Below are 56229 nucleotides of genomic sequence, written 5' to 3' on the forward strand. Positions count from 1 at the left end.
GGCGCCACGAGCCCGAGGTCGTGGGCGGCCGCCTGCTTGGTGTCGAGGGCGGTGGCGTCCGAACCGCCCACGAGCGACTCCGCCACGGTGCCGCCCGCGTCGGCGAACTCGGAACGGAGCCGTTCGACCGTCGCGAAGGCGGCGTCGCTCTGGGGTTCGGCCGTCAGGGTCAGGTCGATCCGGGTCAGGCCTGCATGCTTTTCGGTGATCGACGCGGTCTCGACGCCCGCGGTCGCCGTGGCTTCGGCCACGGCCCGGTCGGCAGCGGCATCGGGCGTGAGCACGGTGGTGCGGCTCGTGAGGCCCGCGGAGAACGACCGGTCGATGACGTTCTGGGCCACGACGCTGTCGGGGGTCCCGAGGAGCTGCGCCGTCTGCGAGAGCCCGACGGAATACCCGCCGAGCCCGAGTGCCAGGATGCCGAGGCCCACGACGGAGGCGACGGTCACCCGGCCGGGGCGGCGGGCCACGCGGCGGCCGAGGCGGGCCCAGAAGCCGTCGCGGTCGTGGTCGACGACGGTGTGGTCGCGCGCGGGATCGGCGGGCGCCTCGGTGTGCGTGGCGGCCGCCTCATCGGAGGCCGCCACTCGCGGCACGAACGGCCAGAAGAGGCGACGGCCGCACACGGCGAGAGCCGAGGGCAGGGCGATCACGGCGAACAGCACGGCGATCACGACGCCGATGGCGCAGGCGAAGCCGAGGGCCCGGTTGCTCGACAGCGAGGCCAGCAGGAGGGTGAGCAGGCTGAGAGCGACGGTGCCGCCGCTCGCCGCGATGGCCGGCCCGGCACTGGTGACGGCGGTGCGCATGGCGCGGAACCGGTCGTCGGTGCGCGTGAGCTCCTCGCGGTAGCGGGCGACGAGGAGCAGGGCGTAGTTCGTGCCCGCGCCGAAGACCAGGACCGACAGGATGCCCGAGATCGAGGCGTCGACCGTGATGCCGACGGCGTCGGCCAGCGCGGTGACGACGAAGCGCGAGAGGCCGTCCGCCACCCCGACGACGGCGAGGGGCACGATCCAGAGCACGGGGCTGCGGTAGGTGATGATCAGCAGCGCGGCCACGACGATGACAGTGACCAGCAGGAGGCGGAAGTCGGCACCCGCGAAGGCGTTCGACACATCGGCCTGGAATCCCACCGGGCCGGTCAGCAGGGCGTGCAGGTCGCTCGGCAGGCCCTCGGATGCAGCACCGCGGAGCCCCTTAGCCGCAGCCTCCGTGTCGGCCGACACGGTCGCGCTGGCCAGGGGTACCGCGACCAGCGCGGCGGTGCCGTCGTCGCTCACCTGCGGCTTCACGGCCTGCGGCGTCGTGGAGAGTTTCGCCAGTGCCGTTGCCCGCGTGGCGATCGCGGACGTGTCGGCCGCGTCGAGGCGAGCGCCGTCGTTCCGTTCGAAGACGAGGATGCCCACGGTCGTCTGCGAGGAGGGGAACTTCTCGAGAAGGGTCGTCACCTGCGCCGACTGCGCGCTCGACGGAAGGGTCGAGGTGGGGAACGCCGAGCTGCCGCCCTTGGGAAGGAGCGCGAAGAGGAGGACGACGACGGCTGCGGTGATGCCGAGCACGAACCAGGAAGTGCGGCGTGAGCTCACGAGGCGGGCGAGGGTGCGGATGATTGTTCCCTTAGTCACTGGATGTCTTAGCTACTAAGGTTTATAGCAATCGGGTAGATTGCGCAACATGACCGACGACCCCGACCGCGCTCGCCTCCGGGCGCTCGCCGTCGAGGACATCCAGCGGCTGATCACCGAGGGGCGACGCATCACCCAGTACTTCTCGGCCCGGCAGGGGCTGAGCCAGACCGACCTCGACGCGCTCCTCCACGTCCTGCACGAGGAGAACGCCGGGTCGCCGACGAGCGCCGGACGCATCGCCGAGCGCCTCGGCCTCACGTCCGGTGCCGCGACGGGTGTCATCGATCGGCTGGAGCGGCAAGGGCACGTGGTTCGCAAGCGCGACGAGCAGGACCGCCGAATGGTGCGCGTGCACTACGGCGATCAGGGCATGGCCGTCGCGCGGCAGTTCTTCACCCCCTTGGCGCGCATGAGCGATGCGGTCTTCGACGACCTCGACGAGGACGAGCTCGTCGTGGTCGAGCGGTTCCTGGCCCGGATGTCCGACGCCATGGGGGCCTACGCCACCGAGCTGGCCGAAACCGACGACGGCTCCGGTGTCGCCCCGGGGGAGTGACGGATCGGCATCCAGCAGCGCCTCCGGACGCCGGGCTACGCTCGCCTCATGAGCCCGAGTCCCCTCTCATGAAGAGCAGCCGCCTGTGAACGACAACGACGAGGTCGACCTGCTCATCGATGCCTGGGCCGGGCAACTGCCCGAGATCGACTTCACGCCCCTCGACGTCATGTCGCGATTGCGACGGGTGTCGCATCGATTGACGGGGATCCGACGTGCGGCGTTCGGCACGGCCGACCTCGCCATCTGGGAGTTCGACGTCCTGGCCGCCCTCCGCCGAGCCGGCGAGCCGTTCGAGATGAGCCCGGCACAGTTGTTGACTGTGACCATGGTCACGAGCGGCACCCTGACTCAGCGCGTCGACCATCTGGAGGAACGCGGCCTCGTCGGGCGGCGGAAGAACCCCGAAGACGGCCGCAGTGTGCTCGTCCAGATGACTCCGCTCGGCCGGGAGCGCGTCGATCGGGCCATGATCGCGCTGGTCGAATCCGAGGAGCGCGCCCTCGAGCCCCTCTCTCGCTCCGACCGCGCTCAGCTCGTCGAGCTGCTCCGTGCCCTCGGCGAGGCCGGCGGACCGCCCGCCTGACGGTCGCCCTCGACTTCGCTCTGATATTCGCTGTCACTTAAATTGAGCACAACCTAGTTGCGCGCAATGTGATACTGTCGACGGCATGGACCAGCAGCCGAGCCTCGACGAGCAGATCTGCTTCGCGCTCTACAGCGCGTCGCGGGCGCTCACGACCCGGTACCGCGACCTCCTCGTGCCGCTCGGCCTGACCTACCCGCAGTACCTCGTGTTCCTCGTCCTCTGGCAGTCGGGCCCGCTCACCGTCTCGCAGCTCGGCGAACGCCTGCATCTCGACTCCGGCACGCTGTCGCCGCTCCTTCGGCGTTTGGAGAAGGCCGGTCACATCGTCAAGACCCGGGTCGCCACCGACGAGCGTTCCGTGCTCGTGTCCCTGACCGAGACCGGCGCCGCGCTCCACGAGCAGGCTCAGGGCATCCCCGCCGAGATCTGTGCGGCCACGGGGCTCGACCTGCCGGCCCTCCAAGCGCTCACAGCCCAGCTCAACGGTGTCGGCGACCATGTGCGCCAAGGGCTCCGGTCCGCCTGAGCCGGGCCCGTGCATCCCCCGTTTCCCTCCCGATCCACCACCCCCTGAAGAAAGAAGCACTCATGCCCACCCGCACCGCACGCACCGCCTGGAACGGAAGCCTCGAGAAGGGCGAAGGCCAGGTCGAGCTCTCGAGCTCGAAGATCGGCACCTACGACGTCTCGTTCCCGAAGCGCGCCGCCGACGACGCCAACGGCTTCACCAGCCCCGAAGAGCTGCTCGCCGCGGCCCACTCGGCCTGCTACGCCATGCAGTTCTCTGCCGTCCTCGGTGCAGCGGGCGGCACGGTCGAGGCGCTCGACGTCAAGGCCGACGTCACCCTCGGCCCGGACAACGCCGGCGGCTTCGAGCTCAAGAACATCCACCTCACGGTGCGGGGCGAGGTCACCGGCATCGACGCCGACGCGTTCCTCCAGGCGGCGAACGACGCCAAGGTCGGCTGCCCCGTGTCGAAGGCCCTGACGGGAGTCGAGATCACGCTCGACGCCCAGCTCGAGGCCTGATCCGTCCGGTTCCCTTGCGAAGCGCCTCTTCCTCTCCCTTCGGAGAGGGGGAGGCGCTTTGGCATTGTGCGGCAGGTCGATGCAGCGAGTACCCAGGCGGGAGGCCGGGAATAGCGTTTCGTGGCTAGGACGGCATCAACCGATGCCTTTCTCGGACGAGACGGTCGAGCATCCCTCGTCTCGGCATAAGGTCGTACCCACGCCGTCTCACCCACCTCACCACTGATCGAACGAGCCCCATGCCCCTCGCCTCCGCTGTTCTCACCGGCGATCGACGACGGCGGTCGCTCGTGAAGTGCGCGGACGAGCTCTTCAACGCCCACGGCATCACGCCGACGTCGTTGGACTCGATCGCTTCCTCCGCCGGCTTCTCGCGGGGGGATCTCGACGCGGCCTTCGTCGACAAGGACGCCCTCGTCGAGGCGGTGCTCGACGCCCGTCACGCCGATTGGCGCGCCAACATCGCCAAGGGCATGGAGGCCTTTCCCGACCCTCGCGACAAGATCCTGTCGATCTTCGGCTACCTCGAGGGCTGGTTCGCCGAAGAGACGTTCCAGGGCTGTGTCTTCGTCAACGCCTACGCGGAACTCGGGCGCGACGTGCCCTGGGTGGCGGTGATGGTGTTGCGTCACAAGACGGTGTTCAGCGACCTCGTCGAGGCGCTGGCCGTCGAGGCCGGGTTGCCCGTCATCGCCGGCACGAGCATCGCCCTGCTCGCGGAGGGTGCCCAGGTCACGGCTGCGTTCACGCACACGGTGGCCCCCGCTCGCGAGGCCCGGACCGCGGCCGCCATGATCATCGCGCTATACCAGGTGCCGACGACGGGCTCGCTCTCGTTCTTCTGAGTGCCACTGCTCGCCTCGTGACTAGTGTCGGGGCTTCGCCACGAGAACGGGGATGCACATGACCGACCTTCCGGGAACACCCGCGCCGACCGATCCCGACGCTTCCGGGCCCGCCGCTTCCGGGCCCGCCGCTTCCGGGCCCGCCGCCGACATCACCGAGCCTCTGGGCGGTGCGCTGTCCGGTGAGCGGGACTACGTCGCCGCCAACGACGCCGGCGTCACGGCCGAGCGCCACGTGCCGAAGGGCGACGAAGAGATCGGCAAGGGCTCCTCCTACGACCCCGCCGACGAGCGCTACCCGGACGAGGAGCGCGGCGACTCCTGAGACGGCTGCTCGCCTGGTTGTCCTGAACCGAGTGGGCGCAATCGGCCGACTCGCGTCGCCCGCCCGGCCGTTTGCGCCCATTCGGTACACCGCGCGGCCGAATGGGCGAAAACGCGGCCTCGGGCTGCTCGCTTACCCCCGATTTCGCCCCTTCGACGGGCCGGTAGCCTGGCCGCATGAAACGGATCGCGGCCGCCTACGACACGGTGGCCTCGACCTACGCGCGCGTCCTGCCAGACGTCACGTTCGAAGCACCGCTCGACCTCGCCATGATCGCGGAGTTCGCGCGCGAAGCCCGATCTCGAAGCGCCCACGGCGCCCGGGTGCTGGACGCCGGGTGCGGTGCCGGCCGGATGATCGCGCATCTCGAGCACCTGGGGATCGCCGAAGTCGAAGGGGCGGACGTCTCGGCCGGCATGGTCGCCGAGGCGCGGCACGTGCATCCCACGATTCCGCGCCGTCGCTGACTTGATCGAGCTTCCGTACGACGATGCGCGGTTCGACGGTGTCCTCGCCTGGTATTCGATCATCCACACGCCGCCGGCCGAGCTCGGCCCGGTGTTGCGGGAACTGCGTCGCGTGACGAAGCCTGGTGGGATCGCGCTCCTCGGCTTTCAATCCGGGGAGGGCACTCGCACGATGGCGTGCGCGTACGGGCACGACGTGGAGATGATCGCGCACCTGCACAGAGTCGACGACCTGGCGGTTGCTCTCGAGGCCGTCGGGTTCGAGGTGAAGGCCCGTCTGGAGCGAGCACCTCGCGTCTCGGAGCGGCACCCGCAGGGGTTCGTCCTCGCCGCGGCTGCCTGACCCCCCGACGGTCGCTGGGTAGCGCCGGATCCCCTGAGGGGGCGCAATCGGCCGCCCCGCAGTGGATGCCCGGCCGTTTCCGCCCACTCGGCGGCCGAATGTACGAAATGCGGGCCGGAGACGCATGCTCCGCCCCGATTTCGTACAGTCGGCGACCGGAGCAGCGAGGGTGCGGCTACGGCGGCGACACCGCACGACCTACGGCGGCGACACCGCACGACCTACGGCGGCGGCACCGCACGACACAGTGCCGTCCCGCCCTACCGCGGCAGCGAACCCAGGTACTCCACCACCGTGGCGACGTCGGTCACGTCGGCGTACTTCATGTGCAGGTCGAACAGCGAGGTGGCGTGCTGGAACGGGCTCCAGTCGGCCGTCGCGTCGTGGGGAAGCACGACGTTGAAGTTGTTCATGTAGCCGTCGAGGGCGGTCGCGCGCACGCAGCCGCTCGTCACCATGCCGGTGACGATGAGCGTGTCGATGCGGTGGAACGTCAGGAACTCGAGCAGCGGCGTCGCGTGGAACCCGCTCGGCTTGGTCTTCATCAGCTGCAGCTCGTCGGGCCGTGCTTCGAACGCGTCGGCCACCTCGCTGCCGTCGGGCAGCGACGGGTCGGTGAGGGGAGCCGCGCCGTCGATCTCGTAGCGTCGCGGGCCGACGATGCCGGCGACGGTCGTCTCCTGCATGATCTGGCGGGTGTAGACGATGGGCACGCCGGCGGCACGAGCGGCGGCGAGCAGCGGGAGGGTCGCGGCGACGGCCGGCCCACCGGCCTCGGAGTCTCCGGTCGGATAGGCGCTGTCGACGAACTCGCGCGACATGTCGACGACGATGATCGCGGGGCTGGAGCCGACGGCGAGCGGTCGCACGACGGGTCCCTGGCGCCGTTCGTGCAGGGCGATCTCGTCGGCGGGGACGACGCCCTCCCAGGGGAACACGGTGGTCATGGCATGCCTTTCGAGGAGCAGGAGCAGGAGCAGGAGCAGGAGAACACAGACGGGGGATGCACGGGGCCCGGCCCGAGAATCGGACCGGGCCCCGTAGGCGGTGCGGTGGCTACTTCGCCGTGAGGTCGGCGGGCAAGATGTACCCGTCCGACCGGGCGTTCACGCCGACGCCCGAGGTGCTGGCGTAGGAGTACTTGTTGACGAACAGCGGCGCGTAGAGCGCGTCGGTGTTGGACGCCTCCCACACCTTGCCGATGGTGGCCGTGCGTGCGGTCGGGTCGGCCTCGGCCTGCGACTGGGTGATGAGCGCGTCGATGGCGGGGACGTCCTGGTAGCCCTTGCTGGTGGGGCCGTAGAGGAGGCCGAGCACGAGCTGCGAGTCGAGCGTCGACGGCTTGAAGCCGAAGAGGTAGATGCCGTTCATCGACTTGGCGAGCCAGTCGTTGGTCAGCGTCGCGTTGTCGGTGCCCTTCATCGTCACCGTGATGCCCGCGGCCTTGAGGTAGCCCTGGATGGCCTGGGCGACCTGCGACGACTGGGGGATCCAGCCGTCGGTCGGGTACTCGAACTCGATCGGCGTGCCGGTGTAGCCGGACGCCTTCACCAGGGCCTTGGCCTTCGAGAGGCTGTAGTCGGTCGGCTTCACGCTCTTGTCGTAGCCGGCGGTGACCGGGGCGACGAGCTGGCCGATCGGGTCGGCGTTGCCGTTGAGCAGCGTCTTGGCGATGGCGCCGCGGTCGATCGCGTAGCTGATCGCCTGGCGCAGCTCGGTGCTCTGGAGGCCCGATGCCGACGTGTTGTAACCGAGGTAGGCGACGCCGTTGCCGGAGGTCGAGTTCACGGTCAGACCGGCTCCGGTCGCCGTCGAGACCTGCGTCGGGGCGACGAGCGCGGCGTTGATCTCACCGGTCTGGAGGCCGTTGAGCGTGGCGGTCGCATCGGCGACGTACTCGATGGTGGCCTTCGAGTACGCGGGCTTCTTGCCCCAGTAGTACTTGTTCGTGGTCAGGGCCACCGAGCTCTGCGTCGACGAGGCGACCGCGTACGGGCCGGAGCCGAGGGGCGTCTTGGCGTAGCCCGCGGGGTCCTTCGTGTAGGCCGCCTGCGACACGATCGAGATCAGCGTGGTCGTGCGGGGCCACGACGCGACCGGCTTGGCGAGGGTGAAGGTCACCTGGTCGGTGCCGGTCTTCGCGACGCTCGTCATGCTGCCGAGGTAGCTCTTGTTGAGCGCGTCGGCCCGCGACTGCGTCGACTGGTAGGTGTAGACGACGTCGTCGGCCGTGACCGGGGTGCCGTCGCTGAACTTGGCGCCGGGGCGGATCGTGTAGACCCACGAGGTCGAGTCGGCGTTGGCCTTCCACGAGGTCGCGAGGTCGGCCACGAGCTTGCCGGAGGCGTCGGTCGTGGTCAGCGAGTCGAAGACCGACTTGTTGATCGTGAGCACCTGGTTGAGGATCGGGTCGAGCGTGGTGATCTGATCGGGGATCGCGACCGTGACGCTCTTCGACGACGTGCCGGAGGCCGAGGCGGACGACGACGACGAGGAGGACGAACCGGACGACGAGCACCCGGTCAGCGCGAGGGCGGCGACGGTCGTCAGTCCGGCGATCGTCAGCCCGAGGCGGAAACGCTGTCTCATGGGAGAACCTTTCTGTGGTCCGGCCAGGGGGAGGGCGCGGACGGGGGAGGTGAAGGCGGGAAGGGGAGGGGCTGTGCGGGTGGTGCGAAGAGGACTGTGGGGAGGAGCCGGCGGTCAGGACGCCCGGACGAAGAGGTCCTCGGGGGCGAACAGGCAGGCCGCCGCCCGCTCGGAGTTGCTCGGGCGAGGCGTCTCGACGGAGCAGACGTCGCGCGCCACGGGGCAGCGCGTGTGGAACGGGCATCCCGCGGGCGGATTCGCCGGGCTGGGGAGGTCGCCGGTGAGGAGTGTGCGCGACCGCTCGGCCCGACCACGGGGTTCCGGCAGCGGGATCGCCGAGAGCAGTGCCTTCGTGTACGGGTGCTCGGGCGAGTCGAAGACCTGCTCGCGGCTGCCGATCTCGACGAGCCGGCCGAGGTACATGACGGCGACGCGGTGCGAGACGTGACGGACGACGGAGAGGTCGTGGGCGATGAAGAGGTAGGCGAGGCCGAGCTCGCGCTGGAGCTCGGCGAGGAGGTTGATGACCTGGGCCTGGATCGAGACGTCCAGGGCGGAGACGGGCTCGTCGAGGATCAGCAGTTCCGGCTTCAGCGCCAGGGCTCGCGCGATGCCGATGCGCTGGCGCTGGCCGCCGGAGAACTCGGACGGCTTCTTCGTCAGGGCCTCGCGGGGCAGCCCGACCTGGTCGAGCAGCTCGTGGACGCGGGCCTGGTCGTAGCGCCGGTTGATCCGGAGGGGCTCGGCGATCACGTCGTGCACGGTCATGTCGGCGTTCAGCGACGTGGAGGGGTCCTGGAAGACGACCTGCATGCGCGACCGGTACTTGCGCCGGGCCCCGTCGGAGAGGTGGACGAGTTCGTCGCCGCCGAGCTTCACGCTGCCGGCGGTCGGCTTGTGCAGCCCGAGGATGCTGCGGACGAGCGTCGACTTGCCGCAGCCCGACTCGCCGACGAGGCCCAGGGTCTCGCCGGGGCGGATCGAGAACGACACGTCGTCCACGGCCCGGATCGGTTTGCCCCGGCGTCCGGGGAAGTGCATCGAGAGATTCGAGACGTCGAGGATGCTCGGGGTCGCGTCGCCGGGCAGGGTCGCGCCGGGTGCGGGGAGAGTGGTGCTCACGGGGTGCTCCTCGAGGGGCTGAGAACGGGGTCGCCGGAGCCGGCGGTGGCGGTGGTCCGGGCATCCGCCTCGGCCAGCAGCGCCTCGGCCTCGTCGGCGAAGAGGCAGGCGGCCAGGTGGTCGGCGTCGCTGAGGCCGAAGACGGTCGGAGCGCCGAAGTGCCCGTCGTCGTCGCCGGCGGTGGACGTCGGTGCCGCGGGAGCTCCCACGACGGGGTCCGCGAGCCGCACCAGTGGCGGCACGACGGCTCCGCACTCGGGCCGGTCGCGGCCGATCGCGCAGCGGGGCTGGAAGGCGCAGCCGGACGGGCGGGTGGCGAGCGTCGGCGGTTGGCCGGGGATGGCGTAGGCCACGTCGGTGGTCGAATCCGTCCGCAGCAGGCTGCGGAGCAGGCCGATCGTGTACGGGTGCGACGCCTCGTGGAAGATCTCGTCGACGGTGCCCGTCTCGACGAGACGACCCGAGTACATGACCGCGACCCGGTCGGCGGCTTCGGCGACGAGGCCGAGGTCGTGCGTGACCAGGATCATCGACGAGCCGACCTCGGCCCGCACCTCGGACAGGACGTCCATGACCTGGGCCTGGATCGTCACGTCGAGGGCGGTGGTGGGCTCGTCGGCGATGAGCAGGGCGGGGCGGTTGGCCATCGCCATGGCGATGGTGGCGCGCTGCCGCATCCCGCCGGAGAACTGGTGCGGGTAGGCGTCGTAGCGCGCCTCCGCGTCGGGCACGCCGACCTCGCGCAACAGGTCGATCGCGCGTTCCTTGCGGGAGGCCGCCGTGCTCGCCTTGTCGTGGAGACGGATCATCTCGCCGATCTGGCGGCCGACCCGACGCACCGGATTGAGGGCCGTCATCGGGTCCTGGAAGACCATGGCGATCCGGGATCCGCGCAGTTCGCGCATCCGCTTCGGCGTCGCCTCGGCGATGTCCTCGCCGCGGTACAGGACCTGACCGGATTCGATCTTCGCGTTCGGCGGGAGGAGGCCCATGATCGCGAGGTTGAGCACGGACTTGCCCGAACCGGACTCGCCGACGATGCAGAGCACCTCGCCGGGGAAGACGTCGAAGCTCACGCCGTCGATGGCGGTCAGGACGCCGGCGGGGGTGCGGAAGGTCACGACGAGGTCGCGGACCGAGAGGAGAGGCTCGGGCATCACATGCCTCCGGAGATCGAGTTGCCGGTGGACTCGCCGGTGAAGCGCTGGCTCAGGAACTGCACGCTGCCGACGAGGAAGAAGATCGCGATGGACGGGAGGATGATCAGCCACGGGTTCGTCTGGAGGTACTGCTGGCCCTCGGAGATCATGCCGCCCCAGGTCGGGGTCGGCGCCTGGACCCCGAGGCCCAGGTAGTCGAGCGACGACGAGATGGTGATCATCGTGCCGATGTCGAACGAGGCGAGGATCGCGAGCTGGGGAGCCACCTTCGGCAGCAGGTGCTTGCGGATCACCCAGGTGGGCCGGGCGCCCTGCGTGATCGGTGAGAGGACGAAGTCGCGCTGGCGCAGGCTGAGCGTCACCGCGCGGGCCGTCCGACCGTACGCCACCCAGTAGGTGACACCGAGCACGAGGATCAGCGTCGAGGTCGAAGGGCCGACGACGGAGACGACGAGGATGAGCAGCAGCATGATCGGGATCGCGAGCTGGAGGTCGGCCACGCCCGAGACGATCGTGTCGAGCGCCTTGCCGAAGTAGCCGGACGAGAGGCCGAGGATGGCTCCGATGACCACGTTGAGGGCGACCGCGCAGACCGAGATCAGCAGGGAGACGCGCCCTGCCAGCGAGAGGCGGCTGAGGATGTCGCGGCCGAGGGTGTCGGTGCCGAGGAGGTGCGCCATGTCGGTGAACGGAGCCTGCTGCGCGATCGACAGGTTCTGTGTGAACGGGTCGTAGAGCGGTAGGAAGGGCACGACGGCGACCAGGACGATCACGAGGCCGAGCATGATCGACGACAGGACGATGCTGGGGGACCAGCCGCGACGGCGGCGGGGGAGGACCTTGCCGCTCAGTCGGACGGGCCGGGTCAGGACGAGGGGGTCGTTTATGCTCACGACAGTCTCACTCTCGGGTCGAGGACCCCGTGCAGCAGGTCGATCAACAGGTTCACGACGACGAAGATGACGGAGATGACGAGCAGGCCGGCCTGCACGACGGGGAAGTCGCGGCCGCTGACGCTGGTCAGCATCAGTTGGCCGACGCCGGGCCAGTTGAAGACGACCTCGACGACGGCCGCGCCGCCGAGGAGGGCGCCGAAGTTGAGGCCGGCGACGGCGAGGACCGGCAGGACCGCGTTGGACAGGGTGTCCGACAGGACGATCGCGATCGGCCCCTTGCCCTTGGAGCGGGCCGTGCGGACGTAGTCGGCCGAGTTCTCGCGCTGCAGCGACGAGCTGAACAGCCGGAGGTAGAGGGCGAGTTCGAACGTGCCCATCGTCACCGCGGGCAGGATCAGGGCGGTCGGCTTGAGGTTCCCCTGCGAGGGCAGGAGGTGGAGGCCGATCGAGAAGACCAGCACCAGCAGGATGCCGAAGACGAACACGGGGATCGCCTGGCGGATGGAACCGAGCCAGAGCAGCGTGGTGCGCAGCCACCGCCAGCCGGTGATCTGCACCAGCACGGCCGCGACGAACGCGGGCACGATGCCGATGAGGAAGGCGGCGACGGCCAGTTCGAACGTGGCGGGCACCCGCTGGATGACGAGGTCGAAGGCCGAGGTGTGCCGCACGAGGGAGTCGCCGAGGTTCCCCTGCACGGCGTTCACGAGGAACGAGCCGAACTGGGCGATCAGGGGCCGGTCGTAGCCGAGCTGGTGCGAGAGGGCGTCCACCTGGGCCTGGGTCGCCGACTGGGAGAGCAGGAGCCTGGTGGGATTGCCGGTCAGGCGCAGCAGGAAGAAGGACACGACCATCACACCGAACACGGTGAGCACTCCTCGGAGTACACGTTTGATGACGTAGCGGGTCATGGGGTCTCTGGGTCTTTCGTTCGTTCGGCGAAGAGGGAGTCGGCCCGGCGCCCGTTGACGAGGCCTCTTCTCCTCGTCGCCCGGCGCCGGGCACGTGTCGAGTCTCCGTGGCGTGGGTTCCGGCCGAGTTACCGTCGAAACACGTCCCGATTACGCCAGAAAAAACGGTCGTGAGGAAGCGCTCGAAACGAAGCGTCAGGGCCGGGAATCCGGGGGTCGGAGGCCTGCCGACGCGGGGTGAACGAGCGTTTACGCCGCGCGGGAAATCGGTGGGAACGAGTCGTCTGCCCCGCTTGACCGGGACCAGCCGAGTAGCGCTACAGTCGTTGCCTACCGACGACCCGTCGGTGAAGGCTCCCTTCCGCTGCGCGACTTCGACCTCTTCCGAAGCGTCCGCGCGCGACGAGCCGCGGCTCGACCGTCTCGATCGGATTCCGGTCCCGAGACGGCGTGATCCGTCCTGACACCGAGAACACCCGACCCCTGGAGACCCCATGCGTACCGGCTATCAATCCTTCGCCTACTGGATGCGTCGCAGCACCGGCATGACCGCCGCAGAGCTCACGCCCTTCTACGAGGACGTCGTCGGCCTCCCGGTCATCCGCGACCTGGATCCCGCCGTCCTGTTCTGGGCCGGCGAGGATCTCGTCTTCGAGATCAAGTGCGACGACGAGCCCGACGTGGACGCGACCGACCCGGCCACGGCCACCACGACGCCGCTGTTCCGCTCCTACGACCTGGCCGCCACCGAGGAACGTCTCGCCGCCGCCGGCTACCCGGTCGTCGGACGCGAGTCCGGAGAGCACTCCGAGACGATCTGGATCCTCGGGCCCGACCGGCTGCTGACCGGGTTCCAGTCCCGATCGGAGACGTCGCCGTGGGCCGCCGACGCCGAGGCGCTCGCCCGATGGAATCGACCCGCGGTCGCGTTCGACGGCCTGCCGGCCCTCCCGCCGGACCTGCAGTACCTGCACCGAGTCCGACGCCGCGCCGCCGACGTCGAGGCGCTCGCCGCCCACTACCGCGACGTCGTCGGGCTCGACGAGGTCGGTCGCGAGGACGGCAGCGTCCTGCTCGACCTCGGCGACACCGTGATCCTCGAGATCGCGCCCGGCGGATCGGTCGACGAGGTCCCCGAAGACCGCACGTCGCTGCCCGACGGGTTCATCCTGCGTATGCGCTACTGGGACGACTTCGTCGCCGGGCTCACCGCGTCGGGCGCCGTCTTCGCGGGGGGCACCGCCGCGTACTCGACGGGCACGATGCTCGCCTACCTGGCCGATCCGGAGGGCAACCTCGTCGGCATCGAGGAGCGCACCCAGTGGGGCGACTACCCCGAGGATCTCGAGGCCGATCGCCGCTGGCTCGAGCTCGTCGAAGCCGGAGCGCCGCAGGTGGATCCGAAGGGCGTCCAACTGCGTCCGATCCCGAACGACGCCCCTCCCGCAGACAACGCCTGACGCGCAAGTGCCCCCGACCGAGGTCGGGGGCACTCGCAATAAACACCGACGATTTGCTGATCAGAGGCTTTATTTCCTGGCGCAATTGAAAAGACATGCGAATGATGCGGCGCGGTAACGTCCCGTCCGTAGTTTCGGTGGCGACCACTCGACGGCACGAGAACCGAGGAACGACACATGGACTCCATCGACACGTCAGCCCCACCCGAGCCGCTGCTCGAGGTTCACGGGCTCACCGTGGAATTCCGTACCCGGCGCGGCGTCGTCCGTGCGGTCGACGACGTGAGCTTCTCCGTCCAGCCCGGTGAGAGGCTCGCGATCGTCGGGGAGTCGGGCTCCGGCAAGTCGACCGCGTGCCTGGCCATCGGCGGCTTCCTCCCGCCGTACGCAGAGGTCACCGCCGAGTCGATGCGGCTCGACGAGGTCGACCTCCTGGCCCGGAAGACCTCGCGCATCCCCCTCGGCACACCGCACCTCGGACTCGTGTTCCAGGACGCCATGACCTCGCTCGACCCGGTCTGGACGGTCGGAAGTCAGCTCCTCGCCGCCCTCAAGGGCAAGAGTCTCCGGGCCGGCGTCAAGGAGTCGAAGGGCGAAGCGCTCGCCGAGGCCCGCGACTGGTTGCACCGGGTCGGCCTGACCGACACCGAACGGGTCATGAAGGCCCGGCCGGATGCCCTCTCCGGCGGCATGCGGCAACGCGTGATGATCGCCCTCGCCCTCTGCGGGGGCCCTGAGCTGCTCATCGCCGACGAGCCGACCAGCGCCCTGGACGCCTCGACCTCGCACGAGGTGATGGACCTCATGGTGGAGATGACCGAGACCCTCGGCGCCGCGCTCATCATCGTGAGCCACGACCTGAAGCTCTGCCAGGAGTACACGAGCCGCATGGTCGTCATGTACGGCGGCAAAGCCGTCGAGCAGGCGCCCTCGATCGACCTCGACACGACCGCCCGCCACCCGTACACGTCCGCGCTCCTCGGCTGTGTGCCCACCCTGGCCAAGCGCAACGTCGATCTCCTGCCGATCATCCCCGTGAACGTGCCTCGCGAGAGCGCGAGCGTCCACGGCCAGTGCGTCTTCCGCGACCGGTGCGAGTTCGCCGTCGCGGCCTGCGCCGTCGCTCCGCCCCTCGTGGACGTGGCGGATCGCCACGAGGCGGCGTGCTGGGTCACGGCCGGCCCGACCGACGCCGACTCGCGCATCCCCGAGACCGTGGGGAGCCACTGATGGCCGCGTTCGATCCGACGACGCCGCACGAGACCGTCCGCCTCGAGGCCGTCGGCGTCTCCAAGTCCTACGGCGCCCGCCGCAGCACGCGGATCCAGGCCGTCGACAACCTGTCGTTCGCCGTCGACTCGACGATGAGCATGGGCATCGTCGGCGAGTCCGGCTCCGGAAAATCGACCCTGGCGAGGATGCTCACCCGCCTCGAGACACCGACCTCGGGTTCGATCGTGTTCAACGGTCGCGTCCTCCCCGAGCACCTGCCCGCCGACGAGCTCCATGCCTTCCGGCGCACCGTGCAGTACATCGCGCAGGACACCTCGTCGTCGTTCGACCCCCGGCGCACCCTTCGCGACGCCGTGCGGGCTCCGGCGCGTCGCCTCCTGGGCCTCGGCAGGAAGGAGGCGGAAGAGCGCGTCGACGAGGTCCTCGGCCTCCTGCACCTGCCGGTGGCGCTCGCGGATCGCAAGCCCGCAGCCGTCTCCGGCGGTCAACGGCAGCGGTTCTCCATCGCGCGCGCCCTGGTCGTCCGCCCGCGCATCCTCGTCTGCGACGAAGTCGTGAGCGCCCTCGACGTCTCCGTCCAGGGGGCCATCCTGAACGAGCTGCGGAGCTTCTGCGCCACGCACGGCACCGGTCTGGTCTTCGTCTCGCACGGACTGCCCGCCACGGCGTTCATCTCGCGCGATCTCACCATCATGAAATCCGGCCACATCGTCGAGACCGGCTCGGTCGACGACATCGTGACCGATGCGCAGGATCCCTACACGCGGGCGCTGCTCGCCGCCCACGCGGATCCGGCCACGTCGCACTACTCGGAGGCAGCCCTGTGACCACCCTCGCCCGCGATCAGCGAACGGTCGGCCCGGTGGCCGGCCTCGCGCCCGAGAAGAGCCGTGCCACGGAGATCTGGCAGTCGAACCGCTGGTGGATCAAGCGCACCGCGCTGCTGCCCGTCCACGTCTTCGTCTTCGCGATCATCTCCTTCTTCATCGTCCTGCTGATCCCCGGCGACCCCGTCAAGCTGGTCGGCGGACCGCAGATCACCGCCGCGCAGTACGCGACCATCCAGAAGGCGCTCGGCCTGAACGGGAGCGTGTTCAGCCAGCTCCTCACCTACCTGAACAACATCGTCCACCTGAACTTCGGGGTCTCGGCGTACTCGGGCAAGTCGGTGCTGTCCGAGTTCTCGGTCCGGCTGCCGGCGACTCTCGAGCTGACCCTGATCGCCTTCGTCATCTCGATCGTCTTCGCGGTGGCCGCCTCCTGGTTCGTGCTGATGCGTCCGCGGAACGTGCTGTCGCGCATCCTCACCGCCTATTCGCGCACCGCAGGGGCGATCCCGCAGTACCTGCTCGCCGTTGCGGCCATCTTCATCTTCTTCGCCACGCTGCACTGGGCTCCCGCGCCCCTCGGCCGGATGTCGCCCGGACTCGCCGCGGTGCCTCCGATCACGAACCTGCCGTTGCTCGACTCGATCCTCCGGGGGCGCTTCGACGCGACGGGATCGATCGTGGCGCACCTGACGCTCCCCGTCCTGGTGCTCGTCGCCTCGCAGGCCGACCTCCTGATCAAGATCCTGGTGCGGGCGCTGGAAGAAGAGGTGGATCGGCCCAGCACCTGGTTCCGCATCGCCAGCGGCGTGCCTCGCCGCATCGTGTTCCTCAGCGTCTTCCGGCGGGCCCTACCCCAGCTCGTGGTGCTGCTCGCGGCCATGTTCGGCTTCTCGCTCGGCGGGGCCGTGCTGCTGGAGAACCTGTTCTCGCTCGGCGCCATGGGGCAGTACGCCGTCGACGCGATCAACACGAAGGACATCGTGGCACTGCGCGGCTTCCTGCTCTTCACGGCCACGGTCTCGCTCATCGTGTTCCTGATCGTCGACCTCGTGAACATGATCCTCGATCCCCGACGCCGCTCCGACACCGCCACGAAGGGCAACTGACATGACCGCCGGCCTGACCCCGATCGACCGCGGCCTGCCGGGCGCGACCACCGCCCCGCGCGAGCGGCGCCACCGCAGCGCCCCGCGCTGGCTCCGCCTCGTCCCGGCCGCAGTGCTCGTCGTGCTCGCCGTCGTGGGTCCGATGCTCGTCACGCACGACCCGACCCTGATCGCCTCCGCGCCGGGTCTCGCCCCGAACGCGCAGAACTGGTTCGGCACCGACGGCAACGGCTACGACGTGTTCTCGCGTGTGATGGCCGCGTTCCGTGTCGACGTCCCCATCGGCGCCCTCGCAGCGATCATCGCCTCCGCCGCGGGGATCCTCTGCGGCATCGTCACCGGCATGAACGAGTCCCGCCGGGGCGTCGTCGGTCTCGCGGCGCAGGGCCTCTCGCGCTTCCTCGACCTGTTCCAGGCCGTGCCGGCCATCGTCATCGGCCTCATCGCCTCGACTCTCTACGGCACCAGCGAGACCGCGCTCATCCTGATCATGGCCGCCGTCATGTTCCCGCTCCAGGCGAAGCTGGTCCGCACCGAGACGCTCAAGGTCAAGAACGAGGCCTACGTCGACGCCGCTCGCATGGCCGGCTTCCGTGAACTCCACCTCACGATCCGCAACGTCCTGCCCAACGCCTCCTGGCCCGCCTTCGAGTACGCCCCGATCCTCTTCGGATCGGCCCTCGTGCTCACCGCGGGGCTCGGGTTCCTCGGCGTCGGCATCAAGATGCCCACGCCCGAATGGGGAACCATGCTGGCCACCGGTGCGAGCGACGCGTCCGCCGGCCGCTGGTGGGGCTTCCTGTTCCCCGGCCTCGCGCTGAGTCTCAGCATCGTGGCCGCCTCCGTCCTCTTCTCAGGTCGTCAGAAGGACTGACCGATGACCACCCTCCGCTTCACCCACACGAAGGATCACGCATGAACAACCCGACCGCTCTGGAACGACTGCTGGCCGCGCCGGTGTCCCGCCGCAAGCTGTTCATCACCGGAGGTCTGACCCTCGCGACCACCGGACTCCTCGCCGCCTGTTCCACCGACGGCTCCGGCACCTCGGCCTCGGCATCCGGCGCCGCCGGCGCGGCCGGGGTCGCCGGCAAGAGCACGATCACGGTCGCCGCACCGACCCTCGTCACGACGTTCGTTCCCGACGGCGGGGGAGCGAGCGGGGCCCTGAACGACATCCTCTGGCCGAACCTCGGTGCCGGACTGATCCGCTTCCCCTACAAGAAGAACAAGTCGTCGGGCGAGTTCGAGCAGGACGCCTACCACTTCGAGGGCTGGCTCGCCGACACCTACGAGATCTCGGCCGACGGCAAGACCGTCACGTTCCACCTCAACAAGACCGTGACGTCGACGAACGGCAACCCATTCACCGCCGACGACGTGCTGTTCTCGCAGGAGCGGCGGATGCTGTCGCCCTACGCCGTCCGGAGGGCGGAGGAGATCGCGGCCATCCCGGACATGAACAGCTGGTCGAAGATCGACGACCACACGGTCAGCCTCACGATCACCGACAAGAAGTGGCAGTACCTGATCCTCAACACCCTCGCCGTGCCGTACTCCGGCTACATCTACGACAGCGTGCTGATGAAGGCCAAGCAGTCGACCGCCGATCCCTACGCCGTCGTCTGGTCGAAGTCGAACTACAACAACGGCTTCGGCGCCTACAAGGTCACCTCGGTCGTGCCGAACCAGTCGATGACCTGGGAGGCCCGCTCCGACGCGGTCTTCGGCGAAGCCAAGATCAAGAAGATCACGTTCACCCCCGTCGCCGACGCCGGCACCCGGGCGAGCACGCTCATCAGCGGAGACATCGACGCGTCGATCGCACTCCAGCCGGCCGACATGGCCTCGATGCTGACCAACAAGGCGCTCTCGGTGCCCGAATACTCCAACCCGAGTGCGACCGCCAACCTCGGCATGGTCACGTCCAAGGGGCCGTTCGCCGACGAGCTCGTCCGCCAGGCGCTCTGCTACGCCGTGCCGTACCAGCAGATCATCGACAACGTCTACCACGGTCGCGCGAAGAAGACCGTGGGGTACCTCAACCCCTCGGCGCCGGGCTTCACCGAGAAGGGGCTGCCGGTCTACGACTACGACATCGCCAAGTCGAAGTCGCTGCTGAAGAAGGCGGGCAAGACGAGCGTCTCGTTCGAGGTCGCGTACTCAAATGCGGCGCCGGACATGCAGGCGATCGCGGTGCAGATCCAGTCCTACGCCAAGGCCGCCGGTTTCACGGTCACCCTCAAGGCGGTCCCGGACTCCGACTTCTACGGCAACCTGTCGAAGCACGCCTACGACTCGTTCCTCTACCGCGTCGCGATCTGGAGCCAGGACCCGGCGCAGCAGCTGGTGAACTACGTCAACACCACGCCCGACTACAACTTCACCGATTACCGGGTGACGACGTCGGAGGATCTCGCCGCCAAGTCGTACGACGAGCCCGCCTTCAGCAAGGCCGCCGGAGCGCTCTGGAACGAAGCCGAGAAGGGGCTCCTCGAGGCCGCGCCGCTCGACTTCATCGTGCGGGTCCAGCCGCTCAACGCTTTCACGGCCGGGCTGAAGGGCGTGCCGTTCCGGTACGACTACGCGGTCGACTTCGCCGCCATCACCATCTGAGTCGCTGACCGCGACGACGAACCCCCTCCGCCACGATCGTGGCGGAGGGGGTTCGTCGTCGTGTGCGGAGGTCAGCCGAGCAGGCTGCCCATGGCGCCGTTGAAGACCGACCAGGTGACGCTCTGGTAGATGCCGCCCTTGAACAGCGGATCGTTCTCGAACAGGGCCTTCGCCTCTTCGAGCGTGGCGGCGTGGTAGATCAGGAAGCTCCCGGTCGCGGGCTGGCCCGCCTCGGTGACGATGCCGCCGCCGAGGGCCACGCGACCCGGGATCGTGCCGAGGTACTCGGCGTGCGCCGGGCGCAGTTCGGCGCGGCGCTTGTTGCCTTCGAGGCTGTCGACGGCCTGGACGGCGTAGAGGACTTCTGCGGTGCTCACGGTGGTGCCTGCTTTCTGGTGGGGTGGGCGGAACGGGGGATGCGCGGGTCAGGCGACGATCGCCTGCGCCTCGATCTGGACGAGGTACGCGTGGAAGCCGAGCGCCGGGACGCCCACGAAGGAGGCGGGCGCGACCGGCCACTCGGCACCGAAGACCTCGCGGCCGATGGCGGTGACGTTCTTGGCGTCGCCGGGCTTCGGGTCGACGACGTAGGTGCGGTACTGGACGACGTCGAGACCGGTCGCACCGGCGGCCGCGAGGGCGTCCTTGACGTTCGACCAGCACTGGCGCAGCTGAGCCTCGAGGTCGCCTTCGCCGATCATCGCGGCGTCGGCGTCCCGCGAGATCTGGCCGTTCACGAAGACCTGGCGGCCTCCGGTCGACACGATCACCTGGGCGCTCGCCTCGGGGTTCGGCTTGAACAGGGTGTCGGGGTTGATTCGTTCGAGGGCCACGGTTCTCCTAGGTCGGAAGGGTTCCAGCCCTCGCACGCTACGGGCATCATGTGTCGTGCATCGGTCGATCGGATTGCCCTCCGTTTACGCCACGCCAGCACCCGCCTCTCCGCTCCGATCAGGGGCGCCGCAGTCGTTTCCGCCACCGCTCGAAAAGGCCTTCGTGGGTCGTTCGACGGGCTTCCGCACCTCGGGTTGACAGGGGGGTGAACAGTGGTTCACCATGGGGCGTCGACTCTTCGACTCGGGCTCCTCTTCCGCGATCCTCTTCATCGCGGCGGGCCCGGCAGACACGGTCCGGGGTGCGCCTCGCGGTCGTCCTCGTTCGCTCTTCCCGGCCGTGTGCATCCCCCGCTCGGCCTCGACGAAAGGTCCTTCATGTTCCATCTCGGTTGGTTCGTCGGATACGGCTACGGAGTCCAGACCTGGCGCGGCCAGTGGTCCGGCACCGGCGCCACCGACTGGATGAAGCCCGACACCTACGTCGACCTCGTCCGGTCGATGGAGCGCGCCGGGTTCGACTACGTCATGTTCGAGGACTCCTCCTGCATCCCCGACACGCACGGCGGCTCGGTCCACTCGGTGCTCGCCAACGCCCACGGCGCCCCGAAGCTCGACCCGATGACGCTCGTGCCCCTGCTGGCCCAGGCCACGGACAAGCTCGGCATCGTCGTCACCGCGGCGACGGCCTTCTACCCGCCGTACATCCTCGCCCGGCTCGCGGCGAGCCTCGACCAGCTCTCGTCCGGCCGCGTCGGCATGAACTTCGTCACCGCGTCGTCGAACTCGGCGGCCCGCAACTTCGGCCTCGACCAGCACTTCGAGCACGACCACCGCTACACGATGGCCGACGAGTGGACCGACGTCGTCACGCGGCTCTGGGAGTCGTGGGAACCCGACGCCATGGTCCACGACCGCGACGCCAACCTCTTCGCCGACGGCGACAAGGTGCACCCGATCGACTTCGAGGGCGAGTTCTACAAGGTCAAGGGGCCGCTGCAGGTGCCGCGCTCGCCGCAGGGTCGCCCCGTGATCTGCCAGGCCGGCGGCTCGCCCTCGGGTCGCGACTACGCCGCCAAGTGGGCCGACACCATCATCACCGGCGTACGCGGAGTCGACGCCATGAAGGCCTACCGCGACGACATCCGCAGCCGCGTCGCCGGCCACGGACGCGATCCGGACGACGTCAAGGTGCTGTACCTGGTCTCGCCCGTCCTCGACGACACCGTCGAGGCCGCCCAGGCCAAGGCGAAGCGCATCGAGCAGGATCGCCTCGACAACGCCGAGTGGGCGCTGCAGACCATGTCGTACGCCTCCGGCATCGACTTCTCGCAGTTCGACCTCGACAAACCGCTGCCCGAGGTCGAGACCAACGGCCACACCACGACGCTGTCGGAGTTCGCCAAGTCGGCCAACGGCAAGACCCTGCGCGAGGCCGTGGCCTACCGCCAGAACGAGTCGGTGCCGCTGATCGGCACCCCCGAGACGGTGGCCGACGAGATGGGCGAGATCGCCGAGGCCGCCGGCGGCGACGGCTTCCTCATCGCCAACGAGCTCGACCGGGTCACCATCGCGCAGATCACCGAGGGGCTCGCGCCCGCCTTGCAGCGCCGCGGCCTCACCCGTACCTCATACGAATTCGACACCCTCCGGGAGAACCTCCGTGCCTTCTGACATCGCCGTGACCACCCCCGCCCGCCAGCCCCTGACGCAGCAGCGCAGGGTGGTGACGAGCATCCCCGGGCCCAAGTCGGTCGCGATGCAGGAGCGTCGTCTGGCGGCGGTCGGCAACTCGGTCGGCGCCGTGCTGCCGACGTACATCGAGCGGGCCGAGGGGTCGATCCTGCTCGACGTCGACGGCAACCAGCTGCTCGACTTCGGCTCGGGCATCGCAGTGAACGCGCTCGGCCACGGCCGCCCCGAGATCGCCGACGCCGTCCGGGCCCAGCTCGACGACTTCGCGCACACCTGCTTCACGGTCAGCCCGTACGAGGAGTACGTCGCGGTCTGCGAGCAGCTGAACGCGCACACGCCCGGCGACTTCGAGAAGCGCTCGGTGCTGTTCTCCTCGGGATCCGAAGCGGTCGAGAACGCCGTCAAGATCGCGCGCTCGACGACCGGGCGTCAGGGGATCGTGGCATTCGACTACGGCTACCACGGTCGTACCTACATGGCCATGGCCCTGACCGCCAAGGCGCTGCCCTACAAGTCCGGGTTCGCGCCGTTCCCGGCCGAGGTCTACCGGGCCCCCTTCCCGTACTCGTACCGCTGGCCGACCGGCGAGGCCAACACCCTCGAGGAGGCCTTCGCCGCCTTCGTCGACAGCGTGCACACCCAGGTCGGCGAGAAGAACGTCGCCGCCGTGATCTTCGAGCCCATCCTCGGCGAGGCCGGCTTCATCGTGCCGCCCGCCGGCTACTGGAAGCGGGTCGCCGACTGGTGCGCGCTGCACGGCATCCTGGTGATCGCCGACGAGGTGCAGACCGGATTCTGCCGCACCGGCGACTGGTTCGCCTCGTCGTACGAAGGCATCGAACCCGACCTCGTCGTGACCGGCAAGGCGATCGCCAACGGGTACCCGCTGGCCGGGGTCACCGGGCGCGCCTCCATCCTCGACGCCGTCCCCAAGGGCGGCCTCGGCGGAACGTACGCCGGCAACGGAATCGCCTGCGCCGCGGCCCTCGCCACCATGAAGATCATGGACGAGGTGGATGCGCCCGCCCTCGCCCGCACGATCGGAACGAAGATCGTGGCCCGCCTGACTGCCCTCCAGCAGAAGTACGACGTCATCGGCGAGATCCGCGGCCGCGGCGCCATGATCGGGATCGAGTTCGTGCTCGGTGCGGGCGACAAAACCCCGCACCCCGAGATGGCGGCGGCGTTCGTGGCGGCGTGCCACCGGGAGGGGCTCCTGGTGATGGTGACCGGCGACAAGAAGCAGTGCATCCGTCTCCTGCCGCCCCTGACGATCTCGGACGAGCTGCTCGACGACGCGCTCGACGTCATGGAGCGCGCGGTCGCGACCGCGGCCTGACGATGTCGCGGCAGATCTTCCGTTCGGCGCCCGGCTTCGAGGCTCCGTCGACCCAGGGCCCCTTCGACTTCCACGCGGAGAAGGAGGGGCGCTGGGCGCTGCTGCTGTCGGCGCCCTTCGCCTTCACGCCCGTCTGCACGACCGAGCTGGCCGCCGTCTCGAAGCGGTACGACGAGTTCGTGGCGCGAGACGTGCTGGTGGCGGCGGTGGCGGTCGACACCGTGCCGCCCCTCGAGCAGTGGGTGGTCGACATCGAGGCGGCGTTCGGGGTGTCGGTACCGTTCGCGCTCGTCGCGGACGCCGACCGGTCGATCGCCGTGGCCTACGGGATGATCGACGTCGAACAGGCCGCGCAGGTGCTGCCGGTCGCACCGGGCCGCTGGCTCAAGGCGTCACCCGACTTCGCGGTGCGGACGGCGTTCGTCGTGTCGCCGGCCGATGTGATCATGGCGGCGATCTCGTACCCGCCGTCGGTGGGGCTCTCGGTCGACGAGGTGCTGCGGGTGATCGACGCCCTGAAGCTGACGCGCTGGAAGCTGGCGGCCCCCGCCGACTGGCAGGACGGCGACGACGTCGTGGTGGGGCGCGTGACGCCCGACTCCGAAGCCGTGACGCGCTACGGCAACCTGCGCACGATCACGCCCTACCTCCGCACGACGACTCCGCCCCCGTACACCCGGACGCCCCGCTAGCGGTACTGAGCCATCGGGTTGGTGACACTCGGGCGGCGGCCGTGCGGCACAAACCCTCGCGTGCGGCACAGGATCCGCGCCGCGGACTAGAGTTTTCGCCGCTTGCGAGGGTGCAGCGGGGGATCGGAGGCGGGCAGCTCACAGACCCCAGGGAGTCACGAGATTCGTCGAGGTCATCGCGACGCGGCCCCCGTGGTAGCTGTTGAAGGAGAGCTCCCGGGCGCGGTCGGACGAGTCGAACATCACCAGCTCGTGCAGCAGCAGGGGCGCCCCCGGATCGATCCCGAGCAGGTTCGCCGTGCGGGCCTCGGCGCCCACCGCCTCGAGAGTGGCTTCGACCCGCGTGATCACCCGGTACAGCACCGAGATCTCCTCCTCGGCGCTCTCGGGCGGGTAGCGGAACTCCTCGATCTCCTCCTCGGCGAGCGGCCGATAGGCCACCCGCAGCGAGTACGGCTCGTCGTTCGTCACGAGGAGGTGCTCGGTCACCAGCACGAGCGAGCCCGGCACCAGGTCGAGCTTGGCCGCGACGATCGCCGGTGCCGGCAGGATCTGCCGCTCGAGTTCCCGCCAGGACACCGAACCGGGGCCGGAGGTCCGTGTCACCCCGTGCAGGTTCGGCTTGTCGATCGAGACCCGGCGGATGCGCCCCACGACCTTGGTGCCGTGGTGGGCCTGCCGGGTGACGAGTCGCTCCGACGCCAGCAGCTGCAGCGCCTCGCGCACCGAGTTCCGGCTCGTCGCCAGGGCCTTGACCAGGCTGTCCTCGACCAGCATCTCGCCGCGGCGCAGGAGCCCGTCGCGGATGCCGGCACGCAGCAGCTGATGGGCACGGCGGGGCGACCTCTGCGGCTGGATCCGGATGAGGAGGCGACGCGGGGGGATGTTCGACACGGGATGCTCCGATCGGCCGACGGTCGACGCCCGGCGAGAAAGCCGGGGTGAACGGCTGTTTACAGTAACGTGCAGGAGTGAGCGAAGCGACTGACGACTCCGGGCGGGCGAGTGACGTCCGGTTCCGCATCGTCGACGTGACCCGGCGTCTCCTCGCCTGGGCACCCTACAACGATGTCGGCATCCGCCTGGTCGCCCGCGAGGCCGGAGTCAGTCCGAGCCTCGTCATGAAGTACTTCGGCTCGAAGGAGAACCTGGTGATCCAGGCGACCGATTTCAGCGACGAGTTCACCGAGCTTCTCGCGGGACCGGTCGACGGGTTGGCCCGACGGATCGTCGAGAGCCTGGCCGTGATCCCCGAGGCGCCGGAGGGCACGGACCCGCTCGGGGCCCTGCTGTTCATCGCCGGTTCGCGCGGCCTGCCCGTCGAACTCCGGCACGCGCTCCTCGATCAGTTCGTGAGCCGTCTCGCCGGGCTCCTCGAGGGCCCCGACGCTCAGGCGCGTGCCGAAGTCGCCTGCGCGATCCTCGTCGGCGGCAGCGTGATGCGCCGGACCCTCCAGGCTCCGGTCCTCGGTGCCCTCGAGGCGGCCTCCCTGGCCGATCGGATCGCGCCGCTCGTCCAGGCGCAGCTCGACCCCCCTCACGACGACGGCTCCCGCACAGCTCAGCGCAACGGCGAGTAGGCCGTCGGGCGCAGGTACGAGATGGTCTTGCCGGCGAGCTGGCTCTTCGGCAGTCCGTCGTCGGGCACGCCGTCCGGGTCGACGGCCACCTGACGCCAGGTCTCGAGAGCGGCTTCGAGCGAGGGGTGCGCGAGGACGAAGGCCATGCGGGGCTCGGTGCTGTCGGCGACGGGATTCGCGACGGGAGTCGTCCCGGGCGCGGGAGCGACCGCATCCCCCCGCTCGAGGAAGAACGCCACGTTGCCGAGCCCGTAGCGGTCGAACAGGCCGAGCGTGAAGTACTCGAATCGCTTGACGAGCGCGCCGGTCATGTCGGGCAGCGGCGAGTAGAGACGCAGTTCGTAGACCCGCCCGTCCTCGGCGGAGGCGGGCACGACGCCGTCCAGTTCGGCGGCGAGGTCCCGCGCGAGCTGCGGCAGGGCGTCGAGGGCGATCGTCGTCGTGGTGACGTCGAGCGGTGCCCGCACCACTCCGTGCGACTCGTCGCGGATGCCCTGCCAGGAGGCGCTCGCGTCCTCGGTGTCGTGCGACACCCAGTGGTAGACCGCGAGCTCGGGGCCGGCGACTCCGGCGGGGCCGCCGAGGCCGGTGAAGACGCCGTGCGTGTGCACGCCGTGGCGCTCGAACAGCGGCACGGTGAACTCGCCCAGGCGCTCGACGAGGGCGTCGAGGGTCTCCTGGTCGGGCACGGTCATGATGCGGATCTCGTGGTAGCTCATGGGGCTCCTGAATCGGGACGGGGAGAGGGCGGGTGAAGGGGAGAAGGGCGAAGAGCGGGGGATGCGCGGGTCAGGCCAGAACGGCCGTCGCCTCGATCTCGACGAGGTACTCGGGTCGCCCCAGCGCCGCGACGCCGAGATACACCGCGCCGCAGACCGGCCAGTCGACTCCGAACACGGCCTTGCCGGTGTCGACGAGCATCCGCCCGTCGCCCTCCTCGGTGCCGACGACGTACATCCGGTAGTTGAGGACGTCGGCCCCTGTGGCCCCGGCGGCGTGGAGGGCCGTGTGCACGTTGCGCCAGCACTGCTCGGCCTGAGCGCGCTTGTCGCCGGGGCCGACGAGTTCACCGGAGGAGTCGCGGGCGATCTGGCCGTTGACGAAGACGATGCGGCCGACCGGGGCGACGGTGACCTGCGCGTTGAGGCCGGCGGGCGGGACGATGAGCCCCTCGGGGTTCAGGCGGGCGACGGTCATCAGAACGCCAGCAGGTTCTCGCGGAAGGTGGGGAACTCGTACGACGAGCGCACCAGTCCGCGCTTCTGCAGCTCGGGGACGAGGCCCTCGCAGATCTCCGTGATGTAGCGGCGGGTCAGCGGGCGGCGCTGGATCAGGAAGCCGTCGCCGCCGATCTCGTCGATCACCTCGCCCATCTTCTGGGCGACCTGGGCCGGCGTGCCGACGAGGTCGAGCGAGCCGGTGCGGTGGCGGCCGATGATCTCGCGCAGCGTGTCGCCGGGGTGTCCGAGGGCGAGGAACGCCCGGGCCATGCCCTGGTAGCCCTCGGTCATCGATTCGACGTCGAGCTCGGGCAGCGGCTGGTCGAGGTCGTACTGGCCCCAGTCGTGCTCGGTGTGGAACGACAGGCGCGAGAGCGTCTGGTCGATGATCGCCGGGGTCGGGTCGTTGAGGCGGCGGTCGGCTTCGAGGGCCTCCTCCTCCGTCTCGCCCACGGTCGGCGTGATCAGGAACAGCACCTTGCAGTCGTCGGGGTTCCGGCCGAACTTCACCATGCGCTCGCGCAGGTCGTCGCGGAACTCCTTGAGGGCCGAGACGCTGTTCAGGCCGAACGTCGTCGCGATGACGGTGTCGGCGTGCTTCGCGGCGAAGTCCCGGCCGCGCGGCGACGACCCGGCCTGGCAGAGCACCGGTCGTCCCTGCGGCCCGCGGGGCACGTTCAGCGGCGAGTACGACGAGTTGTACTTGCCCTCGATCGGGCCCGAGTGGACCTTGGTGGCGTCGACGTAGCGGCCGCCCTCGTCCTGGATCACCAGGGCGTCCTCGTCCCACCCGGCCCAGAGCTTCTCCACGATGTCGAGGAAGTCGTCGGCGCGGTCGTAGCGCTCGTCGTGGGCCGGCTGGCCGTCCTGACCGAAGGCGCGGGCGCCGCGGTCCTCGGTCGAGGTGACCATGTTCCAGCCGGAGCGCCCACGGCTCAGGTGGTCGATCGTGGTGGTCGACCGGGCGAGCTGGAACGGGTGGTAGAACGACGTCGACATCGTCGACACGATGCCGAGTCGGCTGGTGGCGGCGGCGATCACGGCCGCGACCGGGATCGGGTCGAGCCGCGGCTCGAAGTGCGACTCGTCGTCGCCGAGGACGACGTGGTCCTCGAGCATGATGTAGTCGAACCCGGCCCGTTCGAGCGACTTCGCCATGTCGACCAGGAACTCGCCGGTCGCCCAGGTGTCGGGCAGCACGTCGTTGCCCGCCCAGACGTCGCGGCCCGAGGGGGTCCAGCCGTGGGGGATCGGGTTGGTGAACCAGCCGAGGTGGAACATGGTGGTGCCTTTCGCCAGTGCTGCAAGAAGGGGGTGCGGTGAAGAAGGGGGATGCTCGGTCTCAGACCGCGAGGAGCGCCTGCAGGTCGCGGACCGTCGCCTCGTCGAGCACCCAGTCGGCGGCGCGGGCGTTGGCCACCACCTGCTCGACCTTCGAGGCGCCCGCGATGACGCTGCCGACGCTCGGGAGGGCCGCCAGTCCGGCGATGGCGAGTTCGAGCAGGGTGCGGCCGTGCGCCTCGGCGAACGCGGTGAGCCGGTCGATCTCGTCGAACGTGGTGTCGGGGATCGGCTTGCCCGCCATCCGGCCCGAGGTCGGGATCTCGCCGCGCCGGTAGCGGCCGGTGAGGATGCCGTTCTCGAGCGGGAAGTAGGGGAGGAGGCCGACGCCGAACTCGACGAGCGCGGGAATGAGCTCCTTCTCGGCGTCGCGGGTGAGCAGGCTGTAGTAGTTCTGGGCGCTGACGAAGCGCTCGGTGCCCTTGGTCCGGGCGATCCAGTCGGTGTGCGCCACCTCCCACCCGGAGAAGTGCGAGTGCCCGATGTAGCGGACCTTGCCCTCGGTCACCAGCTCGTCGAGGGCGGCGAGGGTCTCCTCGAACGGCACCTTCGGGTCCTGCCAGTGCATCTGGTAGAGGTCGATGTAATCGGTGTCGAGCCGCCGCAGGCTGGCCTCGGCGGCCTGCCGGATGTAGCGGCGCGAGCCCCACGCGACGTGGTCCTCGAGGCCCGATCCCCACTTGGTCGCGATCACGACCTCGCTCCGGCGGTCCTTCAAAATCCGACCGAGGTACTCCTCGGAGCCGCCGCGGGCGTAGACGTCCGAGGTGTCGAAGAGGGTGACCCCGTTGTCGAACGCGGCGTCGATGACGGCCTTCGAGACGTCGAAGTCGAGGAACCCGTACGTGGGTCCGTTCGGGTACGTGATGGCGTTGCCGCCGAAGTTGTTGCACCCGAGTCCGACCGCCGACACGGTGAGGCCGGAACGACCGAGCTGCCTGTATTTCATGGGGCTGACGCTACGGGCACGGTGTGTCCGACTCTTGTCTTTCGGATTGCCCCTGGTTTACGCCAGTGTCCGGGCCCCGCCCCGCCCGGCCGAGCCGTGCATCCTGCCGTCGCATTGCCGGTTCGCGCCACCGGTTCGCGCCACCGCGGCGAGTCGCCGTCGGGCGCGGGATCAGGGGCGGAGGCCCACCGCGGGCAGGAGGATCTCGTCGATCAGGGACTGATGCGACTCGAGTGTGACGGGCTGGCCGAGCACGGCGCAGCGGTAGAACATCATGGACGGGACGATCAGGGCGAGGGCGTCGAGGTCGCGGTCGGGGGCGATCTCGCCTCGCTCGACGGCGCGGAGCAGGAGGCCGCGCATGAGAGTGGTGCGCGGGGCGATCAACTGCTCTCGGATGATCGCGGCCAACTCGGGATCGGAGGCGAGGCTCGGGGTCAGACCGGCGAGGATCTGCATCTTGAGGCCGATGTTCGAGTGACCGGAGGCCTTCTTCATCGTGGCGAGGTCGGCGGTGAACGAGCCGGAGTCGGGTACGTCGGAGAGGGTGACGTTGGTCTCGGTGAGGCTCGCGATGGCGCCGACGACCAGGTGGGCCTTGGACGGCCACCGACGGTACAGGGTCGCCTTGCCGGCCTTGGCCCGAGAGGCGACCATGTCGACCGTCATGCCCTCGTAGCCGGTCTCGGCGAGGACGTCGAGGGTCGCCTGGACGATGGCGGCGTCGCGTTCGGGGTCGCGGCGGCGGCCCACGGGGCGGGCGGCGGTCTGTTCGACGGTCATGGAGTCCTCTCGATTCCCCGCCAGTGTAAACAGGGAATGAAATCCGGAACCAGTGGGTTCCGATACTGACGAGTATCGCTTATGCTCGTCTTCTGCCGCAATGACGGGGCTGCCACCGCACACCACACTCATCCCCGGAGGCCTGTCATGTCAGCCACCACCACCGGCGTCGGCGCACCCGCGCAGCACGCCAATCACGCCATCCGCTGGTGGATCCTCGCCACCGTCGGTCTCGCTCAGCTGATGGTCGTCCTCGACGCCACCATCGTGAACATCGCCCTTCCGGCCGCTCAGACCGACCTCGGGTTCTCCGACGGCAACCGTCAGTGGATCGTCACCGCGTACTCGCTCGCCTTCGGCAGCCTCCTGCTCTTCGGCGGCCGTCTCTCCGACGTCGTGGGCCGCAAGCCCATGTTTCTCATCGGCCTGATCGGCTTCGCCGGCTCGTCCGCCCTGGGTGGTGCCGCGACCAGCTTCGGCATGCTCGTCGGCGCCCGGGCACTGCAGGGCGCCTTCGGCGCCATGCTCGCGCCGACCGCGCTCGCCCTCCTCACGACCACCTTCATCGACCCGAAGGAGCGCGCCAAGGCGTTCGGCGTCTTTGGCGCGATCGCCGGTGGCGGCGGGGCAGTCGGGCTCCTCCTCGGCGGCGTGCTCACCGAGCACCTCAACTGGCGCTGGAACCTCTACGTGAACGTCGTGTTCGCGGTCGCGGCCCTCATCGGCGGCATCCTCTTCGTCAAGAACCCCGCCCGCACCGGCCCCCGCGCCCGCATCGACGTGCCCGGCACCATCCTGATCTCGGCCGGCCTGTTCAGCCTCGTCTTCGGCTTCTCGAACGCCGAGACCAACGGCTGGTCGGACTGGACCTGCTGGGGCTTCCTCGCCGCTGCTGTCGTCCTTCTCCTCGCCTTCGGGTTCTGGCAGCAGCGCGCCGCGCACCCGCTGCTCCCGCTGCTCATCCTCAAGGATCGCAACCGCGGCGCCGCTCTCCTCTCGGTGATCATCGTCGGCGCAGGCATGTTCGGCGTCTTCCTCTTCCTGACCTACTACCTCGAGCTCACGCTCCGGTTCACGCCGATCCAGACCGGTCTGGGCTTCCTGCCGCTGATCCTGAGCCTGATCCTGTCGGCGCAGTTCTCGACGAACGTCTTCACCCGGGTCCTCGGGCCGAAGGTGCTCGCCACGATCGGCCTGATCCTCGGCGCTCTCGGCATGCTCTACCTGAGCCGTCTCGGCGTCAGCGCGAACTACGCCGCCGACGTGCTGCCCGGCCTGATCCTCGTCGGCCTCGGCGTCGGGAGCGTCATGCCCCCGGCCATCCAGGGCGCGACCGTCGGACTCGACCCGCGCTACGCCGGCGTCGCCTCCGCGACCGTCAACACGAGCCAGCAGGTGGGTGGCTCCATCGGCACCGCGCTTCTCAACACCCTGGCCGCCAGCGCCGCCACCGCGTACGTCGGCAGCCACACGGCCGCCTCGAACACGGCAGCCGGAATCGCCGCCTTCAAGATGAACGCCGCCGTGTACGAGTACCACGTCGCCTTCCTCTACGGCGCGCTGTTCTTCGCCATCGCCGCCGTCGTCACGGCCGTGCTGTACCGCCGCAAGGGCGTGCCCGGCAAGACCGACGCGACCGACATCGAGGAGACCGTGGGCACCCACACGCAGAGCACGCCCGTCTCCGCGTAAACCCCGGTCACCCGCGACGCCCCGCACTTCGGATCGAAGTGCGGGGCGTTTCTCATTCCCCGAGGATGTCGTGGTGCGAACCCGCTGACTGGGCATATGGTGTGAACAAATGTGCAGCGTGAGTTCCCCTCAACGGCGAGGGAAACCGGAAAGATCGCCCACAATCGGGCACGCGTCTGCACGTTCGTGCAATCCGCTCTGGAGGAGGTGCAGTTAGCACTAGCTTTCAGATGGCCGATTCCTCGGGATCGGGCAGCCCGGCAGCGACACGTGTCGTCTGCTTCCCCTCACGTAGACAATGGAGTTTTCCCCAGTGAGCGAATACATCATCTCGATCGACCAGGGCACGACCTCGACCCGGGCCATGGTCTTCGACCACGCCGGCAACGTCGTCTCGACCGGCCAGCTCGAGCACGAGCAGATCTTCCCCCGGGCCGGCTGGGTCGAGCACGACCCCATCGAGATCTGGAACAACACCCGCGAGGTCATCGGCCAGGCTCTGTCCAAGGCGAACATCACCCGCCACGACATCAAGGCCATCGGCATCACCAACCAGCGCGAGACCGCAGTCGTGTGGGACAAGACGACCGGCCTCCCGGTCTACAACGCGATCGTCTGGCAGGACACGCGCACGCAGTCGATCGTCGACCGCCTCGCGGCCGACGGCGGCGTCGAGCGCTTCAAGCCCGTCGTGGGCCTCCCCCTCGCCACCTACTTCTCCGGCACCAAGATCGTCTGGATCCTCGAGAACGTCGAAGGCGCTCGCGAGAAGGCCGAGGCCGGCGACCTCCTGTTCGGCACCACCGACTCGTGGGTCGTCTGGAACCTCACCGGTGGCGTCAACGGCGGCGTCCACATCACCGACGTGACGAACGCCTCCCGCACCCTCTTCATGGACCTCGAGACCCTCGAGTGGCGCGACGACATCCTCGAGGTCTTCGGCGTGCCGAAGTCGATGCTGCCCGAGATCAAGTCCTCCTCCGAGGTCTACGGCATGGCCAGCGACAACAGCCTCCTCCGCGAGGTGCCGATCGCCGGCATCCTGGGCGACCAGCAGGCCGCGACGTTCGGTCAGGCCGCGTTCGACCAGGGCGAGTCGAAGAACACCTACGGCACCGGCAACTTCCTCATCTTCAACACCGGCGAAGAGATCGTCCACTCGAAGAACGGCCTACTGACCACGGTCGGCTACAAGCTGGGCGACCAGGCGACGCACTACGCGCTCGAGGGCTCGATCGCCGTCACCGGATCGCTGATCCAGTGGCTGCGCGACAACCTGGGCATCATCAACTCCGCTCCCGAGGTCGAGGCGCTCGCGACGACGGTCGACGACAACGGCGGCGTGTACTTCGTGCCCGCGTTCTCCGGTCTGTTCGCTCCGTACTGGCGCTCCGACGCCCGCGGTGCCCTCGTCGGCCTCACCCGCTACGTCAACAAGGGGCACATCGCCCGCGCCGCCCTCGAGGCGACCGCGTTCCAGACCCGCGAGGTCCTCGACGCGGTCAACGCCGATTCCGGCGTCGACCTGACCGAGCTCAAGGTCGACGGCGGCATGACCGCGAACGACGCCCTGATGCAGTTCCAGGCCGACATCCTCAACGTGCCCGTCGTCCGCCCGGTCGTCGCCGAGACCACCGCCCTGGGCGCCGCGTACGCGGCCGGCCTCGCAGTCGGCTTCTGGGAGACCCTCGACGACCTGCGCTCGAACTGGCAGGAGTCGAAGCGTTGGACGCCGAACCTCGACGCCACCGAGCGCGACCGCACGCTCCGTCTCTGGAAGAAGGCCGTCACCAAGACCTTCGACTGGGTCGACGAAGACGTCAACTAGCCCCGCACCGCATCCTTCACAGAGTCGTTAGGAACAGATCATGGCAATCCTCCCCTTCCCCGCTACGGCGCGGCGAGGCCTCACGGCCAAGCGCGCCACCGAGTCGCGCGGCTTCTGGCAGCTCCGCCGGGTCAACAACGACCTCGCCGGCATGGAGAACCCGCCCGCGGGCAGCACTCCGACGCTGCTCGGCGAGCTCGTCGCCGAGGCCATCGGCTCGCTGATCATCGCGATCTTCGGCTTCGGCGTGGTCGCCCAGGTGACCGTCGGCGCCGGCGGTCTCGGTGACCACAACAGCATCGCCTGGTCGTGGGGCCTCGGCGTCACGCTCGGCATCTACGCCGCCGGCACGATCTCGGGTGCGCACCTCAACCCGGCCGTGACGTTGGCCGTCGCCGTGTACAAGGGCTTCCCCTGGAACAAGGTGGGTCCGTTCATCGTCGCCCAGGTCGTCGGATGGTTCATCGGCGCCCTGCTGATCTACCTGAACTACAAGGCCTCGCTCGACAAGATCGACCCGAACCACACGATCAAGACCCAGGGCGTCTTCTCGACCAACCCCGGCAACGGCAACAACGCGCTGGGCGTCTCGGTCTTCGGAGCCTTCATGGACCAGGTGCTCGGCACCGCCGTCCTGATCTTCCTGATCTTCGCCATCACCGACGCTCTGGGCACCAACCCGCACCCCGCCGTCTCGGCGATCGCGGTCGGTCTCGTCATCGTCGGCATCGGCTTCGCCCTCGGCACCAACGACGGCTACGCCATCAACCCGGCCCGTGACTTCGGTCCTCGCCTGATGGAGTTCATCGTGGGTTACAAGAACGCCTGGAGCGATCAGAACGGCACGATCTTCTTCTGGGTCCCGATCCTCGGCCCGTTGGTCGGCGGTCTCGTCGGCGGTGGCCTCTACCAGGCCACGATCGGGCGCGCGCTTCCGCAGGCGCTGGCCGGCGTGAAGGAAGACAAGTAGCACAAGGCACCAGCAGCACTGCACGCAGAAGGCCCCGGGACGAGCATCCCGGGGCCTTCTCTTGTGCGGAGTCTGCCGCCGCGCAACGTCTCACGGACTCTTCCACGCGCCGCGGCACGTCTCGGTGTCCGTGATACGTCGCGCGGCCGGGGCAGCTCGTGCCCACATGCAGCCCCCGGCGCCTAGGAGGCGAGCCAGGCGGTGATCCCGGCCCGAGCGCTCTCCTTGAGCGAGTCGGACGCTCCGCTGCAGTCGATGGAGGACCAGGCGCAGTCGGCGAGCTGCTCGTCGGTGAGGCCGAGCGTCGTCCGGGAGACCTCGTACTCATCGAGGATGCTCGGGCCGAACAGCACCGGATCGTCGGCGTTGATCGAGCAGCGTACCCCGGCCTCGAGCAGGGTGACGAGGGGGTGCGTCCCGAACCCGTCCACGGCGGAGAGCAGCACGTTCGAGGTGGGGCAGACGTCGAGGCAGACGCCGTCCTCTGCGAGGCGGGCGACGAGTGCGGGATCGGTCGCGCTCCGCACGCCGTGGAGGATGCGGTCGGCGTGCAGCACGTCGAGGGCCTCGAGGACGTAGTCGGGGCCCTCCAGCTCGCCGGCGTGCGGCGTGGACAGGAGTCCGGCCTCCTTGGCGATGGCGAAGGCCTCGGCGAACTTCGCGGCGGGGTAGCCGCGCTCGTCGTTCGCGAGCCCGAGCGAGACGACGCCTCGGCCGGCGTACGCGGCCGCCAGGTGCGCGAGCTGGTTCGCGGCCTCGACGCTCTCGGTGCGATCGACCGTGATCATGAGGCCGATCTCGACGCCCCACTTCTCGCCGGAGGCGGCACAGGCCTCGAGCATGGCCTCGAGCGACTCCTCGAGCGAGCCGAAGGTGTCGACGTAGAACTGGGGGCTGGCGCCGAACTCGGCGTAGACGACGCCCTCGACCGCGCAACCCTCGATCGACTCGTCGACCAGCCGGAAGAAGTTCTCCTTCTTCGAGAGCACGCGCAGCATGCCCCGGTAGGTCGCGCTGAAGTCGCTGAAGTCGTCGAACTCCGTCGGAATCGTGATCGTGATGCCTTCCGCCTCGGCCATGTCCATCAGGGTCGTCGGCCGGATCGCGGCCTCGTGGTGGATGTGCAGGTGGCCTTTGGGCAGGGCGGACAGGTCGCGGAGCGGGGCCGACTGGAGGTCGGCGGTGGTGTCGGTCATGCGGTGGGGGCTCCGGAGATCAGGGCGTCGAGGAACGCGGGGAGGAAGGCATCGGTGTCGATGACGGTGGCGGCGATCGTGTCGGGCGTGGGGTCGATCTCCCACGCCACGGGTGCGCCGGAGGCGGTCTGCATGACGCGGGCGCGCACGGTGAAGCCGTCGTCGGTGATGTTGACCGGGCCGGTGACGCTCTGGGTCATCCACTCCGGGTGCAGCATCAGCGCGGCGGCGAGACCGTCGTGGACGGGGCTGACCCGACGGCCGAAGGCGAGCTTGTAGAAGTCGAGATAGAAGGCGAGGATGCTCGCCGCGAAGTCGCTCGTGGGTGTCCCGGCCTCGGAGAGGGTCTCGACGAAGGCCTCGTCGGTGATGACGGTCGCGGTCGCGTTGACGCCGACCATGAGACGTCGCGTGGCCGGGGCGGCGAAGACGGCCGCGGCGGCGACGGGATCGTTCTGGATGTTGGCGTCGAACATGTCGCTGCGCCCGACCTCGGGGAAGGGGCCGGAGCCGCCCATGATCGTGATCGACCGGAACAGCGTCAGCAGGTCGGGCTCGACCCGCAGCGCCAGCGCGATGTTGGTCAGGGGGCCGAGGGTCAGGAGGTCGATCTCGCCCGGGTTCGCCCGAGCCATGTCGACCAGGTACTCGGCGGCGCTCTCGGCCAGGAGGACGGCGGGCTCGTGCCGGTCGAGGCGCACGTCGCCGAGGCCGTCGTGTCCGTGGACGTAGTGGGCGATGTGCGCCTCGGCCTCGAGTGGGCCGTCGGCGCCCTTGGCCACGGGAACGAGCGGGTGGCCGGCCACGCCGAGCACGGTGCCGATGTTGCGGACGGCGTCGTCGATCACGCAGTTGCCGTACACGGCGGTGACGCCGAGCAGGTGGACCTCCGGCTGGGCGGTGAGGAAGAGCAGGGCGAGAGCGTCGTCGATACCGGTGTCGGTGTCGACGATGACCTTGCGGGTCACTTGGTGGTGACCTTGCCGGCGTTCGGCCCCCACTTGGCCAGCACGGCCGTCTCGATGAACGTGGTGATCGTGTAGAAGACGATCGACACGACCGTGATCAGCACGACGATGGCCCAGATCTCGCTGTACATCGACTGCGTCTTGGCGGTCGTGATCGCCGCTCCGAGGCCCTGCAGGGTGAAGAGCCACTCGTAGAGCATCGCGCCGGTGATGGCGCCGGGGACCGCGATGCGCATGGAGGCGAAGAAGTGCGGCAGGGCCGTCGGGATGGCGACCTTGAGCATGATGGTCCAGCGGTTGCCCCCGTAGACGCGGATCAGGTCGACCGACTGCTGGCTGACCGATCGGAAGCCGAGCGTGAGGTTCACCAGCAGCGGGAAGAACACCACCACGCCGCCGATCAGGCCGGCGGTGACGCTGCCGTTGCCGAAGACGAGGTAGATGACCGGGGCCATGGCGAGCAGCGGAACGGTGCGCAGCAGCATGGCGAGCGGCATGAACATGAACTCAATCGGCCGCACGAGCGTGAACAGCATGGCGATGATCACCGAGACGACGATGCCGGCGACGAAGCCGATCGCCGCGTGGTGCAGCGTCACGCCGAGGAGCGAGGCGAGAGTCGCGCGGTTCTGCCCGGGCGTCATCGTGCTCAGGGTCGACTGGACGAAGAAGTATTTGAAGACGTCGAGCGGAGTCTTCGAGATGAACGTGTTGGCGTTCAGCAGCTTGAGCGCGACGGTCCAGAGGATGCCGAGGATCGCCAGGGAGATGACGATGGTCAGGACGGTGCGACCGATGCGGGCGAAGACGTAGCGCGTCGTCGCGACGGCGTTGGCCGTCGTCTCGGACGGCGTGGCCCGCGCGGTGGCGCGGGGGCCGGGGACGGTCGTGGCCATCAGAAGCCCTCTCCGGCGCGCGAGTCGCCGGACGACCACGGGGCGACGAGACGGCCGATGCGGCCGATCAGGAAGTAGGCGAGACCGGCGACGCCGGCACAGATCAGGGCGAGGGCCCAGAGCTTCACGGAGGCGCTGGTGGCCTGGGCCGCGAGCAGGAGGATGCCGATGCCCTGGTCGACGCCGAGCACGAAGTATTCGCCGAGGACGGCGCCGAGGAACGCGGCCGGGGCGGCCAGCTTCAGGGCGGCGAGGATGCTCGGCAGAGCGGCGATGAGGCGCACCTTGAAGAGCTGGGTGAACCGCGACCCGCCGTAGGCGCGGATCACGTCGAGCTGCGTCTCGCTGGCGGCCCGGAGGCCGAGGAGCGTGCCGATCACGGTCGTGAAGATGACGCTGAGCGCCGCGAGGATGACCGAGGTGTTGCGGCTGCCGGCCGGGGCCAGCAGCGTCACGATCGGGGCGATGGCGGTCAGGGGGATGCACGAGCAGACCACGGCGAGCTGCGTCGAGAGCCCCTCGAACCAGGGTGCCAGCAGCACCAGGAACGCCAGGAAGAAGGCGACGAGGTTGCCCCAGAGGAAGCCCCAGGCTGCGGCTCCGCCGGTCTTGGCGATGGCGTTCCAGTAGACGTCGGTCGTGAACAGGTCTTTGAAGAGCTGGACGAAGACGAGCCCGGGCTGCGGGACCGACTTGGTGACCGCGAAGAACGTGACGGCGACGACCTGCCAGGCGATGAGGATGATCACGATGCCGAGCACCGAGCCGACCCAGGGCGGCATCGCGGCGAGCGTGCCGATGAACGACCGGCGCTCCCGCCCGCGGGCGGTCTCGTAGTCGAGCGAGACGCTCTCGCCGAGCTCGGTCTCGGACTGGGCGAGGTCAGTCATCGGTGGCCGTTCCGTGGGCGCCGAAGAGGATCTCGGAGATCCGGTCGACGTAGGCGTGGAACTCGGGGGCGCGGGTGAGTTCGGGGAGGCGGGGGCGCGGCAGGTCGATCTCGACCACCTCCGCGATCCGGCCGGGACGGGCGCTCATGACGGCGACCACGTCGGAGAGGAACACGGCCTCGCTGATGCCGTGGGTCACCATGAGGGTCGTGGCGGGCTTCTCGCCCCAGATGCGGAGCAGCTCGACGTTCATGCGCTGTCGGGTCATGTCGTCGAGGGCGCCGAACGGCTCGTCGAGGAGCATGATCGTCGGCTGGACGGCGAGGCAGCGGGCGATCGAGACGCGCTGTCGCATCCCGCCCGAGAGCTGGGCGGGCTTGGCGTTCTCGAAGCCCTTCAGGCCGACCAGTTCGATCAGGTCGTCGATCAGACCGTTCGGCGGGGTGATGCCGGCCACCTCGAGGGGCAGCCGGATGTTCTTGGCGACGGTGCGCCAGGGCAGCAGAGCGGAGTCCTGGAAGGCGATCCCGGTCTCGTGGCTCTTCTGCACTTCGGCCGCCGACTTGCCGTTGATCACGACGTTGCCGGTGCTCGGGGTCTCGAGCCCGGCCAGGATGCGGAGAATCGTGGATTTTCCGCATCCTGACGGGCCGAGGAGGGTCAAGAAGGAGTCCTTCTTGGTGCCCAGGTTGACCTCGGACAACGCCTGGACGGACTTGCGTCCCAATTGGAACGTCTTGGTCAGCCCTTGGATGTTGATGCCGGTCGCGAGCGACGGCATCGACTTCGGGTCGTTCGTGGCGTTGACGAGTTCAGTGCTGGGCGAGGTAACCATTGTGAGAATTATGCCGTCGGGATCGTGAAGGTGGTGATGAGGTCCGGGTTCTCCTTGTAGACCTCGTTGATGATGCTCATGTCGAAGAGCTTCTTCGCGGTGATGGTCGTTCCCATCGCGGCCAGCGACTTGATGTTCTCGGCGATCAGGTCGTCGGTCATCGTGAAGAGGCCGTTCTTGTTCACGTCGTCCGTGACGATGAGCGCGTTCTGGGCCGTGGCCTCGGACGTCTGCTCGTCCTGGGCCAGGTTCTGGTCCTTGCCGTACTTCTCGACCGCGTAGGTGGCGCTCTGCGACGGGCTCTTCACCGCGTCGGTCCAGCCCTGGATCTCGGCCTTGAGGAAGGCCTTCAGCAGGTCGCGCTTGTTGTCGATGGTCTCCTGCGTCGTGAGGTAGGTCTCCGCGACGAAGGGCAGACCGTTGTCGGCCAGGGTCAGCACCACAGGGGTGAAGCCGTCGGACTTGGCCAGGATCGGCTCGTTGGTCGTGTAGGACATGTGGGCGTCGTACTTGCCGGCCTCGAGAGGGGCGATCGAGTACTGCGTGGTGACGAGCGTGACGTCGTTCGTCAGGTCGTTGGCCGCGAGGAAGCCCTTGAGGATCGTCTCGTTGCCGCCGGTCTGCACGCCGATCGTCTTGCCTTTGAGGTCGGCGACGGTCTTGATGGGCGTCTTCTCGGAGAGCGAGAGGAGGCAGAACGGGTTCTTCTGGTAGGTCGTGGCGATGATCTTGAGGGCGGCGCCCTGGTTGACCGAGGGGGCCGTGATCACGGGCGACGAGAGTCCGACGAGGGCCTGTCCGGCGAGGACGGCCTCCTCGGCACCGGTCTGGCCGCCACCGGCGAGGAGCGTGACGCCCTTGAAGCCGGCCTTGGTGTAGTAGCCCTTCTCGGTGGCGAAGTACTCGCCAGCGAACTCGATGTTCTTGATCCAGGAGAGCTGCAGGGCGATCGTGCCGTACGCGCCGGCCTTGACGGCGCCACCGGCGGACGACGACGAGGAGGACGAGCTCGACGACGACGAGCTGCTGCACGCGGCGAGCAGGGCGGTCGTTCCGACGGTGAGGGCGGCAGCGCCCCCGAGACGGAAGAACGCGCGGCGGTCGAGGCCCTTGTCGAGGACGGGCGGGGCGGAGAAAGCGCTCATTGACACTCCTGGGGGTCTGCGGACCGCTGATTGCTGTGATCAGGTCCGCGGGGTTGGACTTCTCGCAGGGCACGAAGAAGTCGGGTGCTCGAAAAGCTAACCCGCAATTGTTTCGCCCACATTTCGGCAGCGTTGTAATCGTCGGACGGGATCGTGTCGGGTTAGCGTCGTCGCATGTCCCAGGCCGTCACCGCCCCCGCCGCCCAGCGCCGAGCCGAGCTCCTCGACAAAGTCGTCGACCAGGTGCTCGAGCGGGGCATCTCGCAACTCACCCTCCGGTCGCTCGCCACCGCCGTCGGCTCGAACAACCGCATGCTGCTCTACTACTTCGGCAGCCGGGAGGAGCTGATCGTGGCGGCCCTCCACGGGGCCGAGCGGCGCTTCCCCGGCATGGAGCGCATCCTCGTCGACCTCGACGACCGCACCCGTCCGCTGGCCGACCGGGTCCTGGGCGCCTGGGCCGTCATCGCGGATCCCACCAACCTGCCCTTCCATCGCCTGTTCTTCGAGATCTTCGGCCTGGCCGGTTTCGAACGCGATCGCTTCCGCACCCTGCTCGGGCTCATCGGCAACGAGTGGGTCGGCCATCTCGCCGCCGGCTATCGCGACGAGGGAACGGGGGATGCCCGGGCCGAGTCCCTGGCGCACGAGACGGTTGCCCTCTGGCGCGGCTTCCAGGCCACGCTCCTCAGCCTCGACTCGACCGACGCGGTCGGCCGAGAAGCCGTCGCCCGGGCCTCGCGCGACGCCCTGGAGGCGCTCCTCGCCCGAGCCGGGCGACTCGGATCCGAGGCGTCCGTTTCGGATCGACACCCGTCGTGTTAAGAGTCTGTTTCGTGGCTGGACTCGGCGTGAACCACTTGGTTCACTGAAGGCATGAAGCAGATCCACCTCGGAGTGTTCGAAGTCGCCGGTACCCAGGTGGGCGGCACGCTCAGCTGGCAGCACCCCCGCAGCGACTCGCTCCGCTACACCGAACTCGACATGTGGATCGGCATGGCCAAGATCCTCGACGGCGCCGGTTTCGACTTCCTGTTCTTCGCCGACGGCTACGGCTACCCGGCCATCGGCGGCGACATCGCCCTCGAGTCGGTCCGGTCGGGCATCAACTTCCCGGGCATCGACCCGGCCCTGCTCATCCCGACCCTCGCCCGCGAGACCGAGCGTCTCGGCTTCGTCGTCACGTCGTCGACGTCGATCGACCACCCGCTGCAGACCGCCCGCCGCTTCGCCTCCCTCGACCACCTGACCGGCGGCCGCATCGGCTGGAACATCGTCACCGGCGGTTCGGGCAACACGGTCGCCGAGCTCTTCGGGCACACCGAGATGATGGCCCACGACAAGCGGTACGACCAGGCCGACGAGTACGTCGACCTCGCCATGACCCTGTGGGAGGGCTCGTGGGAGGACGACGCCTACCTCGGCGACAAGCAGACAGGGGAGCTCGCCGAGCGCGCGAAGCTCCACCGCATCGAGTTCGAGGGCGAGCACTTCCGCTCCAGCGGCTACTTCACGGTGCGCCCCTCGCCGCAGCGCACGCCCATGCTCTTCCAGGCCGGCACCTCGGCCCGGGGCCGTGCCTACGCCGCCCGCAACGCCGAGGCCGTCTTCGTCCAGTTCACGACGACGGAGGCCACGCGCGCGAACGTCGCCGACATCCGAGCCAAGGCCGCCGACGAGGGCCGCGACCCCGAGTCGGTGCTGACGATGATCGGCATCACCGTCGTGGTCGCGCCGACGACGGAGGAGGCCCAGGCGCTCCGCCGAGAGTTCGACGACCTGCAGACCGACGAGGTCGTCGCCACGCTCTACGCCGGCAACACCGGTATCGACCTGCTCTCGCTCGATCCCGCTCGCGATCTGACGCAGCTCCAGGACGACGGCGGCCCCGTCGGGCAGATCGCCCAGTCGAACATCGACCGCTTCCTGCCGACCGACGGCTCCACGCCTCCCACGGTGCGCGAGATCCTCGACGACCTCAAGGGCAAGGGCACCCGCGGCCTCCAGCTCACCGGCTCCACCGTCGAGGTGGCCGACGCCCTCGAGAAGCTGATGGACGACACCGGGCTCGACGGCTTCATGATCGAGCCGATCTTCGGCACGGCCGACGTGCGCGACTTCGCCGACCTCGTCGTGCCCGAGCTGCGCCGCCGCGGTCGCATGCCGGCCGCCCCCGCCACCGGGGCCCTGCGCGAGCAGATGCTCGGTCGACCGGGAGCCCACCTGTCGAGCGACCACCCGGGCACCCGGTTCCAGGTGACGCCCGCGACGGTCGAGCCGGCAGCGGCCGAGCCGGCGACCGTCTGACGACGGCGCGAGCCGGCTGCCGTCTAGCTCCGGTTCACCCAGGCGCCGATCGGCTCGTAGAGGTCCTCGAACGTCGGCGCCCGGAAGTCCGGCACCGCCTCCGGTGCCGGCAGCCGCTCGATGAGCGCTGTCGCCGAACCCTGTCGATGGGCCGGCTCGAGGTCGTTCATCCAGATGTCGCCGACGCTCAGGAGGTGGTCGGCCGCGACGCCGTGGTCGGCGCGGAGCCGCTCCAGGATGGTGGGCATGCCCGCCGGTTTGCCCGCCGACGTGACGAGTTCGCCGAAGAGTCCGGCGAGGCCGAGATGGGCGAGCTGCTGCACGATCCCCGCCTCGGGCGCGTTCGTCACGAGCACCCGCAGCACGTCGTCGGGAAGGCTCTGCAAGAAAGAAGGAAGGCCCGGGGGAGCCCAGGTCGGGATCGAGCCCGTCGCCAGCTCGTCACGGCTGCCCTGGTAGGCCGCCGACAGCTCGGCGTTGGTGATGCCTCGGGAGTGCGCGAGACGGGCGGCCGCGGCGTAGCCGTCCGGGCTGCCGATCACGGTCTCGAGCGCCTGCACCAGCATCTCATCGGCCTCGACGTCCTCGCCGAGGAACCGGCGCAGCGTCGTCTCGACGAGGCCGGCGGGATGCTCGGGGTCGCGAGCCGCCAGGGCCTCGTCGAGCCGGCGGGCGTAGCTATAGACCGGACCGTCGCCGAGGCAGATCGTGCCGTCGAAGTCGAGCACCAGGAGCTTGGTCGTGACGGTCACCAGGCGTCGACCTCGGCGAGCAGTTCGGCCTTGCGGTCGTCGTCGGCGAACGACCCCGTGATCGAGTTCCGGGCGAGGGTCCGCAGGGCGTCGTCGTCGAGGTCGAGAGCAGTGCGGACGGCGTCGAAGTTGGCGTCGACGTAGCCCCCGAAATACGCCGGGTCGTCGGAGTTGACGGTGGCGACGAGGCCGAGGTCGAGCATCCGGCGCAACGGGTGTTCACGGAGGTCGTCGACGACTTGCAGCCGCAGGTTCGAGAGGGGGCAGACGGTCAGGGGGATGCGCTGCTCGACCAGGCGGGCGACGAGCGCGTCGTCCTCCAGGCTCCTCACCCCGTGGTCGACGCGCTCGACCTTCAGCTCGTCGAGCGCAGCCCACACATAAGAGGGGTCTCCCTCTTCTCCGGCGTGGCCGACGCAGTGCAGGCCCAGTTCGCGAGCGCGGGCGTAGACGGGGGCGAACGGAGCGGCGGGGAATCCGACCTCGGACGAGTCCATCCCCACGGCGAGAAGGTCGGATGCACGGTGTGCGACGGACTCGAGGGTCGCCGCCGCCTCGGCTGCCGGGAGATGGCGGAGGAAGCACAGGATCAGGCCGCCCGTGGTGCCGTGCGTCGCCTTCGCCTCGGCGAACGCGTCGAGGAGACCATCGAGCACGTCGTCGATCGCGACGTCGCGGGCCGTGTGCGCCTGGGGGTCGAAGAACATCTCGACGTGTCGGACGCCGTCGGCGTGGGCCTTCTCGAGGTAGGCGCCGGCGAGCACGCGGAAGTCGTCGCGGGTGACCAGGACGTCGGTGCAGGCGTAATAGAGGTCGAGGAAGGGCTGGAGCGACTCGAACGAATACCGCGAGCGGAGGTCGTCGATGTCGTCGAACGGAAGGGTGATGCCGTTCTTCTCGGCCAGGGCGTACACCATCTCCGGTTCGAGGGTGCCCTCGACGTGGAGGTGGAGCTCGGCTTTCGGCAGGGTGCGGGTGTCTCGCTCGCTCATGGCCCCAAGGCTACCGAGCGCTGTGCGGGCATCCCGCCGTGTCCCGTTCTGGGGTGTCCGAAGAGGAGCTTTCGGCCGGGGTCGCGAATAGCATTGGACCCGTCAGCAGACGTCCGTCACGACCCCGGGGAGATCGGTGCAGGTGCCAGGCCCTTCGTCGAGTGCCCCCTCGGGCGAGGTGTCGAAACGCGGCCGCGCCAATCGCAATCCGATCAGCGGGCCCACCATCGAGCGGGCGCTCGGCCGGGCCATCGCCATCCTCTCCCTGGTGTTCGGAGCGCAGTCGGTGCCGTTCGCCGTCGCCCAGCTCGGGTCGATGAAGCCCGGCTGGGCCTGGATCGTCGGGATCGCGATCTTCGGCGGGCTCGCTCTCACGGCCGTTTCGGGCTTCACCCTCCGCGGTTTCGAGGTGATGGCGGCGTTCGTGTCGATCGCCTACTTCGTGGCGCTGGTGACCTGGAGCATCGGTGCGAAGGATCCCACGCACGTTCTGGTGGGGGTCCCATGGCTCTGGTACATGTGCAACCTGGCACTCACCGCGGCGGTGGTCGCGTTCTCGCCGCTGGTGGCGACGGTCTACCTCTTCGTCATTCCCGGCGCCTACGCGGTGATCCGCGTCCTGCCGGCCGGGGGTGCGGCGTCGCCCGGGCGAGCCGCCCTCGACAGCGTCTACGTCCTCATCCTCGGAGGGGCCGCCCTCATCCTCATCACGCTCCTGCGCCGTGCGGCCTACCTCGTCGACGCGGCCCAGCTCGGAGCGATCGGTCGGTACGCGGATGCGGTGCGCGAGCACGCGACGGAGGTCGAGCGGGTGCAGGTCGACTCCATCGTGCACGACAGCGTCCTGACGACGTTCCTGTCGGCGGCGCGCGCGTTCAGTCCGTCGGAGAGACAGCTGTCGACCGCGATGGCCCGCAACACGCTTCGAGAGCTGGGCACCGTGGTCGGCGGTCCGAAGATCAGCAGTGACACGAGCCTTGCGTCGATGCGCCAGCGGGTGCGCAACCTCTGCGAGGAGATCGGGGTCGAGGTGGATCTCCGCAGCCGCGGTCTCGACAACCACACCATTCCGTCACGAGCCGCCGAGGCGCTGTACTCCGCCGCCATTCAGGCCCTCCTCAACAGCGTCCAGCACGCCGGGCCGGGTTCGATCGAGCGGTGGGTCGAACTCGACTGGACCGAGCGGGGCGTCAGCGTCGAGGTCGGAGACCGAGGGGCGGGGTTCGACCCGAGCGCTCTGAGCGGCGAGCGGCTCGGAGTGCGGGTCTCGATCCAGGAGCGACTCGCCAACGCGGGCGGAGAGGCCGAGATCGAGTCGGCCGTGGGGGAGGGAACCGTGATCCGCCTGCAGTGGCCGCGATTGGCGGCCTGACGGGGCTGGACCGCTCGAGGCGCCGGGGCCTCCGCCGCGACTCGGTCGTCCGGGAGGATGACAAGTGCTTGGAAAGAGCCGTGCTCCGCTTATCGTAATCAGGTGACTCGAACTGCACCCGGCGTGATCGGCGCCATCATCGGCTTCGCCGGCCTGTCCGTCGTCGCGGGCGCCCTCGTGGCGGCCCTCTTCGTCCCCGGAGCGACGGTGGCGAGCAACGCCGTCACGACCACGGTCGACACCTTCGACTCGCTCCCGAGCTATCTGCAGATCACGCCGCCGGCGCAGGCGTCGTCGATCTACGCCAAGCAGGGCGGCCAGGACGTCAAGATCGCGACCTTCTACTCGCAGAACCGCACCGACGTCGCTTCGGCCGACATCGCCCAGGTCTTCAAGGAGTCGACGGTCGCGACGGAAGATCCGCGGTTCTACGACGAAGGCGCGATCGACGTGCAGGGCACCCTCCGCGGCGCCATCTCGACCGCTCTCCACAAGGGCGTCCAGGGCGGCTCGTCGATCACCCAGCAGTACGTCAAGAACGTGCTCGTGAACCGGTGCGAGCAGCAGGGCGACACCAAGGCCGTCGACGCCTGCTACTCGCAGGTGACGGCGACCACGCCGGCCCGCAAGCTCCGCGAGATGCGGTATGCCATCGGCGTCGAGAAGAAGTACTCCAAGGACGAGATCCTCCGCGGCTACTCCAACCTGGTCGGCTTCGGCGGCACGGTCTACGGCGTGCAGGCCGCGTCGCTCTACTACTTCAACGTGAGCGCGAAAGACCTGTCGCTGGTCCAGGCGGCCACGCTCACGGCCATCATCAACAACCCGACCAACCTGCGCATCGACCAGCCGACCAACGTGAAGAACGGCTCGGCCAACGGCTACGCCCTCACTCTGGCCCGCCGCAATTACGTGCTCGACCGCATGTACGTCAACCACTACATCGACAAGGCCACCCGCGACGCCACCAAGGCCCTGCCGGTCACCCCGGCGATCACGCCGTCGGTCAACGGCTGCGAGTCGGCCATCGCCTTCGACGCCGCCTACTTCTGCAAGTACGTCGAGCTCTCCGTTCTGGCCGACCCGGCCTTCGGCTCGACGCAGGACGCGCGGAACGCCTCGCTCGACGGCGGCGGACTCTCGATCTACACGACGCTGAACCTCGATCTGCAGAAGGTCGCTCAGACGAACGTCTCCGCGTACATGCCCACGAGCATCCCCGGGGTCAGCCTCGGCGCCTCGCAGGTCTCGGTCGAACCCGGCACCGGCAAGATCATCACGATGGTGCAGAACACCAACTTCGACGAGACCTCGACCGCGTCGACCGGCTCGACGTCGGTGAACTACAACACCGACTACGACCGGGGCCGCTCGGAGGGGTTCCAGACCGGATCGTCGTTCAAGGCGTTCACCCTGGCGGCCTGGCTCGAGGCCGGCCACACCCTGAACGAGAACGTCAACACCGCGACGCACTACTTCCCCGGCACGGCGTTCAAGAACAGCTGCGCCAACACGTCCGCGTCGAACTGGAACGTGGCCAACGCCGACCCGGCCCCGGCCAACATGACCGTGCTCGCGGCGACCGCCGACTCGGTCAACTCGGCGTACGCCCGCATGGGCACCTCGCTCGACCTCTGCAAGATCCTCGACGTCGCCAAGGGGATGGACATCCACGCCGCTTCGCCGGTCAACCCGCTCCAGACCCTGCCGACCATGATCATCGGCACGAACTACATCGCACCGCTGGCCATGGCGACGGCGTACGCCGGCATCGCGAACAACGGCGTCGTCTGCACCCCTGTCGCGATCACCAGCATCACGTCGACCCTCGGCACGAAGATCACTCCGACGCCGACCTCCTGCACCCAGGGCATGCCGGCCGACATCGCGCACGGGGTCTCGTACGCGCTGCAGACGGTCCTGAAGCCCGGCGGCACCGGTGCGGCGGCTCAGCCCGGAGACGGCGTGCCGATCATCGCCAAGACGGGCACGACCGACGCGGCCACCCAGAACTGGCTCGTGACCTCGACCTCGCGGATCGCGCAGGCCACCTGGGTCGGCAACATCCGCGGCAAGATCGGCTTCTACAAGTACTACGTCAACGGCGTGTACGGCTACAGCCTCAAGTTCCTGATGGACAAGCCGATCATCCAGGCGCTCAACAAGGCCTACGGCGGAGGCGACGCGTTCATCGCGCCGCCCGCCAATCTGATCGGCTCGGTGGCACCGGCGCCGACCACCGCACCGACTCCGGGTACCGGGACGGGGTCCGACAACGGCTCGGGCGGCAACGGCAACGGCAACGGCGGGAACAACGACGGCGGCGGGGCCGGCGGGACGCCGAACCAGTAGGTCGCGGGCCAGCTCCAGAACGCGCCGCTCATGTTCCCTCCAAGCGGTACCTTCTGGAGTCGGCATGCGTGAAGCGTGATGCGGGCTGGCGCCGTGCGACGTGTGGCGGTCTACGACACGCGCCGCGGCAGGGTGCGGTGTCCGTGATACGTCGCGCGGCAGCCCGTGCCGCCGAGCCCGAGAAGGGTGGCAGTTTCTGCCACAAAGAGTAGAGTCGCGGACGTGAGCGACGACGGCACCCGAGGCACCGCGGTGCTCCGCGCCTCCGAGGCCTGCGCCGCGCTCTACATCGCACGCGGCACCACCGACCTCACCGTCGCCGAGATCGCCGCGGCCATCGGCATCAGCCAGCGCACGTTCTACCGGTACTTCCCGATCAAGGCCGAGACCGTCAGCCCCCTCTTCGCGTGGACGACTGCGACGTTCGACCGGGCTGTGGCGGATGCGCCCGCGTCGGAGTCGGTGCCGGGCATCCTGCGCTCCGGATTCCGGGCCATGCTCGGCGGTGAGGTGGCCGACCGCACCCGGGGTCTCTTCCCGCACGTCTTCGGCGATCAGGAGATGTGGTCGGTGTTCCTGCGCCATGTCCACGACGGCGAACGATCGCTTGCACCGGTGCTGGCGGCTCGGCTGGAGCTGGAGGCCGGATCCGTGGAGGCGCGCGCCGCCGCGGCCGCCGTGGCGAGCTCGACCCGGATCGCCCTCGAGGGCATGGTCACCGACGGGCGTGACCCGGAGGAGCTGTTCGCCACGACGCTCGAAGCCTTCGCGGCCGGGCCTCTCCGCGCTCTTCCCGCGACGCGCACCGTGGCATCCCCCGCCCCGGCCTGACGACTCGGCGCCGCGGCGGCCGAGGCCCTCCACCGCGACGTCTCATTCGCAACGGGCCGGAAGAAGAAGCAGAAACCATGACAGGACTCCTCGAAGGCAAGGTCGCCATCGTCACGGGCGGCACCAGCGGCATCGGTCTCGCCAGCGTCGAACGGTTCGTGAAGGAGGGCGCCAAGGTCGCCATCGCCGACATCCAGGACGACCTCGGCGCGAGCATCGCCGAGCGCCTCGGCGAGAACGTCGTCTACGTGCACACCGATGTCACGGACGAGGCGGCCATCGAGGCACTCGTCGCCACGACGGTCGCCACCTTCGGCAAGCTCGACGTGATGTACAACAACGCCGGGGCGCAGGGCGACCCGTCGACGATCCTCGAGATCGGCTCGGCGGGCTTCGACAAGACGATCGCGCTGTTGACCCGCTCGGTCCTCCTCGGCCACAAGTTCGCCGCCCGGCAGTTCCAGGCGCAGGGCACCGGCGGTTCCATCGTGACGACCGCCAGCGCGGCCGGGATCCAGGGCGGCTGGTCGGCTGCCGGCTACACGATCGCCAAGCACGCGATCGTCGGAATCGTCCGACAGGCCGTCGCAGAACTGGCGCCCCTGGGCATCCGCTCGAACGCGATCGCACCCGGCATCATCATGACGCCGATCATGGCCCGCAGCTTCGGCGTGCCGGTCGAGGAGTCGGAGGAGTTCACGAAGTTCCTCGCCGGCAAGCTCGGCTCGACGCAACCGATCGGCCGCGTGGGGCAGCCCGACGACATCGCAAAGGTGGCGACGTTCCTGGCCAGCGACCTGGCCGAGTACGTCACGGGCGTCGTCATCCCCGTCGACGGTGGTGCGACCGCGATCACCCAGGGCACCTTCGCGACCGACGTCGTTACGGCGGCGGCGGAGTACAACGACCGCTAGCGCGGATGCCGCGCGACGTATCACGGTCGACGAGACGCGCCGCGGCGCGGTGCGGAGTCCGCGATACGTCGGGCGGCGCGACACAGGGACACGTGCGAGACACGGGGTCACGTGCGCGACACAGGGTCACGTGCGCGGGGCGGCGAGAGCGTGGGATGCGCGGGGCGGATCCTGCGCGAGGCGGCGACCCCGTGCATCCCCCGTCTCGACGTGTCTGCGCAGCGGTGCGACCCGGCGGGCTCTGACTCCAGGACACGCTGCTCATGTTCGGCCCGGGCGGCATCTCGTGGAGTCGGCTCGAGAGCGGCCACCCGCCGACTCCAGAAGACACGGGTTCATCGAAAGATGAGCAGCGTGTTCTGGAGTCGCAGCGGCGCGGCGGATGCGCGGCACGCAGCACACGCAGCACACCCAGCACGAGGAGCACACGCACCGGGTAGCGCCCGGCGCGCAGGACCGGTCAGGCGGCCGCGGCACTCACGGCGGCGCGGCGCGAGCGACCCGAGCCCATCGTCAGCAGGACGACGGCGCCGAGCACCGCGATCCCACCGGCGAGGAAGAAGTCGAAGGGCAGTCCGAGACCGCTGACGGCGAGGCCTCCCACGACCGAACCGGCCGCCAACGAGAGCTGGATCGTCGTCACGAACAGCGCCAGCCCGCCCTCCGAGCCACCGGCGGCCGCGGTGCCCATCCAGGTCTGCATGCCGAGCGGGATACCACCCCACACGAAGCCCCAGACGATCAGCAGCACGAAGACGCCGACGAGCGACTGGGCCAGCAGCGGCAGCAGGATCACGGCCACCGCCAGCAGGATCTTCGCCGCGATCATGGTGCGGACGATGTCGCGCGAGATCCCCACTCCGGTCGCGAAGTTGCCGACGATGCCGGCGACGCCGAAGACGAGCAGCGCGATCGTGATGGTGCCGCTCGACACCTTGGCGAGATTCTCCAGGTACGGCGAGACGTAGGTGTAGGCGGTGAACTGCCCGACGAAGATGAGGGCTGTCGCGATGAGGCCGACGCGGGCGCGCGGGATCCGGAACAGTCCGCCGAGAGTGGCGAAGCGCACGCGGTTCAGCGCCGGGATGCTCGGCAGGAGGAAGAGCTGGCCGACGAGCGCGACGACGCCGAGGGCGGCACCGATCAGGAAGCCGACGCGCCAGGTGGCGAGCGACGAGACGAGTGCGCCGAGGGGGAGGCTGACGACTGTTGCGACCGAAACGCCCGCGGTGATGAACGAGGTGGCCTTGATGACGGCACCCGCGTGGACGAGGCGGGGCGCGATGCCGGCGCCGATGGACCAGAAGCCGCCGATTCCGATGCCGAGGAGGAGCCGCGCGACGATCAGCACGCCGAAGTTCGGCGCGAAGGCTCCGAGCACGTCGGCCACGACGAGGAGCACGGTGAGCCCCCACAGCACGTACCGGCGGTCGATTCGGGAGGCCAGCACGGTCACCATGGGAGCGGCGAGCGCCCCCATCAGCCCGGTGGCGACGACCATCAGTCCGGCCGTGCCGATGTCGACGCGCAGGTCCGAGGCGATGGCGGGGAGGAGGCCGATCGGCAGGAACTCCGACAGCACCAGGACGAACGAGCCGAGCGCGACCGAGAGCACTCCGAGCCAGCCGCGGCGGTCGGACATGCCCCGGTCGTTCTCGCCCGGTTCCCGGCCGCCGGTGGCTCCGGTGGCGCCGGTGGGCGCGATCAGCGGGGGATGCACGGGGCTGGAGACGGGGATGCTCGTGGTGTCGTTCACTCGGGCTCCAAGCCCCGGCCCTCCCGATCCATTCCCCCGTGACGCCCCTTGCCTCCGAGGCCTGCCCGAGCGTGGTCGCAACGCGCGGAATCGCCCCGTGAGAACTCGTTGACATCACGCCTGTGATGGCGGAGACTCCCTCCACACGAAGTCTCGAGGAGGATGCCATGACAACCCCTGCGTCGGTTCTCTCGCCGGTCGAACAGGTCCCCGATCCGACCCCTCTAGCCGGTCCGGTCACGCGGGTCGGGCCGCTCGGCCGCTGGTTCGCCGGTCTTCGCGCTCGTCGGTCGGCTCTGGCCGAGCGTCGCCGAGCCGAAGACGTCGCGCGACTGGCGGACCTCCTGCCCGTCCTCGCGTCGGCACGCGATCGAGTGGAAGCCGGCTGGATCCAGAACGCCTGGTTCGAGACCGTTGGGCCGACGGGTGGACGGATGCTCGCCACCGGGATGGCGGCCTTCCGGGTGGAGCCCCGCGACGTCACGGGGTCCTGTCTCGTCGGCGCCCTCGTCCTGGCGGCAGGTGGGCCCGCCGAGGTCCAGTCGCCGGTGGTGCGCGACGCCGTCGCCGCCACATGGCATGCCCTCCATCGTGCCGACGGCGACCCGTTCGAGCGGGCGCACGAGCCGATCGCCCGAGCGCGCACGGTCCGCGACCTCACCGGCTGGAACGATGACCCGGGTCGCAGCGCCGAGGAGGTCACCGAGCTCCTGCTGACGGCCGAGCGGATGGTGTCCCGCGAGCTGCTCGCGTCCGGCTCCTGACCCCGGCATGAACTGTACGGTTCCGTTCTCGTCCTGTACGGTTGGTGCATGACCACGACCACTTCGCCCCTGCGTCCCATCGGGTTGACCGCCGCCCGCACGCACCTGAGCGACCTCGTGGCGCTCAGCATCGAGACCCGCACTCCGGTGTATCTCGAGCGCCGCGGCAAGCGAGTCGCGGCCATCATCGCGGCCGACGACCTCGACACCCTGCTGGAGATGGCGGAAGACCTCGCCGACATCCGAGCGGCCGACGCCGCCCGGATCGAAGCAGTCGGGGCGAATGCACAGACCGGCGGCGCAGACACCTCCATCCCGTGGGAGGAAGTCAAAGCCGAGCTCGGTCTCGTCTGATCAGCGTCGGGTGAGCTACGAGATCCGGCTCGTGCCGTCGGTCGTCAAGACGCTTCGCAAGCTCGATCCGTCCGCTCGTCGCCGAATCCAGGCCGTCGTCGAGATCCTCGCCGACGATCCCCGGCCCCCGGCCGCGACCCAGCTCGTCGGTGGTTCCGGAGAATGGCGGGTCCGGACCGGCGACTATCGAGTCGTCTACGAGATCCGTGACTCCGAGTTGATCGTGCTGGTCCTGACGGTCGGGCATCGGCGAGACGTGTACAAGCGATGACGTCTTCGAGCGACGGCGCCCAGCGGCGTTCGGAATGGCGCGGAGACCGCCGCCCGGTAGGTTGGCCTCCGACATGACTACGACGACTGCCTCCGGTGTCGGCTTCCGCTCGGAGCGGGGCCCCATCCTCATCGCCCTGATGCTCACCACCGGGCTGGTGGCCATCGACTCGACGATCGTCGCCACTGCGGTGCCCTCGATCGTCCACGACATCGGTGGCTTCTCGTCGTTCCCCTGGGTCTTCTCGATCTACCTCCTCGCGCAGGCCGTGTCCGTCCCGATCTACGCCAAGCTCTCCGACACGGTGGGGCGGAAGCCCATCATCCTCGTCGGCATCGGACTCTTCCTGCTGGGGTCGATCCTCTGCGGGTTCGCCTGGAGCATGCCGGCTCTCATCCTCTTCCGAGTCGTGCAGGGCCTCGGCGCCGGGGCCGTCCAGCCGATGGCGATCACCATCGCCGGTGACATCTACACGGTGAAGGAGCGGGCGAAGGCGCAGGGCTACCTGGCGAGCGTCTGGGCGATCTCCTCGGTCGTGGGCCCCGCGCTCGGAGGCGTGTTCTCCTCCCTCGGGGTCTGGCGGCTCATCTTCTTCGTCAACGTCCCACTCTGCCTGCTGGCCGTGTGGATGCTCCTCCGCGCCTTCCACGAGACGATCGAGCACACCCGCCACAAAGTCGACTACCTCGGCGCCGGCCTCCTCACGGTGTCGTTGAGTCTCCTCATCCTCGCCGTGCTCGAAGGCGGCCAGGCGTGGGCGTGGAACTCCCTGCCTAGCATCGGCGCCTTCGTCGTCGGCGGTCTTCTGCTGATCGCCTTCGCCGCGGTCGAACGGCGTGCGGCCGAACCGATCCTGCCCACCTGGGTCTTCTCCCGCCGACTGCTGCTCACGACGTCACTCACGTCCTTCGGAGTGGGCGCGATCATCCTCGGTCTCACGTCGTACGTGCCGACCTACCTCGAGGGCTCGATCGGGACCTCGCCGATCCTCGCAGGGCTGGCTCTGGCCGCGCTGACGCTCGGCTGGCCGGTGAGCGCCTCCCAGTCCGGGCGCCTGTACCTCCGTATCGGCTTCCGGTCGACCGTCCTGATCGGCGTAAGCATCGTCACGATCGGTTCCCTCGCGACGGCGATCGTGGCCCCGCATCCCAACGTCTATCTGCTCGCTCTGACCTGTTTCGTGACCGGTCTCGGCATGGGGCTGGTCGCCACGCCGAGTCTCATCGCCGCCCAGTCGAGCGTCGGCTGGAACGAGCGGGGCGTCGTCACCGGAACCAACCTGTTCGCCCGATCGGTCGGCAGCGCGCTCGGCGTGGCCGTCTTCGGGGCCGTGGCCAACGCCATCTACGCGAAGACTCCGGGCGGCGACCACGTGCCGTCCGTCATCGTGCACGCGTCGGGCGCCGTCTTCGTCGCCGTCGTGGTCGTGGCGCTCGTCGTCGCCGCGGCGGTCCTGGCCATGCCGCGCACGAGCGCCGTCGCTCCGACCGCCTCTGCAGCGTCCGACCCCGACAAGGACACCGCCGTCTCGGTGTGACGGGGGCGTTCGGAGCCCTGCGGAAATCGGATTGCCTCTCGAGACGCCCCCGATCTGGATGATGCGGATTGCTCATCTGCTCCCATATGCTCGTCGGAACCACATAAATGCTCCAGCAGGAGTCGCTTCTCAGGATCAGGGCGACGCTCCACTGCCGGCCGCATGACGAATCGCTCGGAGAAACCACGATGAGCTCCTTCGCTGACGCGCTTCGGCGCCCGCACCAGAAACGCCTCTACCGCCGGATCATGTCCGGTCCCCTTCTGCTGACCCGTCCGAGCGACGCCACGCGGGCGCACGCCTCCGGCGTCAACCCCGATCGCGTCCTCCTCTTCGGCAACGGCGTCGCCAACGGATGGGGCGCCCGTACGCAGACCCAGGCCCTGCCGGGCGAACTCGCTCAGGCGTTGACGGAGCGCACCGGTCGCGGCACCGACGTCGACGTCGTCGCCGGGGTCGACTGGACCATCGAGAACGCTGCCGAGGTCATCGCCGGTCGTGACCTGACCGGCTACGACGCGATCATCCTCCTGATCGGGGTGAGCGACGCGTTCCAGCTGCTGCCCGAGCAACGCTGGACCGCGGGGCTCGTCCAGGTCCTGTCCGAGTTGCTCAAGCGGACGTCACCCTCGACCGGAATCACCGTGATGGGCATCCAGCCGATCAGCACCATCGGCGTCTTCGACACGGAGCCCGGAGGACTCGCCGACCGGTGGGCCGAACGCCTGAACCAGGTCTCCTGGCAGGTCTGCGAAGGGCGTGCCCGGGTCCACTACGTCGACCCGCCCGCGGCGAACCTGATCCGGGAACCCGTGTCGCAGGCCGGTGCGGAGGCCACGAGTCTCGACCACTTCCACTCCTGGGCGTTCGTCCAGGCCGCCCATCTCGCGCCGTACCTCGACGCGCAGAGCGGAGTCGAGCATCCCGCCCGCGTCTCTCGCAACACGTCGCAGAGCCGGCAGCGGCGGCTGGACGCCCTCTGGAAGACCCATCTCCTCGAGGGCCCGCCCGAGCCGCGGTTCGACGCGATCGTGCGTCGGGCTCAGCAGGTGTTCGGGGCCGACGGCGCCGCATTCACCGTCATCGACGCAAACCGGCAGTTCAACAAGGCGGTCGCCGGCTTCGACATCACGGAGGTGCCGCTGGAGCGGTCGTTCTGCAAGACCACGATCACGACCTCGCAGCCGTTCGTCGTCGGCGACGCCGAGACCGACACACGCCTGATCGAACACGAGACCGGAGAGCTCGGCGCGCGGTTCTACGCCGGCTACCCCGTGGAGGCACCGGACGGCACCCGGATCGGGGCGCTCTGCGTGTTCGGCGGCCAGCCCCGTGACCCCGACAGCGTCGACATCGTGGCCCTCCGGGACTTCGCGCTGGCGATCCAGGACGAGCTCGCGCTCACGGTCGCCGGGCGCACGCACGAAGAGTCGCGCGACCCGTCGATCCCCTTCGCGGAGGGTCGGC

The 56229-nt window shown here is 69.2% G+C and carries 56 protein-coding genes (2 of these 56 only partly in view); 32 read left to right on the top strand and 24 right to left on the bottom strand.

The features are described 5' to 3' along the window. Positions 1 to 1628 carry the 5' portion of an MMPL family transporter gene (locus tag ABEA39_RS13460; protein WP_345376421.1) on the bottom strand. It extends 508 nt beyond the left edge of the window, so the window shows 1628 of its 2136 coding nt (coding positions 1–1628); it begins with the start codon at positions 1626 to 1628; the stop codon falls past the left edge of the window. A gap of 49 nt (positions 1629 to 1677) precedes the next feature. On the opposite strand from ABEA39_RS13460, the gene ABEA39_RS13465 reads away from it, so the two are divergent. The 8 genes from ABEA39_RS13465 to ABEA39_RS13500 all read left to right on the top strand — a co-directional run bounded on the left by ABEA39_RS13465 (position 1678) and on the right by ABEA39_RS13500 (position 5785). After that, a complete protein-coding gene (locus ABEA39_RS13465) occupies positions 1678 to 2187 on the top strand; it encodes a MarR family winged helix-turn-helix transcriptional regulator (protein WP_345376422.1) in 510 nt (169 codons plus the stop codon). An 85-nt stretch (positions 2188 to 2272) separates the two neighbouring features. Next, positions 2273 to 2773, top strand: coding sequence for a MarR family winged helix-turn-helix transcriptional regulator (locus tag ABEA39_RS13470; RefSeq protein WP_345376423.1), 501 nt, complete (start codon positions 2273 to 2275; stop codon positions 2771 to 2773). An 85-nt stretch (positions 2774 to 2858) separates the two neighbouring features. Then, positions 2859 to 3302, top strand: a complete 444-nt coding sequence (locus ABEA39_RS13475; RefSeq protein ID WP_345376424.1) for a MarR family winged helix-turn-helix transcriptional regulator — start codon at positions 2859 to 2861, stop codon at positions 3300 to 3302. A 62-nt stretch (positions 3303 to 3364) separates the two neighbouring features. Next, the gene (locus ABEA39_RS13480) at positions 3365 to 3805 is read left to right on the top strand and encodes an OsmC family peroxiredoxin (RefSeq protein ID WP_345376425.1); all 441 of its coding nucleotides are present in this window, start codon (positions 3365 to 3367) and stop codon (positions 3803 to 3805) included. 239 nt (positions 3806 to 4044) lie between these two features. Further along, on the top strand, positions 4045 to 4650 hold the full coding sequence (locus ABEA39_RS13485) for a TetR/AcrR family transcriptional regulator (RefSeq protein WP_345376426.1): 606 nt from the start codon (positions 4045 to 4047) through the stop codon (positions 4648 to 4650). Positions 4651 to 4708: 58 nt separating this feature from the next. Further along, entirely contained in the window at positions 4709 to 4975 is a 267-nt protein-coding gene (locus ABEA39_RS13490) for a hypothetical protein (protein WP_345376427.1), read from the top strand. Positions 4976 to 5151: 176 nt separating this feature from the next. After that, positions 5152 to 5442, top strand: a complete 291-nt coding sequence (locus tag ABEA39_RS13495; protein WP_345376428.1) for a methyltransferase domain-containing protein — start codon at positions 5152 to 5154, stop codon at positions 5440 to 5442. Between the two features lies 1 nt (position 5443). Then, positions 5444 to 5785: a class I SAM-dependent methyltransferase gene (locus tag ABEA39_RS13500; RefSeq protein WP_345376429.1), complete on the top strand. Its 342-nt coding sequence runs from the start codon at positions 5444 to 5446 to the stop codon at positions 5783 to 5785. A 260-nt stretch (positions 5786 to 6045) separates the two neighbouring features. Here ABEA39_RS13500 and ABEA39_RS13505 read toward each other — a convergent pair whose 3' ends face one another. The 6 genes from ABEA39_RS13505 to ABEA39_RS13530 form a co-directional block, all read right to left on the bottom strand. Continuing rightward, the gene (locus ABEA39_RS13505; protein ID WP_345376430.1) at positions 6046 to 6732 is read right to left on the bottom strand and encodes an isochorismatase family protein; all 687 of its coding nucleotides are present in this window, start codon (positions 6730 to 6732) and stop codon (positions 6046 to 6048) included. A gap of 109 nt (positions 6733 to 6841) precedes the next feature. After that, complete coding sequence (locus ABEA39_RS13510; protein WP_345376431.1) at positions 6842 to 8374, bottom strand: ABC transporter substrate-binding protein; 1533 nt, start codon at positions 8372 to 8374, stop codon at positions 6842 to 6844. A 114-nt stretch (positions 8375 to 8488) separates the two neighbouring features. Beyond that, positions 8489 to 9496 carry an ABC transporter ATP-binding protein gene (locus ABEA39_RS13515; protein ID WP_345376432.1) on the bottom strand — a complete coding sequence of 336 codons (1008 nt, stop codon included), beginning with the start codon at positions 9494 to 9496 and terminating at the stop codon, positions 8489 to 8491. Beyond that, positions 9493 to 10653: an ABC transporter ATP-binding protein gene (locus ABEA39_RS13520; protein WP_345376433.1), complete on the bottom strand. Its 1161-nt coding sequence runs from the start codon at positions 10651 to 10653 to the stop codon at positions 9493 to 9495. Before ABEA39_RS13520 ends, ABEA39_RS13515 begins: the two co-directional genes overlap by 4 nt. Continuing rightward, the gene (locus ABEA39_RS13525; RefSeq protein WP_345376434.1) at positions 10653 to 11549 is read right to left on the bottom strand and encodes an ABC transporter permease; all 897 of its coding nucleotides are present in this window, start codon (positions 11547 to 11549) and stop codon (positions 10653 to 10655) included. Before ABEA39_RS13525 ends, ABEA39_RS13520 begins: the two co-directional genes overlap by 1 nt. Further along, a complete protein-coding gene (locus tag ABEA39_RS13530; RefSeq protein ID WP_345376435.1) occupies positions 11546 to 12463 on the bottom strand; it encodes an ABC transporter permease in 918 nt (305 codons plus the stop codon). The genes ABEA39_RS13525 and ABEA39_RS13530 overlap by 4 nt, the downstream gene beginning before the upstream one ends. A gap of 494 nt (positions 12464 to 12957) precedes the next feature. Between ABEA39_RS13530 and ABEA39_RS13535 the strand changes: the two genes are divergently transcribed. The 6 genes from ABEA39_RS13535 (at position 12958) to ABEA39_RS13560 (ending at position 19708) form a co-directional block, all read left to right on the top strand. Beyond that, entirely contained in the window at positions 12958 to 13923 is a 966-nt protein-coding gene (locus ABEA39_RS13535; protein WP_345376436.1) for a VOC family protein, read from the top strand. A 177-nt stretch (positions 13924 to 14100) separates the two neighbouring features. Further along, positions 14101 to 15153, top strand: a complete 1053-nt coding sequence (locus ABEA39_RS13540; RefSeq protein ID WP_345376437.1) for an ABC transporter ATP-binding protein — start codon at positions 14101 to 14103, stop codon at positions 15151 to 15153. Next, positions 15153 to 15983, top strand: a complete 831-nt coding sequence (locus tag ABEA39_RS13545) for an ABC transporter ATP-binding protein (RefSeq protein ID WP_345376438.1) — start codon at positions 15153 to 15155, stop codon at positions 15981 to 15983. The genes ABEA39_RS13540 and ABEA39_RS13545 overlap by 1 nt, the downstream gene beginning before the upstream one ends. Beyond that, positions 15980 to 17092: an ABC transporter permease gene (locus ABEA39_RS13550; RefSeq protein WP_345376439.1), complete on the top strand. Its 1113-nt coding sequence runs from the start codon at positions 15980 to 15982 to the stop codon at positions 17090 to 17092. The genes ABEA39_RS13545 and ABEA39_RS13550 overlap by 4 nt, the downstream gene beginning before the upstream one ends. A gap of 1 nt (position 17093) precedes the next feature. Then, positions 17094 to 17966 (top strand): ABC transporter permease, encoded by an 873-nt coding sequence (locus ABEA39_RS13555; RefSeq protein WP_345376440.1) that lies wholly within the window; start codon positions 17094 to 17096, stop codon positions 17964 to 17966. A gap of 41 nt (positions 17967 to 18007) precedes the next feature. Beyond that, positions 18008 to 19708, top strand: coding sequence for an ABC transporter substrate-binding protein (locus ABEA39_RS13560; RefSeq protein WP_345376441.1), 1701 nt, complete (start codon positions 18008 to 18010; stop codon positions 19706 to 19708). A 71-nt stretch (positions 19709 to 19779) separates the two neighbouring features. Here the strand turns inward: ABEA39_RS13560 and ABEA39_RS13565 are convergent, their stop codons facing one another. Together ABEA39_RS13565 and ABEA39_RS13570 are read right to left on the bottom strand one after the other, a co-directional pair. Next, the gene (locus ABEA39_RS13565; RefSeq protein WP_345376442.1) at positions 19780 to 20085 is read right to left on the bottom strand and encodes a YciI family protein; all 306 of its coding nucleotides are present in this window, start codon (positions 20083 to 20085) and stop codon (positions 19780 to 19782) included. A 48-nt stretch (positions 20086 to 20133) separates the two neighbouring features. Further along, on the bottom strand, positions 20134 to 20541 hold the full coding sequence (locus ABEA39_RS13570) for a RidA family protein (protein ID WP_345376443.1): 408 nt from the start codon (positions 20539 to 20541) through the stop codon (positions 20134 to 20136). Positions 20542 to 20919: 378 nt separating this feature from the next. On the opposite strand from ABEA39_RS13570, the gene ABEA39_RS13575 reads away from it, so the two are divergent. Genes ABEA39_RS13575 through ABEA39_RS13585 form a run of 3 tightly spaced genes read left to right on the top strand, consistent with a single transcriptional unit; the run spans position 20920 to position 24267 of the window. Next, positions 20920 to 22215, top strand: a complete 1296-nt coding sequence (locus ABEA39_RS13575; RefSeq protein ID WP_345376444.1) for an NtaA/DmoA family FMN-dependent monooxygenase — start codon at positions 20920 to 20922, stop codon at positions 22213 to 22215. 7 nt (positions 22216 to 22222) lie between these two features. Further along, on the top strand, positions 22223 to 23575 hold the full coding sequence (gabT, locus tag ABEA39_RS13580) for a 4-aminobutyrate--2-oxoglutarate transaminase (protein WP_425556981.1): 1353 nt from the start codon (positions 22223 to 22225) through the stop codon (positions 23573 to 23575). 2 nt (positions 23576 to 23577) lie between these two features. Continuing rightward, positions 23578 to 24267, top strand: coding sequence for a redoxin domain-containing protein (locus ABEA39_RS13585; protein ID WP_345376445.1), 690 nt, complete (start codon positions 23578 to 23580; stop codon positions 24265 to 24267). Between the two features lie 138 nt (positions 24268 to 24405). Here the strand turns inward: ABEA39_RS13585 and ABEA39_RS13590 are convergent, their stop codons facing one another. Next, a complete protein-coding gene (locus ABEA39_RS13590) occupies positions 24406 to 25161 on the bottom strand; it encodes a GntR family transcriptional regulator (RefSeq protein ID WP_345376446.1) in 756 nt (251 codons plus the stop codon). Between the two features lie 77 nt (positions 25162 to 25238). On the opposite strand from ABEA39_RS13590, the gene ABEA39_RS13595 reads away from it, so the two are divergent. Next, positions 25239 to 25847: a TetR/AcrR family transcriptional regulator gene (locus tag ABEA39_RS13595; protein WP_345376447.1), complete on the top strand. Its 609-nt coding sequence runs from the start codon at positions 25239 to 25241 to the stop codon at positions 25845 to 25847. On the opposite strand, the gene ABEA39_RS13600 is transcribed toward ABEA39_RS13595, so the two are convergent. The 5 genes from ABEA39_RS13600 to ABEA39_RS13620 all read right to left on the bottom strand — a co-directional run bounded on the left by ABEA39_RS13600 (position 25829) and on the right by ABEA39_RS13620 (position 30140). Further along, a complete protein-coding gene (locus tag ABEA39_RS13600) occupies positions 25829 to 26566 on the bottom strand; it encodes a hypothetical protein (protein WP_345376448.1) in 738 nt (245 codons plus the stop codon). The genes ABEA39_RS13595 and ABEA39_RS13600 overlap by 19 nt on opposite strands. A 70-nt stretch (positions 26567 to 26636) precedes the next feature. Then, on the bottom strand, positions 26637 to 27044 hold the full coding sequence (locus ABEA39_RS13605; RefSeq protein ID WP_345376449.1) for a RidA family protein: 408 nt from the start codon (positions 27042 to 27044) through the stop codon (positions 26637 to 26639). Continuing rightward, positions 27044 to 28348 (bottom strand): NtaA/DmoA family FMN-dependent monooxygenase, encoded by a 1305-nt coding sequence (locus ABEA39_RS13610; RefSeq protein WP_345376450.1) that lies wholly within the window; start codon positions 28346 to 28348, stop codon positions 27044 to 27046. The genes ABEA39_RS13605 and ABEA39_RS13610 overlap by 1 nt, the downstream gene beginning before the upstream one ends. A gap of 61 nt (positions 28349 to 28409) precedes the next feature. Beyond that, on the bottom strand, positions 28410 to 29357 hold the full coding sequence (locus ABEA39_RS13615) for an aldo/keto reductase (protein WP_345376451.1): 948 nt from the start codon (positions 29355 to 29357) through the stop codon (positions 28410 to 28412). Between the two features lie 171 nt (positions 29358 to 29528). Further along, complete coding sequence (locus ABEA39_RS13620) at positions 29529 to 30140, bottom strand: TetR/AcrR family transcriptional regulator (RefSeq protein ID WP_345376452.1); 612 nt, start codon at positions 30138 to 30140, stop codon at positions 29529 to 29531. A 147-nt stretch (positions 30141 to 30287) separates the two neighbouring features. Here ABEA39_RS13620 and ABEA39_RS13625 point away from each other — a divergent pair, with 147 nt between their 5' ends. The 3 genes from ABEA39_RS13625 to ABEA39_RS13635 all read left to right on the top strand — a co-directional run bounded on the left by ABEA39_RS13625 (position 30288) and on the right by ABEA39_RS13635 (position 34630). Next, positions 30288 to 31832 carry an MFS transporter gene (locus ABEA39_RS13625; protein ID WP_345376453.1) on the top strand — a complete coding sequence of 515 codons (1545 nt, stop codon included), beginning with the start codon at positions 30288 to 30290 and terminating at the stop codon, positions 31830 to 31832. A 313-nt stretch (positions 31833 to 32145) separates the two neighbouring features. Continuing rightward, positions 32146 to 33660: a glycerol kinase GlpK gene (gene glpK, locus ABEA39_RS13630; protein WP_345376455.1), complete on the top strand. Its 1515-nt coding sequence runs from the start codon at positions 32146 to 32148 to the stop codon at positions 33658 to 33660. 40 nt (positions 33661 to 33700) lie between these two features. Then, the gene (locus ABEA39_RS13635; RefSeq protein ID WP_345376456.1) at positions 33701 to 34630 is read left to right on the top strand and encodes an MIP/aquaporin family protein; all 930 of its coding nucleotides are present in this window, start codon (positions 33701 to 33703) and stop codon (positions 34628 to 34630) included. A 182-nt stretch (positions 34631 to 34812) separates the two neighbouring features. On the opposite strand, the gene add is transcribed toward ABEA39_RS13635, so the two are convergent. From add to ABEA39_RS13665, 6 genes are read right to left on the bottom strand one after another with little or no spacing between them, the layout of a single operon-like run. After that, positions 34813 to 35826: an adenosine deaminase gene (gene add / locus ABEA39_RS13640; protein ID WP_345376457.1), complete on the bottom strand. Its 1014-nt coding sequence runs from the start codon at positions 35824 to 35826 to the stop codon at positions 34813 to 34815. After that, positions 35823 to 36794: a nucleoside hydrolase gene (locus ABEA39_RS13645; RefSeq protein ID WP_345376458.1), complete on the bottom strand. Its 972-nt coding sequence runs from the start codon at positions 36792 to 36794 to the stop codon at positions 35823 to 35825. Before ABEA39_RS13645 ends, add begins: the two co-directional genes overlap by 4 nt. Further along, on the bottom strand, positions 36791 to 37690 hold the full coding sequence (locus ABEA39_RS13650; RefSeq protein WP_345376459.1) for an ABC transporter permease: 900 nt from the start codon (positions 37688 to 37690) through the stop codon (positions 36791 to 36793). The genes ABEA39_RS13645 and ABEA39_RS13650 overlap by 4 nt, the downstream gene beginning before the upstream one ends. Then, entirely contained in the window at positions 37690 to 38580 is an 891-nt protein-coding gene (locus ABEA39_RS13655; protein WP_345376460.1) for an ABC transporter permease, read from the bottom strand. The genes ABEA39_RS13650 and ABEA39_RS13655 overlap by 1 nt, the downstream gene beginning before the upstream one ends. Further along, positions 38573 to 39415: an ABC transporter ATP-binding protein gene (locus ABEA39_RS13660; RefSeq protein WP_345376461.1), complete on the bottom strand. Its 843-nt coding sequence runs from the start codon at positions 39413 to 39415 to the stop codon at positions 38573 to 38575. Before ABEA39_RS13660 ends, ABEA39_RS13655 begins: the two co-directional genes overlap by 8 nt. Before the next feature lie 8 nt (positions 39416 to 39423). Then, positions 39424 to 40560 (bottom strand): ABC transporter substrate-binding protein, encoded by a 1137-nt coding sequence (locus tag ABEA39_RS13665; protein WP_345376462.1) that lies wholly within the window; start codon positions 40558 to 40560, stop codon positions 39424 to 39426. A 174-nt stretch (positions 40561 to 40734) separates the two neighbouring features. Here ABEA39_RS13665 and ABEA39_RS13670 point away from each other — a divergent pair, with 174 nt between their 5' ends. After that, on the top strand, positions 40735 to 41385 hold the full coding sequence (locus ABEA39_RS13670) for a TetR/AcrR family transcriptional regulator (RefSeq protein WP_345376463.1): 651 nt from the start codon (positions 40735 to 40737) through the stop codon (positions 41383 to 41385). A 51-nt stretch (positions 41386 to 41436) separates the two neighbouring features. Beyond that, a complete protein-coding gene (locus tag ABEA39_RS13675) occupies positions 41437 to 42867 on the top strand; it encodes an NtaA/DmoA family FMN-dependent monooxygenase (protein ID WP_345376464.1) in 1431 nt (476 codons plus the stop codon). Between the two features lie 23 nt (positions 42868 to 42890). Here the strand turns inward: ABEA39_RS13675 and ABEA39_RS13680 are convergent, their stop codons facing one another. Both ABEA39_RS13680 and ABEA39_RS13685 read right to left on the bottom strand, forming a co-directional pair. After that, entirely contained in the window at positions 42891 to 43619 is a 729-nt protein-coding gene (locus tag ABEA39_RS13680; RefSeq protein WP_345376465.1) for an HAD family hydrolase, read from the bottom strand. Further along, the gene (locus tag ABEA39_RS13685; protein WP_345376466.1) at positions 43616 to 44611 is read right to left on the bottom strand and encodes an adenosine deaminase; all 996 of its coding nucleotides are present in this window, start codon (positions 44609 to 44611) and stop codon (positions 43616 to 43618) included. The genes ABEA39_RS13680 and ABEA39_RS13685 overlap by 4 nt, the downstream gene beginning before the upstream one ends. 178 nt (positions 44612 to 44789) lie before the next feature. Here ABEA39_RS13685 and ABEA39_RS13690 point away from each other — a divergent pair, with 178 nt between their 5' ends. The 4 genes from ABEA39_RS13690 to ABEA39_RS13705 all read left to right on the top strand — a co-directional run bounded on the left by ABEA39_RS13690 (position 44790) and on the right by ABEA39_RS13705 (position 50080). Next, positions 44790 to 45983 (top strand): sensor histidine kinase, encoded by a 1194-nt coding sequence (locus tag ABEA39_RS13690; RefSeq protein ID WP_345376467.1) that lies wholly within the window; start codon positions 44790 to 44792, stop codon positions 45981 to 45983. Positions 45984 to 46085: 102 nt separating this feature from the next. Further along, positions 46086 to 48335: a transglycosylase domain-containing protein gene (locus ABEA39_RS13695; RefSeq protein ID WP_345376468.1), complete on the top strand. Its 2250-nt coding sequence runs from the start codon at positions 46086 to 46088 to the stop codon at positions 48333 to 48335. Positions 48336 to 48557: 222 nt separating this feature from the next. Next, the gene (locus tag ABEA39_RS13700) at positions 48558 to 49166 is read left to right on the top strand and encodes a TetR/AcrR family transcriptional regulator (RefSeq protein ID WP_345376470.1); all 609 of its coding nucleotides are present in this window, start codon (positions 48558 to 48560) and stop codon (positions 49164 to 49166) included. A gap of 77 nt (positions 49167 to 49243) precedes the next feature. Further along, complete coding sequence (locus ABEA39_RS13705; protein ID WP_345376471.1) at positions 49244 to 50080, top strand: SDR family NAD(P)-dependent oxidoreductase; 837 nt, start codon at positions 49244 to 49246, stop codon at positions 50078 to 50080. A 460-nt stretch (positions 50081 to 50540) separates the two neighbouring features. On the opposite strand, the gene ABEA39_RS13710 is transcribed toward ABEA39_RS13705, so the two are convergent. Beyond that, positions 50541 to 51836 (bottom strand): MFS transporter, encoded by a 1296-nt coding sequence (locus tag ABEA39_RS13710; protein ID WP_345376472.1) that lies wholly within the window; start codon positions 51834 to 51836, stop codon positions 50541 to 50543. Between the two features lie 167 nt (positions 51837 to 52003). Here ABEA39_RS13710 and ABEA39_RS13715 point away from each other — a divergent pair, with 167 nt between their 5' ends. From ABEA39_RS13715 to ABEA39_RS13735, 5 genes are all read left to right on the top strand, one after another. Next, a complete protein-coding gene (locus ABEA39_RS13715) occupies positions 52004 to 52600 on the top strand; it encodes a DUF6197 family protein (protein ID WP_345376473.1) in 597 nt (198 codons plus the stop codon). Between the two features lie 48 nt (positions 52601 to 52648). Beyond that, positions 52649 to 52954, top strand: coding sequence for a type II toxin-antitoxin system Phd/YefM family antitoxin (locus ABEA39_RS13720; protein WP_345376474.1), 306 nt, complete (start codon positions 52649 to 52651; stop codon positions 52952 to 52954). A gap of 10 nt (positions 52955 to 52964) precedes the next feature. Beyond that, positions 52965 to 53225 (top strand): type II toxin-antitoxin system RelE family toxin, encoded by a 261-nt coding sequence (locus tag ABEA39_RS13725; RefSeq protein WP_345376475.1) that lies wholly within the window; start codon positions 52965 to 52967, stop codon positions 53223 to 53225. Positions 53226 to 53298: 73 nt separating this feature from the next. Next, positions 53299 to 54762 (top strand): MFS transporter, encoded by a 1464-nt coding sequence (locus tag ABEA39_RS13730; protein ID WP_345376476.1) that lies wholly within the window; start codon positions 53299 to 53301, stop codon positions 54760 to 54762. 248 nt (positions 54763 to 55010) lie between these two features. Further along, positions 55011 to 56229 carry the 5' portion of a GAF domain-containing protein gene (locus ABEA39_RS13735; RefSeq protein WP_345376477.1) on the top strand. Its footprint extends 32 nt past the window's final position, so 1219 of the gene's 1251 nt are visible here — the first part of the coding sequence; the start codon lies at positions 55011 to 55013; its stop codon lies beyond the right edge, outside the window.

The sequence above is a fragment of the Frondihabitans cladoniiphilus genome (assembly GCF_039544345.1).
Taxonomy (GTDB): domain Bacteria; phylum Actinomycetota; class Actinomycetes; order Actinomycetales; family Microbacteriaceae; genus Frondihabitans; species Frondihabitans cladoniiphilus.

Coding starts and splice junctions, on each gene's coding strand:
- ABEA39_RS13465 (WP_345376422.1), top strand. CDS start 1,678: ATGACCGACGACCCCGACCGCGCTCGCCTCCGGGCGCTCGCCGTCGAG.
- ABEA39_RS13475 (WP_345376424.1), top strand. CDS start 2,859: ATGGACCAGCAGCCGAGCCTCGACGAGCAGATCTGCTTCGCGCTCTAC.
- ABEA39_RS13480 (WP_345376425.1), top strand. CDS start 3,365: ATGCCCACCCGCACCGCACGCACCGCCTGGAACGGAAGCCTCGAGAAG.
- ABEA39_RS13485 (WP_345376426.1), top strand. CDS start 4,045: ATGCCCCTCGCCTCCGCTGTTCTCACCGGCGATCGACGACGGCGGTCG.
- ABEA39_RS13490 (WP_345376427.1), top strand. CDS start 4,709: ATGACCGACCTTCCGGGAACACCCGCGCCGACCGATCCCGACGCTTCC.
- ABEA39_RS13495 (WP_345376428.1), top strand. CDS start 5,152: ATGAAACGGATCGCGGCCGCCTACGACACGGTGGCCTCGACCTACGCG.
- ABEA39_RS13505 (WP_345376430.1), bottom strand. CDS start 6,732: ATGACCACCGTGTTCCCCTGGGAGGGCGTCGTCCCCGCCGACGAGATC.
- ABEA39_RS13510 (WP_345376431.1), bottom strand. CDS start 8,374: ATGAGACAGCGTTTCCGCCTCGGGCTGACGATCGCCGGACTGACGACC.
- ABEA39_RS13520 (WP_345376433.1), bottom strand. CDS start 10,653: ATGCCCGAGCCTCTCCTCTCGGTCCGCGACCTCGTCGTGACCTTCCGC.
- ABEA39_RS13530 (WP_345376435.1), bottom strand. CDS start 12,463: ATGACCCGCTACGTCATCAAACGTGTACTCCGAGGAGTGCTCACCGTG.
- ABEA39_RS13535 (WP_345376436.1), top strand. CDS start 12,958: ATGCGTACCGGCTATCAATCCTTCGCCTACTGGATGCGTCGCAGCACC.
- ABEA39_RS13540 (WP_345376437.1), top strand. CDS start 14,101: ATGGACTCCATCGACACGTCAGCCCCACCCGAGCCGCTGCTCGAGGTT.
- ABEA39_RS13545 (WP_345376438.1), top strand. CDS start 15,153: ATGGCCGCGTTCGATCCGACGACGCCGCACGAGACCGTCCGCCTCGAG.
- ABEA39_RS13555 (WP_345376440.1), top strand. CDS start 17,094: ATGACCGCCGGCCTGACCCCGATCGACCGCGGCCTGCCGGGCGCGACC.
- ABEA39_RS13560 (WP_345376441.1), top strand. CDS start 18,008: ATGAACAACCCGACCGCTCTGGAACGACTGCTGGCCGCGCCGGTGTCC.
- ABEA39_RS13575 (WP_345376444.1), top strand. CDS start 20,920: ATGTTCCATCTCGGTTGGTTCGTCGGATACGGCTACGGAGTCCAGACC.
- ABEA39_RS13585 (WP_345376445.1), top strand. CDS start 23,578: ATGTCGCGGCAGATCTTCCGTTCGGCGCCCGGCTTCGAGGCTCCGTCG.
- ABEA39_RS13600 (WP_345376448.1), bottom strand. CDS start 26,566: ATGAGCTACCACGAGATCCGCATCATGACCGTGCCCGACCAGGAGACC.
- ABEA39_RS13605 (WP_345376449.1), bottom strand. CDS start 27,044: ATGACCGTCGCCCGCCTGAACCCCGAGGGGCTCATCGTCCCGCCCGCC.
- ABEA39_RS13610 (WP_345376450.1), bottom strand. CDS start 28,348: ATGTTCCACCTCGGCTGGTTCACCAACCCGATCCCCCACGGCTGGACC.
- ABEA39_RS13615 (WP_345376451.1), bottom strand. CDS start 29,357: ATGAAATACAGGCAGCTCGGTCGTTCCGGCCTCACCGTGTCGGCGGTC.
- ABEA39_RS13620 (WP_345376452.1), bottom strand. CDS start 30,140: ATGACCGTCGAACAGACCGCCGCCCGCCCCGTGGGCCGCCGCCGCGAC.
- ABEA39_RS13625 (WP_345376453.1), top strand. CDS start 30,288: ATGTCAGCCACCACCACCGGCGTCGGCGCACCCGCGCAGCACGCCAAT.
- ABEA39_RS13635 (WP_345376456.1), top strand. CDS start 33,701: ATGGCAATCCTCCCCTTCCCCGCTACGGCGCGGCGAGGCCTCACGGCC.
- add (WP_345376457.1), bottom strand. CDS start 35,826: ATGACCGACACCACCGCCGACCTCCAGTCGGCCCCGCTCCGCGACCTG.
- ABEA39_RS13650 (WP_345376459.1), bottom strand. CDS start 37,690: ATGGCCACGACCGTCCCCGGCCCCCGCGCCACCGCGCGGGCCACGCCG.
- ABEA39_RS13655 (WP_345376460.1), bottom strand. CDS start 38,580: ATGACTGACCTCGCCCAGTCCGAGACCGAGCTCGGCGAGAGCGTCTCG.
- ABEA39_RS13660 (WP_345376461.1), bottom strand. CDS start 39,415: ATGGTTACCTCGCCCAGCACTGAACTCGTCAACGCCACGAACGACCCG.
- ABEA39_RS13665 (WP_345376462.1), bottom strand. CDS start 40,560: ATGAGCGCTTTCTCCGCCCCGCCCGTCCTCGACAAGGGCCTCGACCGC.
- ABEA39_RS13670 (WP_345376463.1), top strand. CDS start 40,735: ATGTCCCAGGCCGTCACCGCCCCCGCCGCCCAGCGCCGAGCCGAGCTC.
- ABEA39_RS13675 (WP_345376464.1), top strand. CDS start 41,437: ATGAAGCAGATCCACCTCGGAGTGTTCGAAGTCGCCGGTACCCAGGTG.
- ABEA39_RS13685 (WP_345376466.1), bottom strand. CDS start 44,611: ATGAGCGAGCGAGACACCCGCACCCTGCCGAAAGCCGAGCTCCACCTC.
- ABEA39_RS13705 (WP_345376471.1), top strand. CDS start 49,244: ATGACAGGACTCCTCGAAGGCAAGGTCGCCATCGTCACGGGCGGCACC.
- ABEA39_RS13715 (WP_345376473.1), top strand. CDS start 52,004: ATGACAACCCCTGCGTCGGTTCTCTCGCCGGTCGAACAGGTCCCCGAT.
- ABEA39_RS13720 (WP_345376474.1), top strand. CDS start 52,649: ATGACCACGACCACTTCGCCCCTGCGTCCCATCGGGTTGACCGCCGCC.
- ABEA39_RS13730 (WP_345376476.1), top strand. CDS start 53,299: ATGACTACGACGACTGCCTCCGGTGTCGGCTTCCGCTCGGAGCGGGGC.